The sequence below is a fragment of the Mycobacterium sp. C31M genome, from assembly GCF_053345865.1.
On record NZ_JBKFAX010000013.1, the window covers coordinates 56,565 to 112,086 of the forward strand.

The 55,522-nt window shown below is 66.0% G+C and carries 61 protein-coding genes (1 of these 61 running past the window's edge); 28 read left to right on the forward strand and 33 right to left on the reverse strand.

Annotated elements, in window-relative coordinates; translation table 11 throughout:
• Positions 1-152, forward strand: the 3' portion of a protein-coding gene (locus ACLBYA_RS19965) for a cytochrome c oxidase subunit 3 (RefSeq protein WP_447711172.1). It extends 436 nt beyond the left edge of the window; the window shows 152 of its 588 coding nt (coding positions 437-588); its start codon lies off the left edge, out of view; the stop codon is at positions 150-152.
• Between the two features lie 2 nt (positions 153-154).
• On the forward strand, positions 155-433 hold the full coding sequence (locus tag ACLBYA_RS19970; protein WP_447711173.1) for a cytochrome C oxidase subunit IV family protein: 279 nt from the start codon (positions 155-157) through the stop codon (positions 431-433).
• Here the strand turns inward: ACLBYA_RS19970 and ACLBYA_RS19975 are convergent.
• Positions 415-1,110, reverse strand: a complete 696-nt coding sequence (locus ACLBYA_RS19975) for a TetR/AcrR family transcriptional regulator (RefSeq protein ID WP_447711174.1) — start codon at positions 1,108-1,110, stop codon at positions 415-417. The two genes, ACLBYA_RS19970 and ACLBYA_RS19975, sit on opposite strands and share 19 nt — an antisense overlap.
• Before the next feature lie 204 nt (positions 1,111-1,314).
• On the opposite strand from ACLBYA_RS19975, the gene ACLBYA_RS19980 reads away from it, so the two are divergent.
• A complete protein-coding gene (locus ACLBYA_RS19980; RefSeq protein WP_447711175.1) occupies positions 1,315-2,592 on the forward strand; it encodes a cytochrome P450 in 1,278 nt (425 codons plus the stop codon).
• A 64-nt stretch (positions 2,593-2,656) separates the two neighbouring features.
• Here the strand turns inward: ACLBYA_RS19980 and ACLBYA_RS19985 are convergent, their stop codons facing one another.
• Complete coding sequence (locus tag ACLBYA_RS19985; RefSeq protein ID WP_447711176.1) at positions 2,657-3,160, reverse strand: Rv2253/PknI dimerization domain-containing protein; 504 nt, start codon at positions 3,158-3,160, stop codon at positions 2,657-2,659.
• Between the two features lie 113 nt (positions 3,161-3,273).
• Here ACLBYA_RS19985 and ACLBYA_RS19990 point away from each other — a divergent pair, with 113 nt between their 5' ends.
• The gene (locus ACLBYA_RS19990) at positions 3,274-3,675 is read left to right on the forward strand and encodes a hypothetical protein (RefSeq protein WP_447711177.1); all 402 of its coding nucleotides are present in this window, start codon (positions 3,274-3,276) and stop codon (positions 3,673-3,675) included.
• 8 nt (positions 3,676-3,683) lie between these two features.
• Here ACLBYA_RS19990 and ACLBYA_RS19995 read toward each other — a convergent pair whose 3' ends face one another.
• The 14 genes from ACLBYA_RS19995 to ACLBYA_RS20060 all read right to left on the reverse strand — a co-directional run bounded on the left by ACLBYA_RS19995 (position 3,684) and on the right by ACLBYA_RS20060 (position 19,341).
• Complete coding sequence (locus ACLBYA_RS19995) at positions 3,684-4,100, reverse strand: hypothetical protein (RefSeq protein ID WP_447711315.1); 417 nt, start codon at positions 4,098-4,100, stop codon at positions 3,684-3,686.
• 10 nt (positions 4,101-4,110) lie between these two features.
• The gene (locus ACLBYA_RS20000) at positions 4,111-4,590 is read right to left on the reverse strand and encodes a hypothetical protein (protein ID WP_447711178.1); all 480 of its coding nucleotides are present in this window, start codon (positions 4,588-4,590) and stop codon (positions 4,111-4,113) included.
• On the reverse strand, positions 4,587-6,365 hold the full coding sequence (locus tag ACLBYA_RS20005; RefSeq protein ID WP_447711179.1) for an MCE family protein: 1,779 nt from the start codon (positions 6,363-6,365) through the stop codon (positions 4,587-4,589). Before ACLBYA_RS20005 ends, ACLBYA_RS20000 begins: the two co-directional genes overlap by 4 nt.
• Complete coding sequence (locus tag ACLBYA_RS20010; protein WP_447711316.1) at positions 6,365-7,663, reverse strand: MCE family protein; 1,299 nt, start codon at positions 7,661-7,663, stop codon at positions 6,365-6,367. Before ACLBYA_RS20010 ends, ACLBYA_RS20005 begins: the two co-directional genes overlap by 1 nt.
• Positions 7,663-9,117 carry an MCE family protein gene (locus ACLBYA_RS20015; RefSeq protein ID WP_447711180.1) on the reverse strand — a complete coding sequence of 485 codons (1,455 nt, stop codon included), beginning with the start codon at positions 9,115-9,117 and terminating at the stop codon, positions 7,663-7,665. Before ACLBYA_RS20015 ends, ACLBYA_RS20010 begins: the two co-directional genes overlap by 1 nt.
• Positions 9,117-10,199, reverse strand: a complete 1,083-nt coding sequence (locus ACLBYA_RS20020; protein WP_447711181.1) for an MCE family protein — start codon at positions 10,197-10,199, stop codon at positions 9,117-9,119. Before ACLBYA_RS20020 ends, ACLBYA_RS20015 begins: the two co-directional genes overlap by 1 nt.
• Positions 10,199-11,224, reverse strand: a complete 1,026-nt coding sequence (locus tag ACLBYA_RS20025) for an MCE family protein (protein WP_447711182.1) — start codon at positions 11,222-11,224, stop codon at positions 10,199-10,201. The genes ACLBYA_RS20020 and ACLBYA_RS20025 overlap by 1 nt, the downstream gene beginning before the upstream one ends.
• Positions 11,221-12,498 (reverse strand): MCE family protein, encoded by a 1,278-nt coding sequence (locus ACLBYA_RS20030; protein WP_447711183.1) that lies wholly within the window; start codon positions 12,496-12,498, stop codon positions 11,221-11,223. The genes ACLBYA_RS20025 and ACLBYA_RS20030 overlap by 4 nt, the downstream gene beginning before the upstream one ends.
• 18 nt (positions 12,499-12,516) lie before the next feature.
• Complete coding sequence (locus ACLBYA_RS20035) at positions 12,517-13,374, reverse strand: MlaE family ABC transporter permease (protein ID WP_447711184.1); 858 nt, start codon at positions 13,372-13,374, stop codon at positions 12,517-12,519.
• A gap of 4 nt (positions 13,375-13,378) precedes the next feature.
• Positions 13,379-14,176 carry an MlaE family ABC transporter permease gene (locus ACLBYA_RS20040; protein WP_447711185.1) on the reverse strand — a complete coding sequence of 266 codons (798 nt, stop codon included), beginning with the start codon at positions 14,174-14,176 and terminating at the stop codon, positions 13,379-13,381.
• The gene (locus ACLBYA_RS20045) at positions 14,166-15,335 is read right to left on the reverse strand and encodes a thiolase C-terminal domain-containing protein (protein ID WP_447711186.1); all 1,170 of its coding nucleotides are present in this window, start codon (positions 15,333-15,335) and stop codon (positions 14,166-14,168) included. Before ACLBYA_RS20045 ends, ACLBYA_RS20040 begins: the two co-directional genes overlap by 11 nt.
• A 94-nt stretch (positions 15,336-15,429) precedes the next feature.
• Positions 15,430-16,605, reverse strand: coding sequence for an OB-fold domain-containing protein (locus ACLBYA_RS20050; RefSeq protein WP_447711187.1), 1,176 nt, complete (start codon positions 16,603-16,605; stop codon positions 15,430-15,432).
• A 31-nt stretch (positions 16,606-16,636) separates the two neighbouring features.
• Positions 16,637-17,845 carry a CaiB/BaiF CoA transferase family protein gene (locus tag ACLBYA_RS20055; protein WP_447711188.1) on the reverse strand — a complete coding sequence of 403 codons (1,209 nt, stop codon included), beginning with the start codon at positions 17,843-17,845 and terminating at the stop codon, positions 16,637-16,639.
• A complete protein-coding gene (locus ACLBYA_RS20060) occupies positions 17,845-19,341 on the reverse strand; it encodes an aldehyde dehydrogenase family protein (protein ID WP_447711189.1) in 1,497 nt (498 codons plus the stop codon). The genes ACLBYA_RS20055 and ACLBYA_RS20060 overlap by 1 nt, the downstream gene beginning before the upstream one ends.
• 249 nt (positions 19,342-19,590) lie before the next feature.
• On the opposite strand from ACLBYA_RS20060, the gene ACLBYA_RS20065 reads away from it, so the two are divergent.
• From ACLBYA_RS20065 to ACLBYA_RS20085, 5 genes are all read left to right on the forward strand, one after another.
• Entirely contained in the window at positions 19,591-20,292 is a 702-nt protein-coding gene (locus ACLBYA_RS20065; protein ID WP_447711190.1) for an SDR family NAD(P)-dependent oxidoreductase, read from the forward strand.
• A 20-nt stretch (positions 20,293-20,312) separates the two neighbouring features.
• Positions 20,313-21,185 carry a mycofactocin-coupled SDR family oxidoreductase gene (locus ACLBYA_RS20070; protein ID WP_447711191.1) on the forward strand — a complete coding sequence of 291 codons (873 nt, stop codon included), beginning with the start codon at positions 20,313-20,315 and terminating at the stop codon, positions 21,183-21,185.
• A 19-nt stretch (positions 21,186-21,204) separates the two neighbouring features.
• Positions 21,205-21,396: a ferredoxin gene (locus ACLBYA_RS20075; RefSeq protein ID WP_447711192.1), complete on the forward strand. Its 192-nt coding sequence runs from the start codon at positions 21,205-21,207 to the stop codon at positions 21,394-21,396.
• Positions 21,397-21,438: 42 nt separating this feature from the next.
• On the forward strand, positions 21,439-22,806 hold the full coding sequence (locus ACLBYA_RS20080; protein ID WP_447711193.1) for a cytochrome P450: 1,368 nt from the start codon (positions 21,439-21,441) through the stop codon (positions 22,804-22,806).
• A gap of 62 nt (positions 22,807-22,868) precedes the next feature.
• Positions 22,869-23,351, forward strand: coding sequence for a hemophore-related protein (locus tag ACLBYA_RS20085; protein WP_447711194.1), 483 nt, complete (start codon positions 22,869-22,871; stop codon positions 23,349-23,351).
• Positions 23,352-23,416: 65 nt separating this feature from the next.
• Here the strand turns inward: ACLBYA_RS20085 and ACLBYA_RS20090 are convergent, their stop codons facing one another.
• Both ACLBYA_RS20090 and ACLBYA_RS20095 read right to left on the reverse strand, forming a co-directional pair.
• Positions 23,417-24,592, reverse strand: a complete 1,176-nt coding sequence (locus ACLBYA_RS20090; protein ID WP_447711195.1) for an acyl-CoA dehydrogenase family protein — start codon at positions 24,590-24,592, stop codon at positions 23,417-23,419.
• Entirely contained in the window at positions 24,576-25,598 is a 1,023-nt protein-coding gene (locus ACLBYA_RS20095) for an acyl-CoA dehydrogenase family protein (RefSeq protein ID WP_447711196.1), read from the reverse strand. Before ACLBYA_RS20095 ends, ACLBYA_RS20090 begins: the two co-directional genes overlap by 17 nt.
• A gap of 262 nt (positions 25,599-25,860) precedes the next feature.
• On the opposite strand from ACLBYA_RS20095, the gene ACLBYA_RS20100 reads away from it, so the two are divergent.
• From ACLBYA_RS20100 to ACLBYA_RS20115, 4 genes are read left to right on the forward strand one after another with little or no spacing between them, the layout of a single operon-like run.
• Positions 25,861-26,973 (forward strand): amidohydrolase family protein, encoded by a 1,113-nt coding sequence (locus ACLBYA_RS20100; protein WP_447711197.1) that lies wholly within the window; start codon positions 25,861-25,863, stop codon positions 26,971-26,973.
• Positions 26,974-26,992: 19 nt separating this feature from the next.
• Positions 26,993-28,135 carry an amidohydrolase family protein gene (locus ACLBYA_RS20105; protein WP_447711198.1) on the forward strand — a complete coding sequence of 381 codons (1,143 nt, stop codon included), beginning with the start codon at positions 26,993-26,995 and terminating at the stop codon, positions 28,133-28,135.
• 1 nt (position 28,136) lies between these two features.
• On the forward strand, positions 28,137-28,550 hold the full coding sequence (locus tag ACLBYA_RS20110) for a Rieske (2Fe-2S) protein (RefSeq protein ID WP_447711199.1): 414 nt from the start codon (positions 28,137-28,139) through the stop codon (positions 28,548-28,550).
• Positions 28,547-29,455, forward strand: a complete 909-nt coding sequence (locus ACLBYA_RS20115; protein WP_447711200.1) for an alpha/beta fold hydrolase — start codon at positions 28,547-28,549, stop codon at positions 29,453-29,455. The genes ACLBYA_RS20110 and ACLBYA_RS20115 overlap by 4 nt, the downstream gene beginning before the upstream one ends.
• Before the next feature lie 5 nt (positions 29,456-29,460).
• Here the strand turns inward: ACLBYA_RS20115 and ACLBYA_RS20120 are convergent, their stop codons facing one another.
• Positions 29,461-29,934, reverse strand: coding sequence for a hypothetical protein (locus ACLBYA_RS20120; RefSeq protein WP_447711201.1), 474 nt, complete (start codon positions 29,932-29,934; stop codon positions 29,461-29,463).
• A 36-nt stretch (positions 29,935-29,970) separates the two neighbouring features.
• Here ACLBYA_RS20120 and ACLBYA_RS20125 point away from each other — a divergent pair, with 36 nt between their 5' ends.
• The 9 genes from ACLBYA_RS20125 to ACLBYA_RS20165 all read left to right on the forward strand — a co-directional run bounded on the left by ACLBYA_RS20125 (position 29,971) and on the right by ACLBYA_RS20165 (position 37,984).
• Positions 29,971-31,251, forward strand: coding sequence for an NADH-ubiquinone oxidoreductase-F iron-sulfur binding region domain-containing protein (locus tag ACLBYA_RS20125; protein WP_447711202.1), 1,281 nt, complete (start codon positions 29,971-29,973; stop codon positions 31,249-31,251).
• Positions 31,248-31,535 carry a ferredoxin gene (locus tag ACLBYA_RS20130; protein ID WP_447711203.1) on the forward strand — a complete coding sequence of 96 codons (288 nt, stop codon included), beginning with the start codon at positions 31,248-31,250 and terminating at the stop codon, positions 31,533-31,535. The genes ACLBYA_RS20125 and ACLBYA_RS20130 overlap by 4 nt, the downstream gene beginning before the upstream one ends.
• Positions 31,532-33,178, forward strand: coding sequence for a thiolase C-terminal domain-containing protein (locus tag ACLBYA_RS20135; protein ID WP_447711204.1), 1,647 nt, complete (start codon positions 31,532-31,534; stop codon positions 33,176-33,178). The genes ACLBYA_RS20130 and ACLBYA_RS20135 overlap by 4 nt, the downstream gene beginning before the upstream one ends.
• Positions 33,171-34,064, forward strand: coding sequence for an alpha/beta hydrolase (locus ACLBYA_RS20140; RefSeq protein ID WP_447711205.1), 894 nt, complete (start codon positions 33,171-33,173; stop codon positions 34,062-34,064). Before ACLBYA_RS20135 ends, ACLBYA_RS20140 begins: the two co-directional genes overlap by 8 nt.
• Positions 34,064-34,882 carry an NAD(P)-dependent oxidoreductase gene (locus ACLBYA_RS20145; protein WP_447711206.1) on the forward strand — a complete coding sequence of 273 codons (819 nt, stop codon included), beginning with the start codon at positions 34,064-34,066 and terminating at the stop codon, positions 34,880-34,882. The genes ACLBYA_RS20140 and ACLBYA_RS20145 overlap by 1 nt, the downstream gene beginning before the upstream one ends.
• A gap of 7 nt (positions 34,883-34,889) precedes the next feature.
• Complete coding sequence (locus ACLBYA_RS20150; RefSeq protein WP_447711207.1) at positions 34,890-35,702, forward strand: NAD(P)-dependent oxidoreductase; 813 nt, start codon at positions 34,890-34,892, stop codon at positions 35,700-35,702.
• 116 nt (positions 35,703-35,818) lie between these two features.
• Positions 35,819-37,024, forward strand: coding sequence for a cytochrome P450 (locus ACLBYA_RS20155; protein WP_447711208.1), 1,206 nt, complete (start codon positions 35,819-35,821; stop codon positions 37,022-37,024).
• Complete coding sequence (locus tag ACLBYA_RS20160) at positions 37,021-37,215, forward strand: ferredoxin (RefSeq protein ID WP_447711209.1); 195 nt, start codon at positions 37,021-37,023, stop codon at positions 37,213-37,215. Before ACLBYA_RS20155 ends, ACLBYA_RS20160 begins: the two co-directional genes overlap by 4 nt.
• Before the next feature lie 4 nt (positions 37,216-37,219).
• Entirely contained in the window at positions 37,220-37,984 is a 765-nt protein-coding gene (locus ACLBYA_RS20165; protein ID WP_447711210.1) for an alpha/beta fold hydrolase, read from the forward strand.
• A gap of 92 nt (positions 37,985-38,076) precedes the next feature.
• On the opposite strand, the gene ACLBYA_RS20170 is transcribed toward ACLBYA_RS20165, so the two are convergent.
• From ACLBYA_RS20170 to ACLBYA_RS20180, 3 genes are read right to left on the reverse strand one after another with little or no spacing between them, the layout of a single operon-like run.
• The gene (locus ACLBYA_RS20170; protein WP_447711211.1) at positions 38,077-38,364 is read right to left on the reverse strand and encodes a DUF1330 domain-containing protein; all 288 of its coding nucleotides are present in this window, start codon (positions 38,362-38,364) and stop codon (positions 38,077-38,079) included.
• A 4-nt stretch (positions 38,365-38,368) separates the two neighbouring features.
• Positions 38,369-38,566, reverse strand: coding sequence for a ferredoxin (locus tag ACLBYA_RS20175; RefSeq protein ID WP_447711212.1), 198 nt, complete (start codon positions 38,564-38,566; stop codon positions 38,369-38,371).
• Positions 38,563-39,840, reverse strand: coding sequence for a cytochrome P450 (locus tag ACLBYA_RS20180; protein ID WP_447711213.1), 1,278 nt, complete (start codon positions 39,838-39,840; stop codon positions 38,563-38,565). The genes ACLBYA_RS20175 and ACLBYA_RS20180 overlap by 4 nt, the downstream gene beginning before the upstream one ends.
• A gap of 171 nt (positions 39,841-40,011) precedes the next feature.
• Between ACLBYA_RS20180 and ACLBYA_RS20185 the strand changes: the two genes are divergently transcribed.
• Complete coding sequence (locus tag ACLBYA_RS20185; protein ID WP_447711214.1) at positions 40,012-40,140, forward strand: hypothetical protein; 129 nt, start codon at positions 40,012-40,014, stop codon at positions 40,138-40,140.
• 154 nt (positions 40,141-40,294) lie between these two features.
• On the opposite strand, the gene ACLBYA_RS20190 is transcribed toward ACLBYA_RS20185, so the two are convergent.
• The gene (locus ACLBYA_RS20190; RefSeq protein WP_447711215.1) at positions 40,295-40,495 is read right to left on the reverse strand and encodes a hypothetical protein; all 201 of its coding nucleotides are present in this window, start codon (positions 40,493-40,495) and stop codon (positions 40,295-40,297) included.
• A gap of 68 nt (positions 40,496-40,563) precedes the next feature.
• Here ACLBYA_RS20190 and ACLBYA_RS20195 point away from each other — a divergent pair, with 68 nt between their 5' ends.
• Genes ACLBYA_RS20195 through ACLBYA_RS20210 form a run of 4 tightly spaced genes read left to right on the forward strand, consistent with a single transcriptional unit; the run spans position 40,564 to position 44,553 of the window.
• On the forward strand, positions 40,564-41,247 hold the full coding sequence (locus ACLBYA_RS20195; RefSeq protein ID WP_447711216.1) for a TetR/AcrR family transcriptional regulator: 684 nt from the start codon (positions 40,564-40,566) through the stop codon (positions 41,245-41,247).
• On the forward strand, positions 41,247-42,554 hold the full coding sequence (locus ACLBYA_RS20200) for an acyl-CoA dehydrogenase family protein (RefSeq protein WP_447711217.1): 1,308 nt from the start codon (positions 41,247-41,249) through the stop codon (positions 42,552-42,554). Before ACLBYA_RS20195 ends, ACLBYA_RS20200 begins: the two co-directional genes overlap by 1 nt.
• Positions 42,555-42,592: 38 nt before the next feature.
• The gene (locus ACLBYA_RS20205) at positions 42,593-43,576 is read left to right on the forward strand and encodes a phosphotransferase family protein (protein ID WP_447711317.1); all 984 of its coding nucleotides are present in this window, start codon (positions 42,593-42,595) and stop codon (positions 43,574-43,576) included.
• On the forward strand, positions 43,573-44,553 hold the full coding sequence (locus tag ACLBYA_RS20210; RefSeq protein ID WP_447711218.1) for an NADPH:quinone oxidoreductase family protein: 981 nt from the start codon (positions 43,573-43,575) through the stop codon (positions 44,551-44,553). The genes ACLBYA_RS20205 and ACLBYA_RS20210 overlap by 4 nt, the downstream gene beginning before the upstream one ends.
• Here ACLBYA_RS20210 and ACLBYA_RS20215 read toward each other — a convergent pair.
• A complete protein-coding gene (locus ACLBYA_RS20215) occupies positions 44,532-44,888 on the reverse strand; it encodes a limonene-1,2-epoxide hydrolase family protein (RefSeq protein WP_447711219.1) in 357 nt (118 codons plus the stop codon). The two genes, ACLBYA_RS20210 and ACLBYA_RS20215, sit on opposite strands and share 22 nt — an antisense overlap.
• Positions 44,889-45,023: 135 nt before the next feature.
• Between ACLBYA_RS20215 and ACLBYA_RS20220 the strand changes: the two genes are divergently transcribed.
• A complete protein-coding gene (locus tag ACLBYA_RS20220) occupies positions 45,024-46,205 on the forward strand; it encodes a cytochrome P450 (protein WP_447711220.1) in 1,182 nt (393 codons plus the stop codon).
• 24 nt (positions 46,206-46,229) lie between these two features.
• On the opposite strand, the gene ACLBYA_RS20225 is transcribed toward ACLBYA_RS20220, so the two are convergent.
• The 9 genes from ACLBYA_RS20225 to ACLBYA_RS20265 form a co-directional block, all read right to left on the reverse strand.
• The gene (locus ACLBYA_RS20225; RefSeq protein ID WP_447711221.1) at positions 46,230-46,733 is read right to left on the reverse strand and encodes a hypothetical protein; all 504 of its coding nucleotides are present in this window, start codon (positions 46,731-46,733) and stop codon (positions 46,230-46,232) included.
• Positions 46,730-47,374 (reverse strand): TetR/AcrR family transcriptional regulator, encoded by a 645-nt coding sequence (locus tag ACLBYA_RS20230; protein WP_447711222.1) that lies wholly within the window; start codon positions 47,372-47,374, stop codon positions 46,730-46,732. Before ACLBYA_RS20230 ends, ACLBYA_RS20225 begins: the two co-directional genes overlap by 4 nt.
• A 175-nt stretch (positions 47,375-47,549) precedes the next feature.
• Entirely contained in the window at positions 47,550-48,698 is a 1,149-nt protein-coding gene (locus ACLBYA_RS20235; protein ID WP_447711223.1) for an acyl-CoA dehydrogenase family protein, read from the reverse strand.
• Positions 48,699-48,706: 8 nt separating this feature from the next.
• The gene (locus tag ACLBYA_RS20240; protein ID WP_447711224.1) at positions 48,707-49,852 is read right to left on the reverse strand and encodes a thiolase family protein; all 1,146 of its coding nucleotides are present in this window, start codon (positions 49,850-49,852) and stop codon (positions 48,707-48,709) included.
• Between the two features lie 8 nt (positions 49,853-49,860).
• Positions 49,861-50,682 carry an enoyl-CoA hydratase/isomerase family protein gene (locus ACLBYA_RS20245; RefSeq protein WP_447711225.1) on the reverse strand — a complete coding sequence of 274 codons (822 nt, stop codon included), beginning with the start codon at positions 50,680-50,682 and terminating at the stop codon, positions 49,861-49,863.
• Positions 50,679-51,887 (reverse strand): CaiB/BaiF CoA transferase family protein, encoded by a 1,209-nt coding sequence (locus ACLBYA_RS20250; protein WP_447711226.1) that lies wholly within the window; start codon positions 51,885-51,887, stop codon positions 50,679-50,681. Before ACLBYA_RS20250 ends, ACLBYA_RS20245 begins: the two co-directional genes overlap by 4 nt.
• A gap of 5 nt (positions 51,888-51,892) precedes the next feature.
• Positions 51,893-52,651: an SDR family NAD(P)-dependent oxidoreductase gene (locus ACLBYA_RS20255; protein WP_447711227.1), complete on the reverse strand. Its 759-nt coding sequence runs from the start codon at positions 52,649-52,651 to the stop codon at positions 51,893-51,895.
• 73 nt (positions 52,652-52,724) lie between these two features.
• Entirely contained in the window at positions 52,725-53,915 is a 1,191-nt protein-coding gene (locus ACLBYA_RS20260; protein WP_447711318.1) for an acyl-CoA dehydrogenase family protein, read from the reverse strand.
• Positions 53,916-53,999: 84 nt separating this feature from the next.
• A complete protein-coding gene (locus tag ACLBYA_RS20265; protein WP_447711228.1) occupies positions 54,000-55,298 on the reverse strand; it encodes an amidohydrolase family protein in 1,299 nt (432 codons plus the stop codon).
• Positions 55,299-55,522 lie beyond the last annotated feature (224 nt).

A 55,522-nucleotide genomic window follows, 5' to 3' on the forward strand; every position in this document is an offset into this window, starting at 1 on the left:
ACGTCATGCTCGGGCTGGTGATCCTCGCCTTCGTCATCGCCAATCTGCGGGCGAAGCCCAACATCTCGTTCTTCGAGACCGGCGCCACCTACTGGCACATGGTCGACCTGCTGTGGCTGGTGTTGTTCGCCCTGCTCTATCTGATGAGGTGACCGTGGCAGTCTTGTTGCGCAATCGGTTGGTGACGGTCTGGGCGGTGCTGACCCTGGTGACCGTGGTGTCCTGGCTCACCGCACGGGACGGCGGCGCATCCCATGTGCTCAACGCGACGGTGACGGTGACGGTGCTGCTGATCGCCGCGGTGAAATCGCAGTTGGTGATCTGGTACTTCATGGAGGTCCGGCACGCGCCCGGCTGGCTGCGGGTGACGACCGGCGCCTGGGTTGCCGGGCTGTTTGCGCTGCTGCTCGGTTTCTACTTCGCCGGGTTCTGAGGCGCCACGGACGGACCCGGGCCCGACCGCACCTTGCCGGTCGCCGCCTCGAAGCCGCTGCCGGCCAGATCACCGAAGATCTCTTCCAGCGGCAGCGCTTCACCTTCGAGTTCGCGCAGCCAGTGCTCCACGAACTCCAGCGTCTCGGCATGCCCCGCGGACATCCCCAGGGCCTGCTCCATGACCAGCGCCCACGACAGGCTGGTACCGATGACCGCCCACACCACCGGCGGCACATCACCGGGATCCACGCCGTAACGTTCCAGCGCCGCGCCCATCGCCACGCGTTGCTCCTCGCGGAAACGTTCAGCGTAGTAGCTGATCTCGGCGCGCAATTCCTTGCGATGGTTGGCCAGCCCCATGAACTCCATGGTCAGCCGGGTGGAATCCGAATCGGTACTGAACAGCCAGATGGCTCGCAGCGGCTGCGCCGACTTCAGCGCCGCCTCCAGCACCACCAACCCCTGCTCGGCACGTCGCCGGAACACCGCCAGGAACAGTTCGTCCATGGTGCGGAAGTAGTAGTGCACCAATTGGGGTTTGAGACCGGCGCGCTCGGCGAGTCGCCGCGAGGTGACCGCCGCATAACTCTCGTCGATCATCAGGGCCTCGGCGGCGTCGAGCAGCACACCCCGGTTCTTGGCATCCGGTGCGCCGATTCTGCGTGCCGTCGACATCGCGCCTCCATCCTTGCTCGCAAGTGTGCGGGTCGCTCGCCGGATGATATCGACCCTCCGGATGTGACCTTGACCACGACTCTATCCACATGCTAAGCAGGTGCACAGCACTTTCAGGCAACAACCCTCCACGGCAAGGACTCTGCACCGCAGAAATCCCGCCGATGTTCACCCCACCCCACAGCCCGGGAGATCACACCCACAATGAGCGAATACGCGACGCTGGACTTCCTCACCGACCAGTCGCTGGTACCCAACCCGTACCCGTACTTCGACTACCTGCGCGAGCAGAACCCGGTGCTGCAGGTTCCACCGTGGGGCTGTTACGCCGTCACCGGCTACGAGGAAGCGGTCGCGGTCTACAAGAACACCGACGCGTTCTCCAACGCGGTGGCACTCGGCGGCCCCTTCCCGCCGCTGCCCTTCACACCCGAGGGCGATGACATCTCCGAACAACTCGAGGCGCACCGGCACCTGCTGCCGATGTTCGAGCACATGGTCACCATGGATCCACCGGATCACACCAAGGCCCGCTCCCTGTTGAACCGGCTGCTCACGCCGCGCCGGCTCAAGGAGAACGAGGACTTCATGTGGAAGCTGGCCGATGTCCAGCTCGACGAGTTCCTGGACAACGGCCAGTGCGAGTTCCTGGCCGAGTATGCAAAGCCGTTCTCGCTGTTGGTGATCGCCGACCTGCTCGGCGTCCCTGAGGAGGATCACCAGCAGTTCCGCACCAAGCTCGGCGCCGACCGCCCCGGCGCCCGGGTGGGCTCGCTGGAGCAGGAGGTCGTCGACGAGAACCCGCTGCAGTTCCTGGACGACAAGTTCATCGCCTACCTCGAAGACCGTCGGGCCAACCCGCGCGAGGACGTGCTGACGTCGCTTGCCACCGCGCTCTACCCGGACGACTCGGTGCCCCCGGTGATCGAGGTGGTGCGCTCGGCAACCTTCCTGTTCGCCGCCGGACAGGAGACCACCACCAAGCTGCTCAGCGCCGCCATGCGGGTGCTCGCCGAGAACCCCGAGGTGCAGCAGAAGCTGCGTGACGATCGCAGCCTGATCCCCACCTTCATCGAGGAATCGCTGCGCCTGGAGAGCCCGGTGAAATGCGATTTCCGGTTGGCCCGCAAGACAACCGAAGTCGCCGGCGTGAAGATCCCGGCGGGCTCCCCGGTGATGGTGCTCCCCGGCGCGGTCAACCGCGACCCGAACCGTTTCGACAATCCGCACGAGCTGCGACTGGACCGTAAGAACGTACGCGAACACATGGCGTTCGGCCGCGGTGTGCATTCCTGCCCGGGTGGCCCACTGGCCCGGGTCGAGGGGCGGGTCTCCATCGAGCGGATCCTGGATCGGATGGGTGACATCACCGTCGACCCCGAGAAGCACGGTCCCGTCGGCGATCAGAACTTCAACTACGAGCCGACCTTCGTGCTGCGCGGGCTCACCGAGCTGAACATCAACTTCACCCCGCTGGGCTGAGACTCCACGGACGACGAAATCGCTGCTACCACAACAAGGTAGCAGCGATTTCGTCGTTCGAAGGCTATGCGGGTCGCATATAGAACGGCATCTCGATGGTCGGCCACTGGTTGCGCCCGCACGACCCGCTCGGACCGACGGTCTTGTCGTAGCCGGTGTATTCGGTGGCGAGCGCGTCGACATGCCCATCGGCACCGACCGGGTAGAACTTGTAGGTCTGCAGCCCCTCGACCGGGACACCGTCGGCGCAGAAGCGCCAACCCGGCACCTGCCGCTTGACGTACCACAGGCCGTTGGTGGTGTAGATCGGCGCGGACCACCCCGCATCGCTGGTCACGGTGCCCGCGCAATCCACCGGCGAGACGCAGGTGGTGGAGATGGTCCAGGTGCTTCGCGTCGACGGCTGGTTCTCCCGGCGTTGATTCACCTGCGCCCATTCACCGTTCGACGATGTGAGGAAGGTGCCGTTGATTCCCCAGGCAGGGTCGGCGACCGCCGTGGCCGGGCAGCCGAGCGCCACAGCGGATGCGAGAACGGCCCCGAACACCGTCAGCTTGTTGGCAGGCACAGGTTCACCCCTCTGATGCGATTGTGACGTTCCCCCGCCAGAGGATATCTCCGGGGTGAACAAACCTCTCCGAAATAGAGAATTTCGTTTCCCTTTGTGCGAGAGTAGAAGACGTGCGTGTGACCGTTCTTGCGAGCAGTGCGTTGATTGCGGCCGGCCTGATCGTCGCCCCGCAGCCGGTCCCGCCCCGCGCCGCGGCGGGACCGCAGACCTGCAACGACGCGTTCTGCGTGCCCGGCATCAACCCGCACGCCGTACTGGGTGCCCCCTGCTTCAACACCACGTACTTCGTCTTCGGCGTGGATGCCCGCAACAACTGGGGTCGGCTGGTGTTCTGCGGATCGCCGCGCCGGTACGAGCCCCGTTGGTTCCGGTCCCCACCGATGGTCGGCATCCGCGAAGAGCACAGCCTGTGCATCAACGAGAACAATTCCGTCGCACAGGCTCCCGACGGGCTGTTCCTCAGCTGTGTGTCGATGAACGGTGACACCCGCTGGCGGCGCGGCGACTCCTGACACCGGGACTACCAGCTGCGCAGCGAACACAGCGCGCCCTTGGGTCCACTGTTGGTCTTGACCACCACACCATCCACGGCCAGCGTGCACTTCATGGTCGGCGGCGCCAAATTGGGCGACTCCCCCGACTGCACGGTGACCATCGCCCACAGTTCCGGGTCGGCCAGCATCGCATCGAACACCCACGGCCGGTCGGGTGCGACGTCGACATCGGCACGCGGGCTGAACTCATACGGGTTGTGGCTGTAATCCGACCAGGTCGGCGGGTCGGCCTCGCGGTAGTAGATGTGCACGAAGAAGGGCGCATCGGTGGTCACGGTGTACTGCACGTGGTGCAGTGGCGGCGGTGGCGGCAACGGCTCCGCCGACACCGGAGCAGCGGCCACCACGGCGAGAACGACGGCGGGCAAGGCACAGCCGATCATCGGGCGCATATCACATCCTCGTCAGGTGGAACGGGTACACGAAGGAGCCGCCCGGCGCACCGTCACATCCGACGGCAAAGCTCGAAACAAGCTCTCCGGCAAGGGTCTTCTCGTCCCAGGTGTACACGTCGCGGGTCGGGATCACGGGCCCGTAATAGATATCGCCGCAGCGCAGCCCGAACGGCTCGTCGATGATCATCGTGTAGCGACCGTCGACCAGTCGGGCGTCGGCGTGCGAGTACTTCGCCTTGGCCACCGGCTGTGGAACGGTCAGGATGTTGATGCAGTCCGGGACGTGGCCGCCGCGCCCGTCTGGGCACGGCGTCACTGCCGACCATATCCAGGTGTGGAAGTCCCGGCGGTCCGGGATGTGCACGTCGTAGTTGCCCAGATACATCTGGGCCTGGGCCGGCGGGGCGCCGGTGACGGACATCGCCACGGCGCCCACCACGGCAGCCATCCGCGCGAGACAGACTGTCCACCTGCTCATGTCGGCATCAGCTCCTGCCAGCTGCTCGCGGTCTTGACCAGATCCGACTGCTGGTACAGCCGACCGTCGGGACCCATGTACTCACCGGTGCGCGGGTTGTACTTGGCGACCGCCACCGACGGTCCGGGCGACGCCGCACCGTCGAACGCGGCGGGCGCGGCGGGCATGCCCGGTACCGGCGGCACGGGGCCCGGCGGCGGCCCGGCCGGCGGGGGCGGTTGCGCGCCGTCCGCAGGCACCTGCACAAAGGTGTCCGGGAACTGTGGCACCTGGGTGGCCTGTGGCTGATCGCCCGGCGGCAGCGGTACCAGCTCGTAATCGGGCTCCGGCGGCGGCAATTGGCCCACCACCGGCGGTTCGGTGTACAGCGGCTGGCCCGGCAGCAGTGGCCCCGGCGGCATGCCCGGGAAACTGGGCGGCGGCACCGGCACCGGTGAGGGCAACGGCGGCGGCACGGTCACCCCGGGTGGCAGCGGGGTGCCGGCCAAGGGGCCGAAGATGTTGTCATCGGGCCGCACCCGGTCGTCCACCGGCACACCCTGCGAGATCAGGTTCGGATCGAGCGGGTACGGACCGAGAGCATGCTGGCGCTGCGCCAGCGGCTGAAATCCACGGGGATCGTTGCACAGCTCGACCGTCGGCGCCCGCTTACCGGGGTGTTCCTGGCACGGGTAGTTACGGGCACCGCGCACCGCGATGGGCGAATCCTGCGGCAACTTGCAGTAGATGTTGTCGGGGGTGTCGATCACCGTGGTGTCCGACGGGGAACGCCAGGCCGATGGCGGAAGGAAGCCCACCGTGCACGACGGTGGATCACCAAGGCCCAGCGAGAACTCACCGTTGGGCAGGCCCGTCGGATTGTTGGTGGGTGCGTAGGTCTGGATCTGGGAGACGTACGGCGGCAGCAGCACCAGTAGTTGCTCCAGCGAGGCGTTGTACGTGACACCGATCTGTCCGATGGTGGTCAGGTTGGCCAGCAGCACCGGCAATGTCGGCTTGACCGACTCCAGCAGCATCGATGTCTCGTTCGCGAATCCCGGCCCGTTGCGCAGGATCGAGCGGACCTCGGCGTCGTTGTCCGACAGTTGCCCGGTGATACGGGCCAGTCCCGCTGCCCATGTCCGGGTCTGCTCGGTGGTCTGGGCCTGCGCATCCAGGAACGGGCCGGCATCGTCGATCAGCGCCCGGGTCTGATCGGAGATCTCGGTGGCGTCCTGGGTGATCGTCGAAGCCGAGTCGAGCAGCGACCCGAAGTCGAAACCCGTGCCATTGAACGCCTGGTACGACTCGTCGAGCAGATCACTGAGCCTGTCCCCCGGGATGGTGTCGACCAGTGCGCTGAGCTGATCGAGCATCGGCCCGACCTGCTGCGGAATGGTCGTGTTCTCCCTGGCGATCACCGAACCGTTCTCCAGGAACGGCCCGGAATCGTTGCGCGGCAACAACTCCACGAACTGCTCGCCGACGGCGGACATACTGCGCACCTGGGCCTCGAGGTCGGCCGGGATGCGCGGTTTGGTGTCCAGCGACAGCGTCGCCTCGGCGCCGTCCTCGGTCAGGTCGATCGCGGTGACCTTCCCGATCTGCGAGCCACGGTAGGTGACATTGCTGAACTGATAGAGGCCACCGGTGGCCGGCAGTTCGAGCTTGACGGTCAGCCGACCCACGCCGAGCAGCGTGGGCACCTGCATGTAGCTGAACACCATGACCGCCACACCGATGATCGACGCAATGGTGAACAGGATGAGCTGGGTGCGGACGAAGCGGGTCAGCATCAGCGGCCTCCCTCAGGAGCAGGTGAACCACCTTGTGGCCCGTACGGTCCTGCAAAGATGCCGTCGGCGGGCTGCGGCGCCGGTGCACCGAAGACCGGGGGCGGCGGCGTGACCGGCAGCACCGGACCGAGATTGGTCGGCAGCGGCGGCGGGGCCGCAGGCGGCGCATCAGGTGCCGCCCCCTCGGGCGGAAGCGGGTTGACGCCGGTCTTGAGCGGGTCGTAGGTGTAGTTCAGGTACGGCGGGTCACCCGGCGCCGGAACGATCTCCAGACCCGACTCACCCCACCGCGTACCCAGGAACAGGCTGCGCTTGAGGCGCGGCACGGTCAGGTCGATGGTGGCGAACAGGTTGTAGTAGTCACCGCGGATCGCCCGGTCGATGAAGCTCTGCGTGAACGGGAAGTGCACCGCGTAGGCGAGCACATCGGGCAGTTCGCGACCGACATCGGCGAGTGCCTTGATGGCGGGTTCCAGGTTCTTCAGGTTGGCCACCAAGTCGGCCTGCGACTCGTTGACCAGTTCGGCCGCGGTGTTGCCGAAGGTGCCCAGTCGGCGCATCGCCTCGACCAACCGCGGACGCTCCCTGATCAGCACGTCCATCGCGGGCGGAACCTTGTCCAGAGCTCGGGATATCGTATCGCGTTGTCCGGCAAACGTTTCCGAAAGGCGATTCAGGTTCTGGATGGACGCCACGATGTTCGCCCGCTGCCCGTCCAGCACACCGACAAAGGTGTCCAGTCGGGTGATCAGATCCCTGATCTCGTCCTCGCGCCCGCTGACCGCAGCACTGAAATTGTGGATCACGTCGCCGATCTGGCCCAACCCGCCACCGTTGACCACGGCAGCGAGCGATGACAGCGTCTGCTCGGTCGACGGGTAGGTGGACGAGTCATTCAGTGCCACCGTCGATCCCGGAGCCAATCTGCCGTCGGGCGCCTCACCGATGGGCGGATTCAACGCCAGGTGCATGGAGCCGAGCAGGCTGGTCTGACCCACGCTGGCCACCGCATTGGCCGGCACCACGACATCGGGCTTCACCGAAACCTCGACCTGGGCATGCCAGTCCTTGACGCTGAGACTGCGCACACTACCGACGACGACATCGTCGATCATCACCGGCGAGTTCGGTTCCAGTGTCGCCACATTGGCGATGTCCACGTGGTAGACGACGGCATCGGAACCGCGGCCCACGGCACCCGGCAGGGGTAACGAGTTGACGCCCTGGAAGGCGCAGCCCGATGTCACCATCGCGACGCAGGCACCGACTGCCGTCACCGATCGTTTTGTTCTGCTCATCATGCCGGTGGCGTCCCTTCGGCTGGCAGCAACGGAGCATCGGGTGGGACCGGACCAGGCGGCGGCCCCGGCAGCGGGCCGGGAACGGTGCCGGCCGGAGTCAACATGTCGCGCAGCGATGACGGGACATTCGGCGGCACGATCGGCGGTGCGCCCGGCAGCATCTGCTGTGCACCCGGCGGCGGGGTGCCCGGCGACCGGCCGGTGAACGGTGGAGGCGGTGGCGGGCCGGGAACGTAGGCCGACAGCGCCGGCGGGGTGTCCGGCGGCTCCGGCGATCCACCCGCACCACCGGGCATCAGACCAGGTTCGGAGTAGATGATGTCCTCTGGGCTGGCCGACGGCATCAGGTACGGCGAGATCGGGAACGGCAGGTGATTGAAGTTCAGCAACCGCAGCGCGGGCCCCAGATACTGCGAACACAGTTTTGCGGTCTCCGGGGCCGTCACATTCTCGACCGCGCCGATGGCACCGCAGATGAACTGCATGGGATCGGAGAAGTTGTTGAGCACGAACTGACCGACCGCGCTTCCGGTCGACGGGTTGTAGATGTTGTAACCGTTGAGGAACGCGTTCGGCGCGATGTGCAGGAAGTTCTCCAGGTTGAGCCTGTTGTCGACCAGGTTCTGGGTGACATTGGCCAGTCGCTGCACCTGCTCGGAGGTCTGGTTGCGGCTGCCCGCGACGAAACGCTGCACCTCCGTGATGGCCACCGACAGACTCTTGACCGCGGCATCCACATCGTCACCGGAGCCGTTGACCACGCTGGTCAACGTCGCAAGTCGGTTCTGGAACTGCACCACCTGCTCGTTGCTGTTCTTCAGTGCGGTGACGAACTTCTGCAGGTTGGTGATGATGCCGACGATGTCCCCACTGCCCTCGGCCAGCACCCGGGCCACCCCGGACAGCTCACTGATGGTCTCGCGCAGTTTCGGCCCATTGCCCTCCAACGCAGTTGCGGCACTATCGATGAACCGTGACACCGAGGTATCCGAGACACCGCTCTGCGGCCCGAGTTCGGTGGCCAACCGCATCAGCTGGGTCTTGACCTCATCCCACTCGACGGGCACAGCGGTGCGGTCCAACGGGATGACCGCATCGTCGGGCAACGTCGGACCCTCGTTCCGATAGGCCGGCGCCAGCTGCACATACCGTGCCGCAACCAGATTGGGCGCCACGATGACGGCCTTGGCCTCCGCGGGTACCTCGATGCCGCGATCCACCTTGAGCCGGACACGGGTCTGGGTGCCCTCCGGACTGATCGACTCGATGGTGCCGACCTTGACCCCGGAGACCCGGACCTCGTCGCCCGGGTACACACCGGTCGCCGTGCTGAACAACGCCGAGATGGTCCGTGGAACGAAGAAGAACTGCCGCACCAGGGCGACCGCACCGACGATCACCACCACGGCCGCCAGCACTGCGATCGCCGTTCGCACACCTTTACGGTTCATCAGCGCGAACCTCCCGGAATCCCGTTGTACGGCAGCGGTAGTTCGGCACGCGGGCCGATATTGTCGGTCGGTTGCCCGGCGTTGACACCACGGCGGAAACCGAATGCATAGTCCAGGAAAGGCTGCAACAGCTGCGCGGGTTGCAGGTTCGGCACGTAGGCGTTGTAAAACGGCCCGTTGGCCAGTGTCTCGGCCTGCGACAGCATGAACTTCTTGATATTCGGCAGTGCGGCACTGATGTTGTCACGGTTGCGCTCCAGCACCTCGGTGACGGCATTGAGCCGCTCCAAGGTGGGCGCCAGCTGTGCTTCGTTGTCGGCTACCAGGCCGGCCAGCTGCTGCGATACCGCAGTCGTGTTCGCCAGCAGGCCGACGATGGCCTCGCGGCGGTCGTTGAGCACACCGAGCAGGTCATTGGCGTTGAGTATCAGGGTGTTCAGCTGATCGCTGCGCTGCCCCAACACCTTCGTCACCTCACTGGCACTACTCAACAACGCCGCGAGATCCTCGTTGCGTCCGTTGATCGACTTCGACAGTCTGCTCAGCCCGTCGAAGGTCGGGCCCAGTCGCGGCGCGATCTGATCGATCGTCGCCGACAGCGTGTCCAGCGACTCGTTGAGCGACGTCGTGTCGGTGCCGGCGGTATTGGTGGTCAGGTCACTGACCGCGTCGGTCAGCGAGTACGGGGACGAGGTTCGCGAGGTGGGAATCACCTCGGACTGCCGCAGGGTTCCGCTGCCCGCCGACTCCAGCGTCAACACGCGTTCGCCGAGCAGCGATCCGGTCCTGATGTGCGCTGTGGTCTGCGAACCCAGCGGGTACTTGCCCGCCGTCGTGAAGGTCACCAAGGCGTCGCCATCCTGCAGCGAGACATCGGTGACCGACCCGATCTTGATGCCGGACAACGTCACATCGTTGCCGATGGTGATTCCGCCGGCCTCGCTGAACAGCGCCTGATGGCGCACCGAGGTGGCCCACTGGACCAGCTTCTCGGGTTGCAGACCGACGGCGATGACGAGCACCAGCAAGATGGTGCCCATGAATCCTGCCTTGACCAGACTGGCCCCGCGATACTTCAGCATCAGGGCTCACCACACCTTCCGGATTCCTGCTTGAGCATGGGGAACACGGCGGTTCGGCCCTGGAGGTCGGTCACCCGGATCGACAGACCGCAGATGTAGTACATGATCCAGCTGCCATAGGAACCGAGCCGAGCCAACTTCTTGAAGTTCATCGGCGCCTTCTGCAGCGCCGCATCGAACCCGGCTCGGCCGTCGTAGAGCAGTGGCGCCATTCGGTTGAGCTCGTCGACGGTGCCCTTGAGCGGCTGCCGTGCCTCGGTGAGCAGACCTGCCAGTGAGGCAGTTCCGTTGTCCAGCGCGGTGATCGCCTCACCGACGGGGTCCCGGTCCTCGGCGAGCCCGGCGATCAGCTGTTCGAGCCCGTCGATGGTGCCGTCGAACTTGTCCCCATCGGCAGCCAGGGTATCCACCACCTGGTTGAGATTGGTGATCAGCTGCTGGATCACCTCGTTGTTGTCCGCCAGCGAATTCGAGAACGATGATGTCCTGCTCATCAGGGAGTCCAACGCACCGCCCTGCCCCTGCAGAATCTGGATGAGTGATGTGGTGAGGGCATTGACATCCTGGGGGTTGAGTCCCTGGATCACCGGCCGCAGACCACCCAACAGCAGATCGAGGTCGAGCGCACCGGCGGTGCGTTCCTTGGGGATCTGCGATCCGGCCGGCAACAATCTGGTCGAGTCCGGGGTGTCGATCAGCTCCAGATAGCGATCCCCGACCAGGTTCAGGTATCGCACCGCGGCCGTGGTCCCGGTGGTCAGCGCGACGTCACGGTCGGTGTCGAACTTCACCAGGACCGAGCGATCCTCCTGCAGCGATACATCGTTGACGGTGCCCACCCGCACACCGGCTACCCGGACCGAGTCGCCGGGCCCCAGTCTTGAGGCATCGGCGAACACCGCGGAATAGCCGTTGGTCGAGCCGCTGCGGTACTGGCCGAACGCCATGAACAGGAACACCGTGAGCAGCACCATCACGACGGCGAACGCCAGGAATTTGACCAGAGTGGTCGTCGAACGGGTCATCCCGGCTGTCCTACCTGTGTGGTGTTACGCGGCGGCCCGTCCAGCGGGCCGAACAGCATTTGCTTCAGACCGTCGGAGTTCAGCAGAATGCCCTGGTTGCCGTACTGCCATGGATTGGCGTCGGTGTCGGTCACCAGGTACTTGGCCCGGTTACCGAATCCGATGTACGGCAGGCCCATACAGTTGGGTCCGCCCTTGGCGGCGACCTTGGGCAGGTTCTGTGGGTACCGGTAGCGCTCGATCCCCAGGGTGAACGCCACATTGACCAGCACGCCGGGATCCGGCAGCGGCGGTTGGTTTTTCACGAACAACATGCCCTGCAGCGCGCAGGTCAGCGACGGCGCGTACTCCCGCAGCAGATCGGTGGTCGGCACCAGCAGCCGCAGCACATCGCTCAGTGGCTGGCTGTTGGACCCGACGACGTCGTTACCGACGTCAGCGAGCCCGATCATGCTGACCAGGAACGCGTCGAGATTGTGCTCCTCCTCGACGATGCTCTGGCTCAGTCGGGTGGCATTCTCCAAGGTGCGCAGCAGATCCGGGGCGGCGTCGGCATACGCACCGGCGACCGTCGCGGTGGCTTCGATATCGCGCTCCATGTTGCGCAGGCTGGGTTCCAGCTTGGCCAGCAACGCATCAAAATCGCTCAGCGTCTGGCCGATCTTCTCACCGCGCCCGCCGAATGCGGCCGACATCGCTCCCAGGGTCTCGTTGAGCTTGGCCGGGTCGATCTTGTCGAGGACCCGGGTGAGCTGCTGGAACACCGTGTTGATCTCGACGGTGACATGCTGGCCCTGCAGAACCTGCCCGGCGTACATCGTCTTCGGCGACGGATTCTCCGGCGGCACCAGATTGACGAACTTCGCGCCGAACACCGTCGACGAGGCGATATCGGCGGTGACATTGGACGGAATGAGGCGGAGCTGATCGGGATTCATGTCCAGTTTCAGCGCCGCCCGACCGTCGGGCAGCGCCTCGATGTCAGCGACCTTGCCGACCTCCACACCACGCATCTTGACCTTCGCGTCGGCGTTCATCACCAGGCCGGCCCGGTCCGAGATCAGGGTCACCGACTCGGTCTCGGTGAAGTCGGCACGGAACAAACCGATCGCCAAGCCCACCACGAGGGCAAGTGCCACCACGGTGGCCAACCCGGCCAGCGGACGTGTGTAGCTGCTCGCACCGAAGTTCCGGCCGGTCGTCGCCGCGGCCGGTGGCGCACCACTGGTCGTCTCCGACCGGTGTGCCGGTCCCGGACCCAAATCCCTTGTCACCGTTGAGTCTCCTGCCCGCTAGCCGCTCAGGTTGAAGTTGCCGTTGGAGCCGTAGATGGCCAGCGAGATCAGCAGTGTCACCGACACCACCACGATCAACGACGTGCGCACGGCATTGCCCACCGCGACCCCGACACCGGAGGGTCCTCCGGTCGCGAAGTATCCGAAATAGGTGTGGATCAACAAGATCGCGATGGCCATCAAGATGGCCTGCAGGAACGACCACAACAGGTCGATCGGGTTGAGGAAGGTGTTGAAGTAGTGGTCGTAGAGACCGCTGGACTGCCCGAGCAGCACGGTGGTGGTGAACTGGGACGCCAGGAAGGACAGGATCACCGCGATCGAATACAGCGGGGTGATCGCGATCATGCCGGCCACGATCCGGGTGCTGACCAGGTATTCGACGGGGCGGATCGCCATCGCCTCCAGCGCATCGATCTCCTCGTTGATGCGCATGGCGCCCAACTGTGCGGTGACACCGGCACCGAAGGTGGCCGCGAGCCCGATCCCCGCGACGACCGGCGCGGCGATGCGTACGTTGATGAATGCCGCCAGGAAGCCGGTCAGCGCCTCGATGCCGATATTGCCCAGCGAGCTGTAACCCTGGATCGCCAGGGTGCCACCGGTGGCCAACGTCAAGAATCCGACGATCACCACGGTGCCACCGATCATGGCCAGAGTTCCCGCGCCCATGGAGATCTCGGCGATCAGCCGGATGACCTCCTTGCGGTAGTGCAGTGCCGCGTGGGGAACGCCGGAGATCGCCCGGCCGTAGAACAAGGTGTGATCGCCGATCCTGGACAGCAGCGACACCGGTTTGCGCGCCTGCGCCGCCAGACGAGGGTATGTGGACCGAAGTACCACCAGTGAGCCCATCAGATCATCCCGTCGTCAATCGAATGCCGATGGCCGTCACCACGACGTTGATCACGAACAGGGCCATGAAGGCATAGACCACCGTCTCGTTGACCGCATTGCCGACCGCCTTCGCGCCGCCGCCGGTGATCGTCAGCCCGCGATAGCAGGCCACCAGTCCGGCGATCAGCCCGAAAAGTGCCGCCTTCACGCAGGAGATGATCACCTCGGGCACCCCCGTCAGCAGGGTGATACCGGCCGCGAACGCGCCCGGGTTGACGTCCTGGATGAACACCGAAAAGGTGTAGCCGCCGAGGATTCCGATGATCACCACCAGGCTGTTGAGCAGCAATGCCACCAGCCCGGAGGCCAGGATTCGCGGGGTGACCAGGCGCTGGATCGGGTTGATGCCCAGCACCTCCATGGCGTCGATCTCCTCGCGGATGGTCCGCGAGCCCAGGTCCGCACACATCGCGGTGGCACCCGCGCCGGCCACGATCAGCACCGTGACCATCGGGCCGATCTGGGTGACGGCACCGAACGCCGCCCCGGCACCGGACAGGTCGGCGGCGCCGAGTTCACGAAGCAGGATGTTCAGCGTGAAGCTCACCAGCACGGTGAACGGGATGGCCACCAGCAGGGTGGGTGCCATCGACACCCGGGAGATGAACCAGCACTGCTCCAGGAACTCCCGACCGTAGAACGGGCGCTGGAAGGCATAACGAAAGGCGTCCGCGCCCATCAGGAACAGCGCACCGACGGCCTGCATCGGGCCCGACAACCGGCGTATCTGGCCTATCCCTGGCGACCATTTATCCGCCATGCGCACCGGGTCCTTCCAAGATCGTGACTGCTGCTACCGCCGTCGGGCCGCCGACGTTGTGCGCCAACGCGACTCGGGCTCCGTCGACCTGGTTGGTGGCCTCGCCGCGCAACTGCTCGAAAAGCTCAACGCACTGTGCCACACCGGTGGCACCCGGCGGATGCCCTTTGGCTTTCAAACCCCCACTGGGATTCACCGGTAGCGCTCCCCCGACGCTGGTGACCTCCGCCTCGGCGAGTTTGTAGCCGTCGAACCGCTCTGCGAAGCCCAGATCTTCATAGCTGATCAGCTCGATCCCGGTGAAGAAATCGTGAACTTCGGCCACGTCGATATCCGAAGGCGTCAGGCCGGCCATCCCAAAGGCTTGCTTGGCCGCCCGAACGGTGGCCGGGAAGGTGGTCAGATCGTCCTTGTGTTGGTGCATCACCGAATCCAGCCCCAGCCCCACACCACGGATCCAGACGGGCCGGTCGGTGAACCGGTCCACGACGTCCTCGGCCGCGATCACCAGAGCAGCCGCACCGTCGCTCTGCGGGGCGCAGTCGTAGACGTGGAACGGGGTGACGACCACCGCGGCCTGCATCGCCTGCTCGACGGTGATCTCGAATTGCAGCCGGGCCTTCGGGTTACGCGCACCGTGCCGATGGTTCTTCACCGCGATCATCGCCAGATGCTCACGGGTGGCCGGTGATTCGTGCAGGTAGCGGCGGACGTGCAGCGCGAATCCCGCCGGGGCGACCAGCCCCAACGGGTAGTCCCAGGCCTTGTCCCGAGCCATCGCCTCCCACTCCCACAGCATGTCCGCCGAGGTGGTGTCGCGCAGTTTGTCCGCGCCCATCACCAGTGCGACGTCATAGGCGCCGGAGGCGACCGCGAACAGGGCGTTGCGCACGGCGTCATTGCCGGTGGCGCAGGAGTTTTCGATCCGAGTGACGGGCAGGTCGGGCAGGCCCAGCGTATCGGCGAGGATGCCGGCCGGGAATCCGTCGGCGGTGCCCATCGACCCGTACCAGGCGGCCTGCAAGTCGAACTTGTCCAGCCCCTTGTCGATGCTGCGCACACAGTCGGCGAAGGCCAACGGCAGCAGATCCTTGAGTCCGAGCGCGAAATGCTCCCCGAAGGTGGTCATCCCCGCGCCGACGATGGCGACGTTTCTCATGACCTCCCCTCCGTTGCGCAGGAGAGCCTATCGAATGGTTTACGGTAAAGGTGCCCATATTGGTGGAATCCACTCGGCGCCGCGCGGCGCGCGCTCACGCAGCCGCCTCGTCGGGGGCGAAGGCGTACCCGTAATCGGGTACGCCGGAACGCATCGCGACCCGACGCAAGGCCATCCGGCCGCGGTCCCCGATGTCCACCGTGCCCGGTTCCACCCCGGTCACCTTGACCAGGGTGCGCACCCCGACACCATCGAGTTGGACGATCACCAAGGAGTAGGGCGTGCGTAGACCGGGAACCGGTACGTGCACCGTCACCTCGGTGTAGACGGTACCGGTGCGCGGCAGCGGCACCAGCGCGTAGTCGGTGGCCAACGTGCCGTCGCGGGCGACCCGGAACCGCGGCGGGAAGTCCAACTCGTCGCTGCCCGCGAAGGTGCCCGCCTCCCACCGCACTTTCGCCTCGAAGGCGCGCTCGTAGGCAGCCAACGAGATCGGGATGTCGCTGCCCTTCACACAGGTGTACGTCGGCACCGGGCGCGCCGGTGTTTCACGACGTCGGATGACGGCCTGCCCACCGCCGACCGTGAGCCCGGACAGCAGGGCCTGTTCGACGGCGACCAGCGCCCCGGCACGGCCCGCCGCGGCCATCCCGGCGAGCGCAAAAATGCTGGCACTGGCTCCCATCGTGGGTAGCAGCGGCGGATCGGGCAGGCAGAGTTCGAGGGCGCGGTCATGGCCGACGCCGGCCACCGCAGCCGGGGTGTCCAACCAGGCCGCTTCCAATGAGGCGATCAGCCCGCGTTCGTGCAGCAACCGCGGATCACCGTAATCCTGCACACCGCCGGTCTCGGTCCGGGTGCGCACCGGCAGGCTGCGCGCCACCCGCGCGGCCGTGCGTACCCGCAGTCCGTCTTCGGCGGTCACCAGCGCCGCCGCGCCGGCCGGGTCCAGATCCACCCCGATGATCAGGGTCCGGGGACGAGCCGAACTGACCGCGTCCGCGGTCGCCGGTGCGCCGCCGAGGCGCTCGTCTACTTCGAGCTCGGGATCCAGGCCGAGGCCGGCCAACAACACCGCGGCGTTGCTGCTCTCGACCAACGGCAGACTGCGGGTGACGAGCACGACCCGCTCGACGGCGGCACCGGATTCCAGTGCGGCACGGCCCGCTTCCACCGCCAGGGTGATGGCGTCCTCGTCATCACCGGGCACCCGGTGCCAGGGTGTGCCCCAGCACGGCAGGTAGGTGCCGATCGATGAAACGTAGGGCATGGGCTGTGTGTGTACCTTTCCGGGCTGGTGGTTAAGTGACGGCGCCTGCGGTCTTGAGCTCGATGATGCGATCCCAGTCCAGACCGAGCTCGAGCAGGATCTCGTCGGTCTGCTCGGCGAAGCCGGGTGCGGGTCCGCTGGTGGGTGCGGCGACGTCGAACTGCACCGGGTTGGCCACCAGTTCGAGATCGCCTGCCTGCACCAGGTATTCGTTGGCCCGGATCTGTGCGTCCTGGGCCGCCTGCAGGGTGTCCTGCACCGGGGCCCACGGGCCGGCCAGTGTCGAGAACCGTTCACTCCATTCCGGCAGCGTCCGTTTCTGCATTGCCTCGGTGAGGATCTCGTTGGCGGCCGCGGTGTTCTCGGCGATGGACTCGGCCGTCGCGAACCGCGGATCGTCGATCAGATCCTCCAGATCCATGTGCCGGCACACATCGGCCCAGAACTTTGTCGGCTGCATCATCACGAAGGAGATGTAGCGGTCATCGGCGGTCGGATACAGGCCGACAAGCGGGTTGAACGGCGAACCCTGCGTCCCCGGCGGAAACGCCTCCATGCGCTCGTTGAGGTGATTGGTCAGTGCGACGGTGTGGCCCATGGACCACAGCCCGCTCCCCAGCAGCGAGACGTCGACCACCGAGGGTTCACCGGTGCGCTCCCGTTTCACCAGTGCCGCGGCGATCCCGCCGGCCAGGTTGGTCCCGGAGATGGTGTCGCCGTAGGCAGGTCCCGGCGGGCCGATCATGCCCGGCATGTCGGGCGGGGTGATGGTGCGTGCGGTGCCGGCGCGGCACCAGAACGCGGTCATGTCGTAGCCGCCCTTGCCCGCCTCGTCACCGCGCGGACCCAGGGCGCTGCCGCGGGCGTAGATGATGCTCGGATTGACCGCGCGGATGTCCTCGACGTCGATCCCGAATTTGGCACGGTGTCCGGGCAGGAAGCTGGTCAAGAACACATCGGCGCGCTTGGCGAGTTCCAGCAGCACCTCGCGACCTTCGGGCACCGACATATCCAGACCGACACTGCGTTTGAGCCGGTTGGCATGTTCGATATTGGGATTGGGATCACCGTCCACCCGCAGCAGACCGGTCTGACGCAGTCCACGCTGCGGGTCACCGGTGACGGCATGTTCGACCTTCACCACATCGGCGCCCCATTCGGCGAGCACCGCGCCGGCCGACGGCACGAAGCCGTACATGGCGACTTCGAGGACCCGGATCCCGTCCAGCGGCTCCGACATCAGCTCACCACCGTCGCGAACGTCTTGGACTCCAGGAACTCATCCAGGCCGGCCTTGCCCATCTCCCGCCCGATGCCGGACTGCTTGAAGCCGCCGAACGGGCTGTCCGGGCTGAAGTAGTTGCCGCCGTTGATGGAGAACGTCCCGGTGCGGATCCGGCGTGCGATTCCCAGCGCCCGTTCCTCGCTACCGAACACCGCACCCGACAGTCCGTAGATGGAGTTGTTGGCGATGCGCACCGCGTCGTCGTCGTCTTCGTAGGCGATGACCGCGAGGACGGGCCCGAAGACCTCCTCCTGGGCGATCTCACTGTCGGGGTCGACATCGGCGAGCAGGGTCGGGGTATAGAAGTAGCCCGGGTCGACCTTCTCGCCGCCGGTCACCAGCGTCGCGCCGGCATCGACGGCCCGCTGCACCATGGCGTCGACCTTGTCGCGTTGTTTCTCGCTGATCAGCGGCCCCATGTAGGTGCCCTGCGCCGTCGGATCGCCGTACCGGACCAGGCCGAAGTTGTTCTTGATCATCTCGACCAGCTCGTCCTTGTGCTTGGCGGGCACCAGCAGACGGGAGGTCAGCGCGCAGCCCTGGCCGGCATGGGTGACCATGCTGAACGCGGAGAACAGTGCGGCCGTGTTGAAGTCGGCGTCGTCGAGGACGATGGCCGCGGACTTGCCGCCGAGTTCCAGGAACACCTTCTTCAGGGTCGAGCTGGCGGCGGCCATGATGGCCCGGCCGGTCGGGGTCGATCCGGTGAAGGTGACCATGTCGACGTCCGGGTCGGTCGTCAGCACGGCGCCGACCTGAGGGTCGGCACCGCTGATGACGTTGACCACGCCGGCCGGGATGTCGGTGTGATTGGCGATCAACTCGCCGAGGGCCAGCGTGATCAGCGGGGTGTCGGGGGCGGCCTTGAGGATGACGGTGCACCCGGCGGCCAGCGCAGGCGCCAGCTTCGCCAACGCCAGCTGGTTGGGATAGTTGTAGGCGATGATGGCCGCGACGACGCCGGCGGCCTCCTTCTCTACCCAGCGATGGTGCTGCATACCGCGACTCTCGATGTTGCCGAGGTCCTCGGTGAACGGATAGTCACGCAGCAGGTTGAGGTAGTACTCGACGATCGCGATCGGCTGGTCGAGCTGCGCACCCTGGCACAGCGCGGGTGTCGCGCCGACCTCGGCGATGGTCAGCGCTGCCAACTCGTCGCGGTGCTCTACCAGGGCCGCGTGGAACTGCTCCAGGCAGCGCACCCGCATGGCCACATCGGTGGCCCAGCCCGACTCGTCGAAGGCACGGCGCGCGGCGGCGACGGCCGCTTCGGCATCGGCCACCGAGGCATCCGGCGCGTACCCGAGCACGTCACCGGTGGCGGGGTTCAGTGATGCGAAGGTGCGGGCGGTTTCGACCAGCTGTCCGTCGATCAGCATCCGCCGGTCGACCGTGGTGGCGGCGGTGCCGTTGTGGGCGTCGATCGTGGGGGTCGCGGGGTGCGAAGACATCAGGCTCCTCAGTGTGATGGAAATTTCATTCTCATCAACGGCGAATACTACATCCGGTGGATGAGAACGCAAGAAAGCGTAGACGTGCTAGTCGTATGGCTCGAGCTGCGTAACGGCCCTAAGTTTTGTTTCCCGATCCGAGACGGAGAGTCTTGCGATAACGCCCACGCCGAGAGTACGGTTCTCATAATCGGAAGGATGATTCTTGAGATCGTCGCCACATCCAGCTCGCATCAGGGAGGCCCACAGGTGAAGAACGCTGTCGTGACCGGCGGCGGGTCAGGTATCGGACGGGCCATTGCCGACCGGCTGCGCGCCGACGGCTACAACGTCGCCACCCTGGACCTGAACCCGACGGATACGCCGAACGCATTCATCGCCAACGTCACCGATCGTGCGGCGGTCGACACCGCGCTCGATGCCATCCGCGCGCAGCTCGGGCCGATCACCATCCTGGTGAACGCGGCCGGGCTGGACAGCTTCCGGAAGTTCACCGACACCTCGTTCGAGCAGTGGCAGCGCGTCATCGACGTCAACCTCAACGGCGTCTTCCACTGCGTACAGGCCGTGCTGCCGGAGATGATCGAGGCCGGCTGGGGTCGCATCGTCAACATCTCCTCGTCCAGCACGCACTCCGGCCAGCCGTACATGGCGCCCTACGTCGCCGCCAAGTCCGCGGTCAACGGGCTGACCAAATCGTTGGCGCTCGAATACGGGCCGATGGGCATCACGGTCAACGCCGTCCCGCCGGGGTTCATCGACACCCCGATGCTGCGCAAGGCCGAGGACCGCGGCTTCCTGGGCGACACCGACAAGCAGATCGAGCAGACCCCGGTGCGCCGGATGGGCAAGCCCGAGGACATCGCAGCCGCCTGTGCCTTCTTCATCTCCGAAGAGGCCGGCTATATCACCGGACAGATCCTGGGCGTCAACGGCGGCCGGAACACCTAAGAGCGGGAAGGGATTATCGAGTGGGTAATACAAACGGCCGGGTGGCCGGAAAAGTAGCCTTCATCACCGGCGCTGCCCGCGGGCAGGGCCGCAGCCACGCGATCCGGCTCGCCGAAGAGGGCGCCGATATCATCGCCGTCGACATCTGTAAGAACTACGACACCGTCGGCTATGCCATGGCCACCCCCGAGGACCTGGAAGAAACCAAGAACTACGTCGAGAAGACCGGTCGGCGCATCGTCACCGCACAGGCCGACGTCCGTAACGAGGCCGAACTGCGTGGGGCGCTGGAAGCCGGCCTGGCCGAACTCGGCAAGGTCGACATCGTCGTCGCGCAGGCCGGTATCGCCGCCATGAAGGGCCAGCCGGCGATGCAGGCCTGGACCGACGGCATCAACACCAACTTCGTCGGCACCATCAACGCCATCCAGGTCGCGCTGCCGCACCTGACCGAGGGCGCCTCTATCATCGCGACCGCGTCGGCCGCGGCACTGATGGACGCGCACAACAAGCCGAACCCCGGCAACGATCCCGGCGGCATGGGCTACATGGTCAGCAAGCGGTTCATCTCGGAGTACGTGCACTACCTGGCCACCGAGCTGGCCGTGCGCGGCATCCGGGCCAATGTGATCCACCCGACCAACTGCAACACCGACATGCTGCAGAGCGAGCCGATGTACCGCTCGTTCCGTCCCGACCTGCCGAATCCGACCCGCGCCGACGCCGAGCCGGTGTTCAGCGTGCAGCAGGCGATGAAGGTCAACTACATCGAACCCGAGGACATCACCAACGCGGTGCTGTGGCTGGCATCCGACGAGTCCCGATTCGTCACCGGTATGCAGCTGCGCGTCGATGCCGGCGGCTACCTCAAGTGGTACGACTACCACGTCTGACCTGGAAGGGGTTGATACAGTGAAGGTTTCGGTCGATGGAAGCCGCTGCCAGGGCCACACCCTGTGCGCGATGATCGCCCCCGACTCGTTCGAACTCGACGATGTCGACGGCCACGCCTCGCCGGCTTCCGAAGTTGTGCCCGCCGATCAGGAGGACGCGGTCAAGGAGGCCGTCCACTCCTGCCCCGAGCAGGCAATTGTCATCGAATGACGCTGCCGCCCATGCAGACAACGCCATCAAAGAGAGGACGCCATGACCATCGATGACGTCTCGACCGACGACGATCGCAAGAAGAACACCTACCACTTCGATCGGCACACCCCGGAATACCGGCTGCAGTTCCAGGACATCACCGAGGAGATGCAGGCCAAGTGCCCGCTGGCATGGACCGACGTCTACGACGGGCACTGGGTGGCCGCCGACAGCAAGCACGTCTTCGAACTGGCCCGCTGCCCGGTGGTGTCCAACCATCACGACATCTCCGGTGAAACACCGTTCAAGGGCATCACCATCCCGAAGGCCAGTCGGGCCACCGTCGTGCGTGGCGGAATCCTGGAGATGGACGAGCCCGAGCACAGTGCCTATCGCGGCGCACTGAACCCGTACCTGTCGCCGGCGGCGATCAAGCGATGGGAACCGTTCGTCGACGAGATCACCCGTGCCGCCCTGGACGAGCACATCGAGACGGGTCGGATCGATTTTGTCGACCACCTGGCCAATGTGGTGCCCGCGGTGTTCACGCTGGCAATGATGGGCCTGGACCTGAAGAAGTGGAACGTCTACAGCGAGCCCACCCACGCCTCGGTATACACCCCTGAGCACGCGCCCGAACGCGAGAAGATCAACGAGCAGCACCGCGAGATGGGCATCGACATCATCAACAACATGATGGCGATCCGGGAGAACCCGCGCCCCGGGCTGGTCAACGCCATGCTGCAGCTGCGCATCGACGGCGAGCCGGCACCGGACATGGAGATCCTGGGCAACCTCGGTCTGGTGATCGGTGGCGGTTTCGACACCACCACCGCGCTGACCGCACACGCACTGGAATGGCTGGGTGAGAACCCCGAGGAGCGCGAGCGGCTCTCCCGCGATCGCGACGCGTTGTTGAACTCGGCCACCGAGGAGTTCCTGCGGTTCTTCACCCCGGCCCCCGGCGACGGCCGTACGTTCGCCGAGGACGTCGAGGTCGACGGGCAGAAGTTCAAACAGTACGAGCGGCTGTGGCTGTCCTGGGCGATGGCCAACCGCGACCCGGCGGTGTTCGACCAGCCCAACGACCTGATCATGGATCGCAAGGGCAACCGGCACTTCAGCTTCGGTATCGGCGTGCACCGCTGCGTGGGCTCCAATGTCGCGCGCACCGTGTTCAAGTCGATGCTGACGGCGGTGCTGGACCGGATGCCCGACTACACGTGCGATCCCGAGGGCACCGTGCACTACGACACCATCGGTGTGATCCAGGGCATGCGTAATCTGCCGGCCACCTTCACCCCCGGGAAGCGCCTGGGCCCCGGCCTGGACGAGACCCTGGAGAACCTGCAGCGCATCTGCAATGAGCAGGAACTCGCCCGGCCGATCACCGAACGCAAGGAAAAGGCCGTCATCGACTGGAAGTGAGCCGACCCGGCAATCCGGCTCCCCACCTGCTGAGCAGGCGGGGAGCCGGAGTCGTTTCGGTCGTGTTCGCCCTGGGTAAAGGACTTGCGTGGATCAACGGCGATCCTGTTAGCCTTTTGTTCAAAGGGATCTGTAACAAATTAGATGTCCTCCACGACATGGAGGATGTCGCCCGAATCAGTCGGGTGGGGAAAGGTATAAACCACATGCTCAAGGTGTCGCGCACGAAGCTGGCCGTCGTGATCGGCGGTCTCGCTCTTTCGGTGCCGATGTCGGTCGGGGTCGCCTCTGCCCAGCCCGACCTCAGCGCCGTCGTCAACACGACCTGCTCCTACGACCAGGTGATGGCTGCGATGAACGCGCAGCAGCCCGACCTGGCTGCTCAGTTCAACGCTCAGCCGATGGCGCTGGGGATGCTGCGGACCTTCCTGTCCTCGGGCCCGGTCGAACGCCAGAACACGGTCAACCAGATCGCCGCCTATCCGGGCGCCGCGAGCTACCTGGGTGCCGTGCAGAACCTCGCGGGTACCTGCAACAGCTACTGATCGCAGACGCACGAAAACGTCCCGCCCTCCGGTCTGGAGGGCGGGACGTTTTTTCGTGATGGCGGTCAGCCCCGCGGCAGCCCCAACACCTGCTGGGCGATGATGTTGCGCTGGATCTCCGAGGTACCGCCGGCGATGGTGCCCGAGAAGCTGCGGGCATACCGCTCGAACCAACTGGCGTAATAGTGGTCCAGGTTCATGTGCGCGTACGGCCCACTGAACGACGGGTGGATCAGCCCCTCGGAACCGGCCGCGACGAGCGCATTGTTCGACGCCCGCAATTCGGCCTCGGCGCCGAGCAACTTGGGTACCGACACCGATGCGACATCGACCTCACCGCGCGCGGCCTTGGCCAACCCGACCGACCCGAGCAGCCGCAGCGCCTGGTAGTCCATGATGGTGCTGGCCAGCTGATCGCGCTCCATTGGGGTGGACGGTTTGAAATCGCCGATGGAGTTGGCGATCCGGTCGGCGAAACCCAGCCACATCATGGTGCGCTCGTGGCCCAGTGAGCCGTTGGCCACCTTCCAGCCACCGTTGAGCGGCCCGACCAGGTTCTCGGCGGGCACCCGGGCGTCGGCGAAGAAGACCTCGTTGAAGTCCTTGTTCTCCTCACCGCAGATATCGGCGAACGGCCGGCACACCACGCCCTCGGTGTCGGTCGGGATGATCAGGACGCTGATGCCCTTGTGCTTGGCAGCGTCCGGATCGGTCCGCACGAAGGTCAACAGCCAGTCGGCGTCATGGGCACCCGAGGTCCACACCTTCTGACCGTTGACGACGAAGTCGTCCCCGTCGCGAGCGGCCTTGGTGCGCAACGACGCCAGGTCCGATCCGGCACTCGGCTCGCTCATACCCAACGAGGCGGTCTTCTCGCCGCGCAGCACCGGCACCGCCCACTTCTGCTTCTGCTCTTCACTGCCGAACGAAATCAGCGATGCCGCAATGATGTTGACGCCCTGCGGATTGAAGCTGTGGTAAATGCGGCGGCGGCAGAGTTCTTCCAGGTGCACGTAGGTCTGCAGCACGGTGGCGTTGCGACCGCCGAACTCGGGAGGCTGCGCCGGGAGCAGCCAGCCGTTGTCGAACAGCAGCCGCTGCCAGTCGCGGGCCCACTGCGGCATGTGCGACACCGAGCGCGGACGCTCCAAAGTGTCTGCGGCAGAGGGCAGGTGCTCGTCGAGGAAGGCCGAGAACTCGGCGCGGAACTCCTCGACATCGGCATCAAATTCGAGTTGCATCAAACTCCTCGGCGATGAGAGCGCGGTGTTGCGCGGCGCCGCCGAGCAGAAGCTCGCCGGCCTTGGCCCGCTTCAACGCGAACTGAAGGTCGTTCTCCCAGGTGAAGCCCATGGCCCCGAAGGTCTGCAGGCCGTGCTGGAACACCAGGGTCTGGCACTCCCCCGCACTGGCCTTGGCCATCGCGGCGGCGATCCGCCTGCGCGGATCATCGGCAGCGATGGTCAACGCGGCGAAATAGGACAGTGCACGGGCCCGTTCGATCGCCACATACATATCGGTGGCCTTGTGCTGGATGGCTTGGAAAGAACCGATCGGCACCCCGAACTGGTACCGACTCTTGGCATGTTCGAGCGCGAGATCCAGAACACGCTGGCAGGCCCCCACCATCGTGACCGCCATACCCATCAGCGCCACGTGGCGGGATCGCTCGATCAGCGTCAACGCCGCCGACGGATCGAGGTCCAGCCGGTCGGCCTCTTCGACGCGAACCCGGTCGAAGTTCACCTCGCTGACATGCAGTACCGGGTCGAACACATCCCTGCGCCGCGCCGTCGCGATGTCGGCGCCGACCACGAACACTCCGGCCGCAGTCACCACCGCAAGCTTGTCGGCCCGGTCTCCGTCGAGCACGAACTTCGAGGTGCCGTCCAGAACCCAGCCGTCGCCGGCCCAGTTTGCGCTGACACCGTCATAGACCGCCGCACCCGCCAGAGCCGGGTCGAAGCGATCCCCGGCCAGCGGGGCGAACTGCGACAGCGTGGCCAGGAACGGCGTCGGGTCGGTGGCCCGCCCCAGTTCCTCGAGCACGATCGCGAGCTCGACCGCGTTGTCCGGGTCGGCCAGCTCGGTCCAGCCGGCCTCCAGATAGGACCGCCAGAGCGGCTCGGCGCCGTCCTGTTTACCCTCTGCAATGCTGCGCACCAGCGAGGCCGGGCATTGTTTGCCCACCGCATCGCGCACCGTCTCCTGCCAAAGACGCTGATCAGCGTCGAACTCCAGCAGCATCCGGACCTCCCGCCTGTCATCGTTCCGTCGCGACGAGAATAACATTCTCGTCATCGGTGTCATCATTCTCCGATAGTCACTATGCGATTCCGCCATCCGGGCGCTACGCAACTGACCAGCAGACACCCTCACCAGCGGCGATGTAAGCGAACCGCTGGAGAACATTATTCTTGCTATCGAAGAACAAGGATCTACACTGGGTGCGGGACGGCCGACCTGTGCGCAGTTGACGGTGGCCGCAGACGCTAAGGATGGATCAGACGTGAAAGACCTGCCGGACGGTGAAGGTGGCGTCGTGTGCACACCCGTCATCGACGCCAGCGTGCACATCTTCATGCAGTCGAACAAGGACCTGCGGAAGAACTTCCTGCGTGAACCGTTCAGCAGTCGCGGCTTCCCCGATTACGAGATGGATTGGTACGGCGCGCCCGGCGGCGAGTACCTGCGCGATGCCAAGGGACCGAACCGCGAGTACCCGGGTTCCGACGTCGGACTGGTCGCAGCGCACCTGTTCGACGATCGCGGGGTCGATGTGGCGGTGCTGCACCCGATGACCCGCGGCATCATGCCCGACCGTCATCTCGGCACCGCCATCGCGTCCGCGCACAACGAGATGATGGTGACCCGGTGGCTCGATCATCCAGAGCACGGCAACAGGTTCCGCGGCACCATCCGCGTCAACCCCGATGACATCACCGGCGCACTTCGCGAGATCGAGACCTATAAGGATCACCCGCGCGTGGTCCAGATCGGCATCCCACTGCAGTCGCGTGAGCTGTACGGCAAGCCACAGTTCTGGCCGCTGTGGGACGCCGCCGCCGCGGCGGATCTGCCGGTGGCGGTACACATCGAGGTGGGCGCCGGAATCGCCTTCCCGCCCACGCCGTCGGGCAAGACCCGCACCTACGAGCAGTACCTGTCCTTCATGGGACTGAACTACCTCTATCACCTGATGAACATGATCGCCGAGGGCGTCTTCGAGCGGACTCCGGACCTCAAGATGGTCTGGGCCGACGGTGCGGCCGACATGCTGACACCGTTCATGTGGCGGATGGACTGTTTCGGCAGGCCGCATCTGGAACAGACACCGTGGGCCCCGAAGATGCCCAGCGACTACCTCCCGGGCCACGTGCACTTCATCCAGGGCACCTTCGACGGACCAGGCGATGTCGACTTCGCCGGCGAGTGGGCCGGTTTCACCGGCAAGAACGACATGGTGATGTTCGGCTCCAGCTATCCACACTGGGATGCCAACGAACTGAGTGTCCCGGCCGCCTACAGCGCGGAGCAACGCGACAAGTTGTGCTGGCGCAATGCCGCCGAGCTCTACGGCATCGAAATCACTGCGGCTTCCCCCGTCGTAGGCGCACAGTAGAGGTATCGAGGAGGCAGTCATGACCACGACAACCAATCCGCGCGTCGCGTCGACCGAGCGTATCGCCGTACGTTGTGTCGATTCCGATGTGCACCCGATGCCACGACGCGGCGAGCTGGTCGAGTACATCCCGGAACCGTGGCGCAGCAAGTACTTCACCAATCACGCCGTCGGTGATCAGATCTACTACGACGCACCCGATTACGCGCACTCCTACGCCATGCGGTTGGACGCCTTCCCACCCGACGGCGAATTCGCCTGCAGCGATCCCGATATGGCGTTACGGCAGGCGATCATGGAGGCCGGCTGCGATATCGCGATCCTGGAGCCGACCCACGGCGAGTCGCGGCTCGCCGAGGCGACCCAGGCCTACTGCATCGCCACCAACCAGTGGCTGGCCGACAACTGGTTGGACAGCAAGAACAACTGGCACGAACGGTGGCGCGGGTCGATCTGCATTGCCATCGAGGACCAGCCCGGAGCGGTCCGCGAGATCGAGAAGTGGGCCGAACATCCGTTCATGTCCCAGGTGCTGGTCAAGGCCGAGCCCCGACCCTCCTGGGGCGACCCCATCTACGACCAGATCTGGTCGACCGCCACCAAGTACGACATCCCGGTGAGCTGCCACCTGTCCCGTGGTGTCTACGAGACACTGCCCATCCCGCCGGTCGGACTGCCCAGCTACAACCACGACTTCATGGTCACCTATTCGCTGTTGGCGGCCAACCAGGTGATGAGTCTGATCTTCGATGGTGTCTTCGACCGACATCCCACGCTCAAGGTCGTCTTCATCGAGCATGCCTTCACCTGGATCCTGCCGCTGATGTGGCGGATGGATGCCATCTACGCCAAGCGTAAGTCGTGGCTGGACATCAAGCGCAAGCCCAGCGAGTACGTCAAGGATCACATCAAGTTCAGCACTCAGCCGCTGGACTATCCCGAGGACAAAACCGAACTGACCCGCGCGTTCGAGATGATGGAGTGCGAAAAGATCCTGCTGTACTCCAGCGACTACCCGCACTGGACCTACGACGACCCGCGCTGGCTGGTCAAGCACCTGCCCGAACACGCCCGCGAGGCGATCATGTTCCGCAACGGCATCGAGACCTACAAGCTGCCCGAGACCGTCCCGGTCCTCGAGGGCCAGGTGCGGGTGTTCTGAGTTGACCGAACAGCAGACGCCCGGGCCGGCGGCAGGGCGTGAGCCCAGGCTCGCCCAGGGACGCGAACACGTGGTCGCCACCGTCGACGAGATCCCGCACGGTGCACATAAATTGGTGCCGATCGGCCGGCACGGCGTCGGCGTCTACAACGTCAACGGGACCTTCTACGCCATCGCCAACTACTGTCCGCACGAAGGCGGCCCGCTGTGCGCCGGGCGAACCCGGGGGCTCAACATAGTCAACGATGACGTACCGGGAGACGCGGTCATGGTGCGCGACAAGGAATATATCTTCTGCCCCTGGCATCAATGGGGTTTCGAACTCGCGACGGGCACCACCGCGGTCAAGCCCGAGTGGAGCATCCGCACCTATCCGGTGCGGGTCGTCGGCAACGAAGTGCTGGTGCAAGCGTGACCACTACAGAATCCGCGCTGGTGCTGGCCCCCGGTGAACAGTCCATAGAGATCAACGGCGGTGACGTCGTCTACGAAATTCTGGGCGAGACAGGCGATCTTATCGCGCTGACCCCAGGCGGCCGGTTCAGCAAGGACATCCCGGGGCTGCGTCCGCTCGCCGAGGCGCTGGTGGCCGGCGGATACCGCGTGCTGCTGTGGGACCGGCCCAACTGCGGTAAGTCCGCCGTGCAATTCTACGGCGAGAGCGAATCGCACATGCGCGCCGAGACGCTGTACAAGCTCGTCACCGCGGTGCACGACGGCCCGGTCATCATCCTGGGCGGCTCCGGCGGCGCCCGCGATTCGATGCTCACCACCATGCTCTACCCGGAGATCGTCCGGAAGCTGGTGGTGTGGAACATCGTCGGCGGTGTCTACGGGTCCTTCGTACTGGGTGGTCACTACGTGATCCCCAGCATCCTGGCCGTCCGTGGGCTCGGTGTCGAAGGGTTGCTCAACGTTCCCGAGTGGCGCGAGCGCGTCGATCAGAACCCGGACAACCGGGATCGTCTACTCGCGCTCGATGCCGACGCCTATCTCAAGGTCATGCTGCGTTGGCTGAACGCCTTCGTGCCGAAGCCGGGGCAGACCATCCCCGGCGTGTCCGACGAGATGTTCGACAACATCACGGTGCCCACCCTGATCATCCGCGGTGGTGCGGGCGATTGGGACCATCCCAAACGCACCTCACTGGAGGTGAGCTGCCTGATCAAGGGCTCGACCCTGATCGATCCGCCCTGGCCCGAGGATGCCTGGGAGCGGGCCGGCGAGAAGTTCGCCCAGAGCGGCGGAAAAACGTTCTGTCTCTTCGACACCTGGGTGCAGGCCGCGGCGCCGATCCTCGACTTTCTGGGCGCACCTTGACGGACTCAGGTCACCAGGATGCGTACCTCGCTGTTCAGCGAGGCCTCCAATGCGGTATGGATCCGGCTCTCCGGTACCCGCTGCAGGTCCGCACGGGTCAGGGTCACCTCGACCACATCCCAGCCCGCGCCGCTCGGATACCGGTGCACCGTGCCGGTCAATCCGAATCCCGCGAGCACGCCATGGGCGTCGTCATCGGTGCCGCGACTCACGAAGGTCAGCACACCCGGCTCCACGGGATGACGGAATGCACTGGTGCACAACGCCACCACCGTGTCCTGCAGCGTGTCGGCATCCTCGCCGGCCAGCAGCACCTCGACCTCGCGCCGGTTCACCGGTACTGCGGTCAGATCCGCGTCGACCACCTCGGCGCCGGCCGCCGCCGCCAGTCCCTGGAGCGCGGTCATGCCATCGGCTAGTTCGGTGGGCGTCAGCAGCCCCGACGGATCGATGTCCACGCGCACCACAGCGGTTCTCACGGCCGTCAGCCTAACGGTGGAAAGGAACAACCCCGCATGACAACCACCGCAACCGATCTCACTGTCGCGGCCTGGCCCGGTCTCACCCCGCGTCTGCTGCGCAGCGCCGTCGGGCGCGAATCGGGCGAGGAGTATCGCGCCCAAGGCGGCTACCAGCCGTTGACCGACTCCCAGGCGTTGCTCGACGCCGTCGCCGAGGCCCGCATCCTCGGACGCGGCGGCGCAGCATTTCCGATGGCCGTCAAACTCTCCACCGTCCGCGCGGCCGCGTCGCGCGGTGTCGACACCGTCCTGGTCGCCAATGGCGAGGAGGGTGAGCCCGCCTCGGTCAAGGACCGTTGGCTGCTGCGCAACCGTCCACATCTGGTGCTCGACGGTGTCCGGCTCGCCGCCCAGATCGTCGGGGCCCGCCACGCACATGTGTACGTCTCCGACCGCCTCGCAGCCGACGCCGTGCGGACTGCGCTCACCGAACTCACCACCGCCGTGCTCGACGGGGTGACGGTCAGCGTGCATACCGTGACACCCGGCTATGTGGCCGGCGAGGAATCGGCCGCGGTACGCGCGATCAACGGCGGCCCCGCCAAACCGACCGACAAACCGCCGAGGGTGTTCGAGGAGGGTGTCGGCGGTCTGCCCACCGCGGTATGCAATGTCGAGACGTTGGCCAATCTTCCCTTCGTGCACGCCCACGGCGTCACCACGTACCGCGAACAGGGCACCGACGGCTCCCCCGGGACATTCCTGGCCACCGTGACCGGCGGTGGTCGACCACCCGGACTCTACGAACTTCCGTTCGGTGTTCCCTCGTCGGATCTTCTTGCACTACACGGCATTCTGGAGGACAAGGTCCGCGGGGCACTGATGGGCGGCTACTTCGCAGGGTTGCTGGACCGTCGGATTCTGGACACCACGTTGGACCACGAGTCCCTGCGGGCGGCGGGCAGCGGCCTGGGCTGCGGCGCGGTGTCGGTGCTCACCGACGAATGCCCGATCGCAGTCGGCGCGGCGGTACTGGCCTACTTCGACCGGGAGAACGCGGACCAGTGCGGATCGTGTTTCAACGGCACGGCGGCCATGGCAGCGGCGGCCGCGGCACTGCGTGACGGCGCGGCCGACACCGACGATCTCGCACGCCTGCAACGGTGGTCGGTGGTGCTGCGCAACCGCGGTGCCTGCGCGACGCTGGACGCCGCATGCAACATCGCGGCGAGCATGTTGGCAATGTTCGGCGACGATGTCGCCCGCCTGCTCGACGGCGGCGCACGTGACACCGTGTACGACGCGGTACGGCCCTTCGAGGTGGAGTCCCTGTGAGCGACAAGATGCGCATCAAACTGGACCGCACATTGTGCGACGGATTCGGGATCTGCGCCAAACATGCCCCCGAGTACTTCTCGCTCGATGACTGGGGTTACGCGGTGCTGGTCGGCGATGGCGACATTCCCGAGCAGGACCGCCCGGCCGTCCTTCGCGCTCTGCTCGATTGCCCGGTTCACGCCATCATCGAGCTGTCCGATGCGCCCCCGCCCACCGTGAAGGCCGAGCCCGACGTGGCCGACCTGCACACCGCAGCCACACCGTTGGACGTGACTCGATGAGTCGACTTCCGCTGCCGCAGCTGACCTTCGAGAACGAATTCTTCTGGACCTCCGGCGCCGACGGGGTGCTCCGCATCCAGGGCTGCGACGACTGCAAATCGCTGATCCACCCGCCACAGTCGGTGTGCCGATACTGCCGCAGTCACAACCTGAGCCCGCGGGAAGTCTCCGGGCGCGCCGTGCTGTCAGCCTTCACCGTCAACGAACGCTTCGCCATCCCCGGCCTGCAACCGCCGTATGTGGTGGCACAGGTCGCCATCGAGGAAGATCCACGGGTTCGGCTGACCACCAACATCATCCACTGCGATCCCGCCGAGCTCGAACTCGGCCGTGTCGTCGAGGTGGTCTTCGAGCAGAACGATGATGTCTGGCTGCCGCTGTTCCGGCCGACCGCCGAGCCCGAGGCCGGGCCGCTGCCCGAGGACGAGATCGCCCCGCAGGACTTCGCCCAGTTCGTCCGGCCACGACTGACCAAGGAGAAGTTCGAGGACGCCGCGGCCATCACCGGGATCGGCGCCTCCAAACTCGGTCGGCGGCTCATGGTTTCACCGCTGTCGCTGACCCTGGAGGCCGCCGAGGCCGCCATCGCCGACGCCGGCCTGACGCTGGCCGATATCGACGGGCTCTCCACGTATCCCGCCATGGATGCGATGGGGATGGGCGAGGGCGGTTGCACGGCCTTGGAGAACGCCCTCGGAATCCGCCCCACCTGGATCAACGGCGGCATGGACACCTTCGGCCCCGGTGGTTCGGTGATCGCCGCGGTGATGGCGGTGGCGACCGGGATGGCCCGCCATGTGCTGTGCTTCCGCACCCTGTGGGAGGCCACCTTCAACCAGCTGATGAAGGAGGGCAAGGTCTCCCCGCCCGGCGGTCCCCGGGTCAACAACTGGCAGGCGCCGTTCGGCGCCACGTCGGCCGCGCACACCCTGGCGCTCAACGCCCAGCGGCACTTTCACCGATACGGCACCACCAAGGAGACGCTCGGCTGGATCGCGCTGAATCAGCGCGCCAACGCCGCTCTGAATCCGACGGCGATCTACCGCGGCCCGATGACCATGGACGACTACCTCGGGGCGCGGCCCATCACCACACCCTTCGGGCTGTACGACTGCGATGTGCCGTGTGACGGAGCGGTGGCCGTCGTCGTATCGGCCGTCGACGCCGCTGCTGACGCGCCGAAGCAGCCGGTCTATTTCGAAGCCGTCGGCACCCAGATCATCGAGCGCACCGACTGGGATCAGACCACCCTCACCCACGAGCCGCAGGTGCTCGGGCAGGCCGCCCATCTGTGGACCCGGACCGACCTGCGGCCCGGCGACGTCGATGTCGCGCAGCTCTACGACGGGTTCACGTTCAACTGCCTGTCCTGGTTGGAAGCCCTGGGGTTCTGCGGTATCGGCGAGTCGAAGGACTTCCTCGACGGCGGCACGGCGATCGCCCGCGACGGGGTGATCCCGCTGAACACACACGGTGGCCAGCTGTCGCACGGGCGGACGCACGGTATGGGCCTGATGCACGAGGCCGTTTCGCAGCTGCGCGGTGAGGCCGGCGACCGACAGGTCGCCGGCGCCAAGGTCGCCGTGGTGAGCAGTGGTGGCCTGACCCCCAGCGGCGTGGTGCTGCTACGGACCGATGGCTGATTTCGAGCCGGCAATGAACATCGGCCCGCGCGTCGTCCTGGTCGACGTCGTGCCGATGTCGGCCCGTGTCGCCACCGTCGCCGAACCACGGGCCGTCATCGTCGCGATCCACGGCGGCGCCACCTCGTCGGCATACTTCGACTGCCCCGGCCATACCGAGCTGTCACTGTTGCATACCGCTGCCGCACAGGGTTTCACCGTCATCGCGCTGGACCGTCCCGGCTACGGCGCATCGGCGCTGTATCAGGATGTGATGGAGACCCCCGCTCAACGTGTCGCGCTGGCTCTCGGCGCGGTCGACAAGATCCTGGCCGACGGACCACGCGGGGCGGGCTTGTTCGTCCTCGCGCATTCACTGGGATCCGAACTGGCGCTGCGGACCACCGTCGATCGCGACGATGTCATCGGTGTCGAGCTGGCCGGCACCGGTTTGCGGTACCGGGCTGCGGCACACGAGATCCTCAGCCAGGCCACGCTGACCCGCCGCCCGGTGGGCCTGCGCGAATTGTTGTGGGAACCATCCGAGCTGTACCCGGCCGAGGTGCTGACGGGGGCGCTGTCCGCACCCGGGGTGGCCTACGAGGGGCCCGTGACGGCGAACTGGTCACGGCGGGACCTCCCTGATCTCGCCGGCCGCGTGCGGGTCCCGGTGCGGTACACCGCCGCCGAGCATGAACGGGTCTGGGACACGTCACCGTCGGCACTGGCCGAGATCGCCGCATTGTTCGCCAGCTCACCGCGGGTGGTGATCGACGAGATGCCGGGCAGCGGTCACAATCTCAGCGTCGGGCATTCGGCGCAGAGCTATCACCTGCGGGTGATGTCGTTCATCGAGGAATGTATCGCCGCCGATTCGGGCGGCCAGGTCGAAGCGGAGGCTGGTTGATGCGTGTTGGTTTCATCGGACTGGGCAGTCAGGGTGGGCCGATGGCCCGACGCATCGTCGAGGGCGGATTCGAGCTGACGTTGTGGGCCCGCCGGGCGGCATCGGTGGAGCCCTACGCCGACACCGCCGCCAAGGTGGCCGTCACCCCTGCAGATCTGGGCGCGGCAAGCGATCTCGTGTGCCTATGTGTCGTCGGTGATGACGATGTCCGTGAGGTGTTGACCGGCGAGGACGGTGTACTGGCTGGCATGGCCCCGGGCGGGATCATCGCCATCCACAGCACGGTTCATCCGACCACCTGCGCCGAGATCGCCGATATCGCTGCCGCCAAGGGTGTTTCGGTGATCGATGCACCGGTCAGCGGCGGCGGCCCCGCGGTCGAGGCAGGCACCCTGCTGGTGATGATCGGCGGTGCGGAGGCCGATGTGGAGCGAGCGCGACCGGTGTTCACCACCTACGCGGATCCGATCGTGCATCTCGGCCCGCTCGGCAGCGGCCAGGTCTCCAAGATCCTCAACAATCTGCTCTTCACCGCCAATCTCGGTGCCGCGATGAGCGCATTGGAACTCGGCGAGTCCCTCGGTGTGCCACGGGCCCGGTTGTGTGAAGTGATCACCCGGGGGTCGGCGACCAGCAAGGCGTTGTCGAGCATCGCTGCCTTCGGTGGGTCCTTGGACAACCTGGCCCCGATCGCCGGCGCCCTGCTGCAGAAGGATTGCCGGCATGCCGCGACGCTGGCCGACAAGGCCGCCGCGCCCGAGGGCGCGGTGTTCGATGCCGCGGATGCCGCGCTGCACCTGATGGACCACCCGCGCTGATGAGCGCTTGCGCGAAGAACAGACAGTCCTGATGCGGGTCGGGTTCATCGGGGCGGGCCGGATGGGCGCACCGATGGTGCGCCGGATCGCACAGGCCGGCCACGATGTGCGAGCCCTGGGACGCACCGACGAGAACCGCACCGCGCTGGCCGAACTCGGCGCGACGCCGGTGTCCGAGGCCACCGAGGTCGCCGCCGGTGCCGATGTGGTGGTGTTGTGTGTGTTCACCGACGAACAGGTGAACGCGCTGGCGGAGCCATCGCTGCTGCAGGCGGTTCCGGCCGGGGCGGCACTGGTCATCCACACCACCGGCAGCCCGCACACCGCCGAACGCATCGCCGAGCGGGCCCCGCACCTGGGTGTGCTGGACGCCCCGGTGAGCGGCGGGCCGCACGATATCGCCGCCGGGCGGATCACCGTCTTCGCCGGCGGCAGTGAGACCGCGTTCACCCGCGCGCATCCGGTGCTGTCCTGTTATGCCGATCCGGCCTTGCATGTGGGCCCGCTCGGTGCCGGGCAGAAGGTGAAGCTGATCAACAACACCCTGTTCGCCGCGCAGATCGGGCTGTTGGCCGAGGCGGCCGGGCTGGCCGCGAAGTTGGGTGTCGACGAGACCGCACTGTTGGGTGCGCTCCCCCATGGCAGCGGCGCGAGCCGCGCGTTGGACAACGTCGTGCGGGCCGGGTCGACGGCGGCGTTCATCGGAGCCGTCGGCGAGTTCATCGGCAAGGACGTGGCGGTCGTGCGACGCACCGTGGCCGAGCTCGGCGCCGACCTCGGCGCACTCGATGCCGTGGTGGATGCGGGGCTGGGACGCTGAACCGACACGAAATTGACTGTTTCGCATTCAAGCGGACAGGACTACAGTTAGCGTTACAGTTTTACAGCCTTCCGTAACGTTTTGGGTGTCGAGATGCCCCTGTAGGAGGACCGAGTATGACCACAGCGGAACTCGTTTTCGACCCGTTCTCCGACGAGTACTTCGAGAATCCGTTCGAGATCTACCGCCGGATGCGCACCGAGGCACCGCTCTACTTCTGCCCGAAGCGGGACTTCTACGCGCTGACCCGGCACGATGATGTCTCCGCCGCGCTGAAGGACCACGAGGCCTTCTCGTCCTCGCGCGGGTGCGACCTGGCGATGGTACAGAGTGACGAGCCGCCGCAGAAGTCGATCATCTTCATGGACCCGCCCGATCATCGGCACATGCGCAGCCTGCTCAACAAGGCCTTCACCCCACGCGCCGTCCAGTCCCAACGCGACACCATCATCGAACAGATCGACCATTACCTCGGCCGCATCGACTCCGACGAGTTCGACGTCGTGCAGGACTTCTCGGGACCGTTCCCGGTCGAGGTCATCACCCGGATGGCCGGCGTCGAGCCCGAATTCCGCCAGCAGGTGCGGCACTGGATCGACACCAGCCTGTCCCGCGAGCCCGGCCAGGTCGGCTACTCCGAGGCCGGCATGAAGGCCAACATCGACACCGCGATGTACTACTACTCCCTGGTACAGAAGCGCCGCGAGAACCCGACCGAGGACATGATCAGCCGGCTCATCGCCGCCGAGATCCCGCGCGAGGACGGCGCACTGCACAAACTCGACGATGTCGAGATCACCGGGTTCGCCACCCTGTTGGGCGGCGCCGGGGCGGAGACCGTGACCAAACTAATCGGCACGGCCATGGTGCTGTTCGCGCGCAACCCTGATCAGTGGCAGAAGCTGCTCGACAACCGGGAGTTGGTGCCGGCCGCCGTCGAGGAACTGCTGCGGTTCGAGGGACCGGTGCAGTACAACGTGCGGTACACGCTCAAAGACGCACACGTGCCATCGGGCACCATCCCGGCCGGCAAGCCCGTGTTCCTGCTCAGCGCCGCCGCCAACCGCGATACCGATGCGTTCACCGACGCCGACAGGTTTGATATCGAGCGTGACCGTACCGAGGCGCAGAACCTCGGACTCGGGTACGGCATCCACAGCTGCCTGGGCGCCGCGCTGGCCCGGATGGAGAGCGTCATCGCGTTGGAGAAGCTGCTCGACTTCATGCCCCGCTACGAGGTCAAATGGGATGGGCTGCAACGGGTTCACATGCAGAACGTGGCAGGCTACTCGCACGTGCCGGTGCGGAGGCTGCCGTCGTGAGCAAGATTCAGGTGGACTTCGGGCTGTGCGAGAGCAACGGTGTCTGCATGGGTGTCGACCCGGAGGTGTTCGACCTCGACGATCAGGACGACCTGCACGTGCTGCACGAGGAAGTAACCCCCGATCACGAGCAGCAGATCCGCGAGGCGGTGCGGCAGTGCCCGCGTCAGGCCATCGCGATCGTCGAGTGAGCTGATGCGATTCCTGTTCGTGCACGGCGGTTTCCACGCTGCCTGGTGCTGGGACCGCACCATCGATGCACTACGCGAACTCGGCCACGACGGTGTCGCCGTCGATCTGCCGGGCCACGGGGCACTGGTGGACCAGGAGTCGACACTGGCCAACCGCCGCGACGCGATCCTGGCGGCGCTGCAGCCCGGGGACGTCCTGGTCGGCCACTCCGGCGGCGGCTTCGACATCACGCTGGCCGCCGATGCCGCACCGGATCGGGTGCGACACCTGGTGTACCTGGCCGCCGCGCTCCCCCGGGAGGGTCGTACCTATCCCGAGGCGATGGCCATGCGCGACGACGCCGACCTCGACGCAGGGTTCGACGCCGATGTCGGAGAGATGCTGAGCTACCTCAGTTTCGACGAGGACGGCGCGATGACCTTCTCCGATTTCGACGGCGCGTGGAAGTACTTCTACCACGACTGCGACGAGGCAACCGCACGCTGGGCCTTCGATCGGCTGGGCCCGGAACGCTTCGGGGACACCACGGTGACCCCGGTGTCGGTCCCCGGCTTCTGGGCGGCCGACCTGCCGCGCAGTTTCATTGTCTGCGAACAGGATCAGTCGATGCCACGGTGGCTGGCCGATACCGTCACCCGGCGCCTCGGCGTGGCGCAGCTGTCGATCGACAGCTCGCATTCACCGTTCCTGAGCCGTCCCCATGAGTTGGCCGAGCTGCTGGTGCATGCGCCGACCACCTCCCCCGTCGGCCCCCTGATCCCTGGCTGAATGGGCTTGCCGATCACAATGTTCCGCTGACAGCGCCGCCGCGTCGATATCGTCCTTGCCGAGGCTGTCAACGGAACATTGTGTTGCTGATCTCAGCCGAAGCCATTGAGGATCACGCCATTACAGGTCGCGGCGGCCTGCCGGACCTTGACGGCGGCCTGGTAGGCGTCCGAGTAGTACCAGTCGTTGGCGGCCTGCACCGACTCGAATTCCAGCAGCACCGTCTGGGTCGTCTCCCAGGAGCCCTCGATGACGGTCGGCTTCTGATCGACGGCCAGGATGGTCGCCCCGGCCATCGCCTGCCCGGCGAGCTTGCCGTACTGCTTCATGCCCTCCGGGTCGGTGATCGTCTCGGTGATCAGCACATAGCCTTTGGCCATCGGGTCAGTCTCCTTCTACTTCGTGAATCGCGTTCTCGGGGCAACAATCAACGGCCTCCTTGACGGCGGCCTCATGCTCGGCGGGGACCTCGCCCGGCGTGGCGACGGCCCACCCGTCATCCGACAGCTCGAAGACCTCCGGGCACAGCGTCAGGCACATGCCGTGGCCGGCGCAGCGGTCCTCGTCGACGGCGACCCTCATTTGACGTCGAACTCCAGGTGCAGATGGGTGAGACCACGCAGGATGAACGTCGGGATGTAGTTGTAGTCGCGGTTGCCCGCCGGACCGTGCTTCTCCTCGGAGATCCGGATATCGGTGGTGCGGTCCAGCAGTCGCTCCAGGCCCACCCGGGTCTCGGCCCGGGCCAGCGGCGCACCCGGGCAGGAATGGATGCCGCGCCCGAAGGCCAGATGCTGACGGGCATTCCTACGGGCGGGATCGAACTCGTCGGGATCCTCGAACCGGCGCGGGTCCCGGTTGGCCGCACCGTTGACCACCATGACGGTGCGCCCGGACGGCAATTCCTGGTCTCCCACCGTCACCGGCGTGCGTGACAACCGGAAGTCGCCCTTCACCGGGCTCTCGAAACGCAGCGCTTCCTCGATGAAGTTGGGCAGCAGGCTGCGGTCCTTACGCACCTGCGCCTGCACATCGGGGCGGTCGCCGAGCACCTTGAGTGCGGTGCCGAGCAGCCGCACCGTGGTCTCCTGGCCGGCCGAAAAGACGTTGGTGGCAACACGTGCGACGTCACCGGGGCTGGGCGTGGTGCCATCGGGGAACAGCGCGGTGGCCATCCCGGTCAGCACATCCTCCCGCGGATTGCGCCGACGATCCTCGATGTAGGCCTCGAACTGGCCGTAGAGGAACTCCAACGGACTATGTGACAGCGACTCGCTGCTGGTGCTGCCGACGCCACCGCCGGAATGCTGAGAGATACCGTCGACGAACGCATTTCGGTCCTCGGGCGGGATACCCAGCAGGTCGGCGATCACCAGCAGCGTGAACGGGCTGGCGAAGCCCTTGATGAACTCGCCCTCACCGGGTGCCAGGTACTCGTCGAGCACACCATCGGCCAACTGCCACATGGCGTCCTCGTTCTCCTTGAGGCGCTTGGGTGTGATCAAGCGCATCATCAGCGATCGGTGATTGGTGTGCACCGGCGGATCGAGGGTGGGCAGCTGATCGCTGAACGGCAGTTCGTCGCGGTGCTTGTCGATCAGTTCGGCGACATCGTCGCGACCCTCCAACGGGACCGGGAATCCGGGGAACGGACCAGTGACCGAGGTGCAGGACGAGAACGTCTGCTCGTCGTTGTAGACCGAGACGGCCTCTTCCCAGCCGGTCACCATGGTCACGCCATAGATGTCCTCGGGCTGCACCGGGCACTTGTCCCGCAGCGCGTTGAAGTACGGGTAGGGATCGTCGACCAGCCGCGGGTCCTTGAACCAGTCGATGCCGGCGGGGTCGATCGCCATAGGGTGCACTCCGTTCGTACAGCTATGAGAATATGACTCTCAATGTTGAGTATTACATTTCCACAGCGCTGGCCCGTCGTCAACGAGGGCAAACGCCTAACCGCACCGCTGAATTCTCCGAATGCTGTGCATTCGCTCAACAATGCCTGGCCGTAGGCCTATCCTGCGCTCATGGCTCCTGCGCTCATGGCATCGCAGGTGCCGACTCCCGTGGACACCGCGCCGAACCTGGCCCGACCGTGTTGGACGCCGACCATCGACCCGGGCTGGAATGGCTGTGGTGGCAGTACGGCCTGGTAGATACCCGCTACACGAGCGGTAACGCGTGGGTGTTCGGGCTGGTCCTCCTCGGCGTCATCACCGGCACCATGTTGTTCATCGGGTGGCTCCGGCTGATGCGCACCGATCTACCGATCGAATCGCCCCTTCATGATTCTTCCGTTTTTCGCCCTGTTCACGATGCACCGCCAGATCGATCACCTGACAAGGGCATCCGGCCCGAAGCCGTGACGAGTACACACAGCCCGACGGCGCAGCCGAAAACCCCGAGGATCAGGTGCCGCGGCCAGTCGGTGGCCACATAGGCCCACAGTTGCAGGCCGCCGGCAGCCAGTGCCAGCAGTCCGAAGGCCATGCCCGCGATGCGTAGACCCATCAATCCAGTCTGCCAGCGTCCTTAGTTAGACTCTGGTCAGCAGATTCCTATCGCGGTACGGTGCGTAAATGGCCGATCCCGCGCCCAGGACCACTGCTGACCGTGGTCAACGTAGGGCGACCCTGCAGCGCGCCAACTCGCGCGAGACGAAGCGGGTGCTGGTGCAGGCCGCGATGGCGTTGTGGCGCACCAAGGGATATGCCGCCACCACCGTCGCGGAGATCTGCACGGCCGCGGGGGTGTCCAAGGCGCTGTTCTACTTCTACTTCCCCCGTAAGGAGGATGTGCTCTTCGAGGTCGGAGTGATGTCGACCCGGTCGGCCCAGCAGACGATCGCCGCGCTGCTCGACGACGACTACGACGTCCCCACCGTGGTCGCCGCCGCACTGGCCGATCTGGAACGATCGATGGCGCGAAATCCCCGCGAGCTGGTGATCGAGACGATCCTGGAGGGATACCGCCATGAACATCGCATCCTGCGCGCCGCCGGCGGAGCCGGCAGATCTGACGCCGCCGACACACCCGATCTCGACGGCGGCATGTTCACCGCCTTGTTCGAGCGGGCGGCGGCCGACGGCAAGCTGCCCGACGGTACCGACACCGCCCACCTCGGCTATCTGGCCATGACGCTGGTCAGCGAGGGCGCCCGGCACTGGGCCGCTGGAGCTTTCGGCGACCGATCGTTCGCCGACGTCGTCGGCGCCGATATCACCACCTTGATCGCAGGCATCAACGGACAAAGGAGACCGTAATGGCATGGGATTTCGAGACCGATCCGGAGTTCGCCGAACTCTTGGCGTGGGCGGATGCATTTGTCCGCGACGAAGTGGAACCGCTGGACCTGATCTGGCCACACCTGCAGTTCACTCCTCTGGACACCACTCGCCGCGCCGTGGTCGACCCCCTCAAGGAACAGGTTCGCCGAAAAGGGTTGTGGGCCACCCACCTCGGACCCGAGCTCGGCGGGCAGGGTTACGGGCAGCTCAAACTCGCGCTGCTCAACGAAATCCTGGGCCGTTCGCAGTGGGCACCGATCATCTTCGGCTGCCAGGCCCCCGACACCGGCAATGCCGAGATCATTGCCCACTACGGCACACCCGAGCAGAAGGAACGATATCTGCGGCCACTGCTCGACGGCGAAGTGTTCTCCTGCTACTCGATGACCGAACCACAGGGCGGCGCCGACCCCACGCAGTTCCGCACCACGGCCGTCCGCGACGCCGATGGGGTCAGCTGGATCATTAATGGCCACAAGTTCTTCTCGTCGAATGCCTCGACCGCGTCGTTCCTGATCGTGATGGTGGTGACCAACCCGGATGTCAGCCCCTACCAGGGGATGTCGATGTTCCTGGTGCCGACCGACACGCCCGGGGTCACCATCGTGCGCAACTCCGGCCTCTACGGCGAAGCCGACGGCGAGGGATCGCATGCGCTCATCCACTACGACAATGTCCGGGTACCGGATTCCGCTCTGCTCGGTGGCGAGGGCCAAGCCTTCGTGATCGCGCAGACCCGGTTGGGCGGCGGGCGAATCCATCACGCGATGCGCACCATCGGCCTGGCTCAGAAGGCGCTCGACATGATGTGCGAGCGCGCGTTGTCACGACACACCGCGGGCAGCCTGCTGTCGGACAAGCAGGTCGTGCAGGGTTACATCGCCGATTCCTATGCCCAGCTCAAGCAGTTCCGACTGCTGGTGCTCTACACCGCATGGGAGATCGACAAGTACAACGACTACAAGAAGGTACGCAAGGACATCGCCACCGTGAAGGTGGTCATGCCGACCGTCCTGCACGATATCGCCTGGCGCGCAATGCAGGTCCACGGTGCACTCGGCGTCACCAACGAGATGCCGTTCCTCGGTATGGTTACCGGCGCGGCGGTCATGGGCCTGGCCGACGGACCGACCGAGGTCCACAAGACCACCGTCGCCAAGCAGGTGCTGCGCGACTACCGGGCCACTGATGGTGACTGGCCCACCGAATGGATCCCGGGTAAGCGGGATGCCGCCCGCGCCCGGTTCGCCGAACACCTGGAGGCCGAGGTGGGCAACCTGTGAGCACCCCGAGCATCGACACCGCCCGGCTCACCGAATGGATGGACGGGGCCGGGCTGCCGGGCACCGGCGAGACGCTGCACACCCGGTTCCTGTCCGGCGGCACCCAGAACGTCATCTACGAACTCACCCGTGGCGAACACCGTTGCGTCATCCGCATGCCACCGCCGGGAGCACCTCCGGACCGGGACAAGGGCATCCTGCGCGAGTGGCGCATCATCGAGGCACTCGATGGCACAGATGTCCCGCACACCAAAGCCGTTGGGGTGTGCACCGACCCGACCGTGCTGGGCCGCCCGTTCTACCTGATGGGCTTCGTCGACGGCTGGTCCCCGATGGACAGCCACGGGGTGTGGCCCGAACCCTTCAACAGCGACGTCTCGACCCGCGCCCGCCTCAGTTACCAACTGGCCGAGGGCATCGCGCTGCTGTCCAAGGTCGACTGGCAGGCCAAGGGGCTGCACGATCTGGGTCGCCCGGACGGCTTCCACGAACGTCAGGTCGACCGGTGGATCGGGTTCTACGACCGCATCCGCAACCGGGACCTGCCCGGACTGGAGACCGCCACCGCCTGGCTCAAGTCCCACAAACCGCTGGACTTCATCCCCGGCCTGATGCACGGGGACTACCAGTTCGCCAATGTCATGTACCGACACGGCGCCCCGGCCCAGCTGGCCGCGTTGGTCGACTGGGAGATGGGCACCGTCGGCGATCCCAAGCTGGATCTGGGCTGGATGGTGCAGAGCTGGCCGGCCAATGACGACGACCACGCCGCCATGAACTACGTCGACATGCGCGGCGCCCCCAGCCGCGATCAGGTCGTCGCGCACTACGCCGACGTGTCGGGCCGGCAGGTCGACGACCTGGACTACTACCTGGTGCTGGCGAAATGGAAGCTGGCGATCGTGCTGGAGCAGGGTTTTCAGCGCGCCGGTGATGACGAGAAGCTGCTGGCCTTCGGCCCGGTGGTCACCGATCTGATGGCGTCGGCCGCGCAACTCGCCGAATCCAGCGACTACCGGTGAAGGCGGCCGTCTGCCCGGCCTACGGACCACCCGAGGTCATCGAGGTCCGTGAGCTCCCCACCCCGGAGCCGGCCGCCGGGCAGGTCCGGGTCCGGGTGCACACGGCGGCGGTCAACTTCCCCGATGTACTGCTGGTGGCCGGGCAGTACCAGGTGCGGGTCCCGCCGCCGTTCGTCCCGGGCAGCGAGTTCGCCGGGGTGATCACCGAAACCCGCTGCGCTGAGCCCGGTTACGCGGTGGGCGACCGGGTGACAGGCACCGGCATGTTCGGTGCATTCGCCGAGCAGGTGTGCATCGACCCCGCCGCCTTGGCGCCGATCCCCGACGGTATGGACGACCGGATCGCCGCGGCCGCGGGGGTGGCGTTCCGTACCGCCCACCACGCGCTGCGCTCGACGGCGCAGGTCCGGGCCGGTGACGATGTGGTGGTACTCGGGGCCGGCGGCGGGGTCGGGCTGGCGGCGGTGGCGCTGGGCACCGCGCTGGGCGCGCGGGTGACCGCGGTGGCATCGTCGGCCGACAAGCTCACCGCCGCCGGGCAATACGGTGCCGTCAATCTGATCGACCACCGCGACGGCGATCTGCGCGAGCACCTGCGCGCGGCGCTGCCGAACGGCGCTGCCGCGGTCATCGACCCGGTGGGCGGGGTGCTGTCCGAGCCGGCCCTGCGCGCCCTGCGCCGCGGAGGTCGGTTCGTCACGGTGGGCTACGCCTCCGGATCGATCCCGAAGATCGGCCTGAACCTGGTGCTGGTCAAGGGAATCACCATCGTCGGCTTCCAGTTTCAGGACATTCCGGCCGCCGAGTTCGACCGCAACGAGGCGCAGCTACGCGCACTGCTCGAGAGCGGCGCGGTGCGGCCGCACATCGGGGCCGAGTATGCGTTGGCCGAGACCGCGGCAGCCCTGCGACATGTCGCCGACGGACGTGCGATCGGCAAGGTGCTCGTGCACGTTCAGCCCGCCGTGGGCGGATAGAAGTACTCACGCCAGGCGGCGATCTTGCCGTCGCGCACCTCATAGGCGCCCATCACCGGCCAACTCATCTGCTTGCCGTCGACCACCCAGTGATCACGACGCTCCATCAACACGACGTCACCGTCGACGGCGAGGAACAGCACCTGCAGGTCGACACACCGCCCGCCGGCGAAGAACGTCGTCATCATGTCCCGGATCGCCGCGCTACCCGCCAACTTCGGCCAATCGGGCCCGATGTCGAAAGTGGCGTCCTCTGCGAAATGGCTCATCACCTCGTCGACGTCGTTGCGACCCCACGCCGCGATCTCGGCGCGCACGATCTCCTCAGCGGTCACGATTCCCCCGTTCGGCGAACATTACAACCACTGCAAATATCGTAATGTCCGACCACGCCGATTCCCAGCCTTGACCTCGCCACTCAAACTCTGCTAGGCAGATGCTCAGCAGCCCACACCTCTGTCAGGAGTCGCATGAGCGCACCAGCCGAAGCCGATCTGTATTACGACCCGTACAACATCGACCTCAACATGAATCCCTATGCGGTGTTTGCCCGGATCCGAGAAGAAGCGCCGCTGTACTACAACGAACAACACGACTTCTACGCACTCAGTCGTTATGACGACGTCAACGCGGGGGTCATCGACCATGAGACGTTCATCTCCGGTCGCGGCGCGGTGCTCGAGATCATCAAGTCCGGCATGGAGATTCCGCCGGGCACGTTGATCTTCGAGGATCCACCGATCCACAACATCCACCGCAACCTGTTGTCGCGCATGTTCACCCCGCGCAAGGTGCTGGCGCTGGAACCGCAGATCCGCGAGTTCACCGCGCGCTGCCTGGACCCGCTGACCGATTCGGACCGGTTCGACTTCGTCAACGATCTCGGCGAACAGATGCCGATGCGCGTGATCGGCATGCTGCTGGGCATTCCCGAAGACCGGCAACGGCAGATCACCGACCACGGCGAGGAAACCCTCAAGGGTGAAAAACTCGAAGGTCTGGCCACCGGCGAGGTTTTCGCCGAGTTCATCGACTGGCGGGCCAAGAACCCGTCCAACGACATCATGACCGATCTACTGAACGCCGAGTTCGAGGACGAGACCGGCACGCGCCGTACGCTGCGCCGCGACGAGCTGTTGCTGTATCTCACGGTCATCGCGACGGCCGGGTCGGAGACCACCACCCGGCTGATCGGCTGGGCCGGTAAGACATTGGCCGAGAACCCCGATCAGCGCCGCGCGCTGGTCGAGGACCACACGCTGATCCCGCAGGCCATCGAGGAGATCCTGCGCTGGGAGCCGCCGGCCTTACAGATCGCGCGCTACGTCACCCGTGATGTCGAGTACTACGGTCAGACGGTGCCGGCGGGTTCGGCGATGCTCATGCTCGTCGGCGCGGCCAACCGCGACCACCGACGCTTCGCCCCCGACGGCGACGTCTTCGATATCTTCCGGGAACAACGCTCGCACATGTCATTCGGCGCAGGCACCCATTTCTGCCTGGGGAATGCACTGGCCAGGCTGGAGGGCCGGATCGCCTTGGAGGAGATCCTCAAGCGCTTCCCGGAGTGGGAGGTGGACTGGCCGAACGCCGTTCCGTCGGAGACGGCCGCGGTCCGCGGCTGGGCGGCGATGCCTACCATCGTGGGTTGAGCTCGTCGGCCCAATTCGCCGATTTCAGCTGGCGGGCACCAGGTCTGCGGCCACCGACGGACAGGACATCACACCACATCGGAACACCTCGGTGCGCGCCACCGGGTCGGTGTCCCCGGCGGCGGCCAACGCCTGGGCCTTGAAGGCCCGGGCGGCCGCGCTGAGCTCGTGCTGCACATTGTCCACGGTGCTGTCGAGTTCCTGGGGCCAGCTCTCGCCCCACAGCGTCACCTCGGTGAGTCCCTGGTCGAGCGCGCCGAGCACACCCTCACGCACGCGGGCGTCGCTGACAAACAGATCCGCGGCCACCGCGACGGTCTGCGGGTGCGGACGCTCCTCCCACAGCTGCATCGCCGTCTCCAGATCCGCGGTCTCCACACCGAGGATCTGCAGCGGACGGACATCGTCGTCACCGGAGATCAGCACGGTGACATCCCAGCCGGCCATCACCCGGTCGACCAGCCAGCCGCCGGCATTGCGCACCACCTCGCTCACGCTGGGCGCCACCACATCGAGCCGATACCTCATAGCGAACTCCCGTCCGGTGTCGTCGGTGCCTGCGGGGCGAAATCGCGGACCAGCGCCTCGGTGTACCCCTTGAACACGTCGGCGAGCGGAATCGAAGGATCGAGTAGCCATGCGGTCTCCATTCCATTGACGAAAGCGAGGATCTCCACGGCCTTGGCGGCCGCGTCGAGGTCTGAGCGATAACGGCCGTCGGCCTGTCCGCGCCGGATCGCGTCGGCGACGATCCCGACGGCGGCCTGCTGGCGGGCCACCAGGCGGTCGTGCAGCGGTGCATCGGGCTGGATGTTCTCCACCAGCAGCACGGTGAACGTGCCGACCAGCGCCGGGGCGCGGGTGAAGCGTTCGGCGACCCGGCCGATGTTGGCGATCAGGTCGCCGCCGCGGTCGGCGTGGGTGTCATCGTCGAAGTCGCGGGCGTCCAGCACGGCGTGCAGCAGTGCTTCCTTGGATTCGAAGTGGTGCAGCAGGCCGGCGGCGCTGACTCCGGCCTCCCGGGCGATCTGCGCCAGCGAGGTGTTACGCCAGCCGTTGCGCGCCAGCAGTGTCTCGGCAGCACCGAGAATGCGCTGCTTACGGTCCTCGCCCTTGGCCAACAGGGACTCGTAGGGACGCGGGCCGGACGCCGCAGATGTCGCTGTCACCGCTCCCCCTGTCTCGCTCGTGAACCAACCAACTGAACACACAGTAGGTTGGTTGGGGGCCCTGTGACAAGGGTCTCACTTAACAAAGTTCGGAAAAGTTGTCACGGCGTCCCCCACCTTGCGATTTACCCGCGATCTGTAACGCCGACGGCCGTCACCGAGCGCGCGGGATTCGCTACAGGCCGAGGTCCTTGGCGATCATCACCTTCATGACCTCGCTGGTGCCCGCGTAGATCCGGGCGACCCGGGCGTCGGTGTAGAGCCGGGCGATCGGGTACTCCATCATGTAGCCGTAGCCGCCGAACAGCTGCAGGCAGCGGTCGATCACCCGGGCCTGCATCTCGGTGCAGAACAGTTTGGTGCGGGCCGCGTCGGCCGGGGACAGGTCGCCGTCGACGTGCAGCTGGATCGCCCGGTCCAGCATCATCTGGGCGGCCTCGACCTCGGTGGAGCAGGCCGCGAGTTCGAACTTGGTGTTCTGAAACGACGCGACCGGCGTGCCGAACGCCTTACGGTCCCTGGTGTAGTCGATGGCCGCGGCGATCGCCGAGCGCGCCTGCGCCACGGAGCCGACGGCGACGGTGAGCCGCTCCTGGGGCAGGTTGTGCCCCAAGTACCCGAACGCCTCGTCGAGCTCACCGAGCACATTGGCCGCCGGCACCCGCACATCGACGAAGGACAGCTCCGCGGTGTCCTGCACCTTGCAGCCCATCTTCTCCAGCTCACGCCCGCGGGTGAACCCCGCCATGCCGTCCTCCACCACGAAGAGTGTCAGACCGCGGCGGCGGTTGTCCGGGTCGGTGGAGGTGCGGGCGACGACGATCACCAGATCGGCCTGCATGCCGCCGGTGATGAACGTCTTGGCGCCGTTGAGGATCCAGTCGTCACCGTCACGCACCGCGGTGGTGCGCATCCCGGCCAGATCCGATCCGGTGCCCGGCTCGGTCATCGCCACCGCGGTCAGCAGCGACCCGTCGGCCAGGCCGGGGAACCAGCGTTTGCGTTGTTCCTCGTTGGCGTAGTGCAGGAAGTACGGCAGGATCACCTCCAGCTGGGTGCGCACCGTCGACAGCGTCACCAGGGCGCGGGCGGCCTCTTCCTGTAGCACCACGTTGTAGCGGTAATCGGGGGCGCCACCACCGCCGTACTCCTCGTCGATGGCCATACCGAGCATGCCGAGTGCGCCCATCTTCTCGAACACCGCACGCGGCATCCGGCCGCCCTTCTCCCACTCGGGATAGGCAGGCACGACCTCCTTTTCGACGAAGTCGCGGGCCAGCTCACGAAACGCCTCGTGATCCTCGGTGAACAGATTGCGTTGCATGTGACTCCCTAACCGACGAGTTCGACCAGCGTGGCGTTGGCGGTACCGCCGCCCTCGCACATGGTCTGCAGCCCGTAGCGAATACCGTTGTCGCGCATGTGATGGATCATCCTGGTCATCAGCACGGCACCGGATGCGCCGAGCGGATGCCCGAGCGCGATCGCCCCACCGAGCGGGTTCAGCCTGGCCTCGTCCACCCCGGTCTCGGCCAGCCAGGCCAGCGGCACCGGCGCGAACGCCTCGTTGACCTCGAACACCCCGACCTCGTCGATACCGACACCGGCTTTGTGCAGCACCTTCTCGGTCGCCGGGATCGGCCCGGTCAGCATCAGCACCGGGTCGGCCCCGGTGACCGCGCCCGCGCGATAGCGGACCAACGGTGTCAGGCCCAGATTCAGCGCCTGATCGGCGGTCATCACCAACAGCGCGGCGGCCCCGTCGGAGATCTGCGAGGAGTTCCCGGCGTGGATCACGCCATCCTCGGTGAACGCGGGCTTCAGTCCGGCGAGCTTCTCCACCGTGGTGCCGCGCCGGATGCCCTCATCGACGGTAATCACATCCGAGTCGGTGAACACCGGGACGATCTGGTCGATGAAGGCGCCGGAATCCTGTGCGGCGGCGGCCCGCTCATGCGATTGCGCCGAGTATTCGTCGCACCGGGTGCGCGACAGGTCCCACTTCTGGCAGATCAGCTCGGCCGAGATCCCCTGGTTGAACGAGAAATCGTCATAGCGGGCAAAGACTTTCGGCCCATAGGGCTGACCCGTGGCGCGCGCGGATCCCAGCGGGACCCGGCTCATCACCTCGACACCGCCGGCCACCACGACGTCTTGCTGTCCCGACATGACGGCCTGCACCGCGAAATCCAGTGCCTGCTGGCTGGATCCGCAGGCCCGGTTGACGGTGGTGCCCGGAATGCTCTCCGGCCAGCCGGCGGCCAACACCGCGTAGCGGCCGATATTGCTCGACTGGTCCCCCACCTGGGAGACGCAGCCCCACACCACATCGTCGACCAGGGACGGGTCGACTCCGGTGCGTTCGGACAGTTCGTTGAGTACCAGTGCGGACAGGTCCGCCGCGTGCTGGTCGGACAGGCCTCCGTTGCGTTTCCCGACCGGGGTACGCACGGCTCCGACGATGACGGTCTCGCGCATCACTTCTCCTACTGTGTTGTTCCCCCGGGTCGCTCCGCTCCTGCCCCCGAGGAGGCCGGCACGGCCCAGGTTCCGGTGAACTGGGGATCACGCTTCGCAGCGAAGGCCGCGTAGGCCTCCCCCGAGTCGGTGGTGGCGAAGTTGCCCGGCTGGGCGCGGGCCTCATTGGCCAACGCCTGAGCGAAGCTGACGGTCGCTCCGTCGTTGAGCAGGGCCTTGCTCTGGGCCAGCGCAAACGGCGGCCCGGCGGCCAGTCTATCTGCCAACGTGTCGACGAAATCGTCGATCTCATCGGTCTCGCGCACCCAGGTGACCAGACCGAGCTGGTGTGCCTCGGTGGCGTCGATCATGTCGGCCAGTAAGGCCAATCGTTTGGCCTGTTGCAGGCCGACGAGTTTGGGCAGCAGCCAGGAGCCACCCAGATCGACCGACAGGCCCCGCTTGGCGAAGATCTGGCAGAACCGGGACTCCGGGGTGGCCACCACCAGGTCGCAGCCCAGCGCCAGATTCCACCCCGCGCCGACCGCGACACCGGTGACCTTGGCGATCGTCGGCACCGAGAGGTTGTGCAGTGCCAGGGCGACATCGGTGAGCCGCTGCAGCTTTCGGCGCGGGTGCACCACCTCGCCGGTGCCGATATCGGCGCCCGAGCAGAACGCCCCACCCGCCCCGGTGAGCACCACGGCCCGCACCGCGTCGTCGGTGTCGGCGGCACGCAGCGCCGCCGCCAGCGCATGCCACAGTTCGACGTCGATGGCGTTCTTGCGGTCCGGACGGTTCAGCGTCAGCGTCCGCACACCGTCGCGGTCGTCGACCAGCAGCGAGGTCATGATGCGTATTCCGGCCCGATCGCACCGCCGGCCCGCAGGTCCGCGACCGCGGCGTCGTCAAAACCCAACTCGCCCAGCACCTTGTCGGTGTGCTCACCCAGGCCCGGGACCGCCCCCATACCGAGCTCGAGCCCGCTGATCACCGGCGGCGGCAGCAGCGCGGCGATCTCGCCGTTGGGGGTACCCACCTGGCGCCAGCGATCGCGGGCGGCCAGATGCGGGTGGGCGATCACCTCGCTGGGTTTGTTGTACCGCGAGTTGCCGATGCCGGCGGCATCGGCGATCCGTTGGATGTCGTCCAGATCGTGCTGTGCACACCAGCTTTCGATGGCCTGGTTGAGCTCGTCGCGGTGCGCACAGCGCTGCGGGTTGGTGGCGAACCGCGGATCGTCGGCCAGGTCGGGCCGCGCGATGATCTCGCGGGCCAGCCGCTGCCACTCCCGGTCGTTGGTGGTGCCCAGCACCACCGTCTGCCCGTCCCGGGTCCCGAACGCCCCGTACGGTGCGACCGCCGGTGAGCTCATGCCCAACGGTTCCTGATCCACGCCCGAGTGCTGGGTGTAGGTCAGTTGGTAGCCCATGATGTCGGTCATGGTGTCGAACAGGCTGACCGCGACGGCCGGTGCCGGGTCGTCGGCTCCGTTGCGCGCCCTGCCCAGCAGCAGCGCCATGATCGACAGTGCCGAGTACAGACCGGTCGTGATATCGGCGACCGGCGCCCCGGGTTTGGCAGGCATCCCGGGATAACCGGTCGCCGCACAGGACCCCGACTCCGCCTGGACCAGCAGGTCGTAGGCGCGCTTCTCCGACAGCGGCCCGCCCGGCCCGTAACCGTCGATCTCGACCGGGATGAGCTGCGGATGCCGGGCACGCAGATCCTCCGGTCCGAGTCCGAGCCGGGCCGTGGCACCCGGGGCCAGGTTGGAGACGAAGGCGTCGGCGCCGGACAGCAACCGGTGCAGCACCGCCATGCCGTCGGGCGACTTGAGGTTGAGCGTCACCGACTCCTTACCGCGGTTCGCCCAGACGAAATGTGCCGCCTGCCCGAGCACCACATCGTCGTAGTCGCGTGCGAAATCCCCGCCCTTGGGGTTCTCGATCTTGATCACCCGCGCGCCGAAGTCGGCGAGCACCCGGGTGCACATCGGCGCGGACACCGCCTGCTCCATGGCGATGACGGTGATGCCGTTGAGTGGACCTGTCACGTATGTCACATAACCATGCCGCCGTCGACCGGCAGCACCTGCCCGGTGACATAGGACGCGGCGTCAGACGCCAGGAACACGAACGCTCCGGCCACCTCGTCGGCCTCGGCCCAGCGTTGCAACGGGATCCGCCGCATCATGTTGGCCGCGAACTTCTCGTTGGTCCGGATCGTCTCGGTCATCGGCGTGGCGGCCAGCGGCGCCAGCGCGTTGACCATGATGTTCTTGGTCGCCAGCTCGCGGGCCAGCGATTTGGTGAAACCGATGATGCCGGCCTTGGCGGCGGAGTAGTTCACCTGGCCGAGCGTTCCGGTGATACCGGCCGAGCTGGTCACGTTGATGACGCGGCCGGTCCCGTCGGTGGGGATGTGCGGTAACGCCGCCTGCGTGACGTGGAAGGTGCCCATCACGTGGATGTCGAAGGTCAACCGGAAGGTCTCGTCGGTCAGCTTGGGGAACATCGCCGGTGCGGTCACCCCGGCGTTGTTGACCACGATGTGCAGCTTGCCCTCACCGAGTGCAGCAGCCCGCTCGGCCGCGGCCGTCGCCGCCTCCCGATCGCTGACGTCCAGCGCGGCACTGTCGGCTTTGCCGCCGGCAGCGTTGATCCGTTGCGCCACCGCCGCGGCCGCCTCGGCGCTGATATCGGTGACCAGCACGATCGCACCCGCGGCCGCCAACGCCTCGGCCACCGCCGCACCGATCCCCGCGCCGGCCCCGGTCACCAGGGCCGAACGGCCGGTCAGGTCGAAGTAAGTGCGCATGACAAGTCCATTCCTCTCGGTACGTCGCGGGATGTCGTCATCGCGCGACGGTGCAGATGGCCCTCGTGCGGGCTCAGTAGCTCTTGGGCAGTCCGAGGACGTTGGCGCCCAGGAAGTTCAGGATCATCTCCTGGCTGACCGGGGCAATCTTCATCAGCCGTGACTCCCGGAAGAACCGGGAGATGCTGTACTCCTCGGAGTAACCCATCCCGCCGTGGGTCTGCAACGCACGATCGGCGGCGCCGAATCCCGCATCCGCGCACAGATACTTGGCCATGTTGGCCTCGCGTCCACAGGACTTACCGTTGTCGTAGAGCCAGGTGGCCTTGCGCAGGATGAGCTCGGCGGCATCCAACCGGGCCAGCGAATCGGCCAGCGGGAACTGGATGCCCTGGTTCATCCCGATGGGCCGGTCGAACACCACACGCTCATTGGCGTACTTCACCGCGCGGTCCAGCGCCACCCGGCCGATACCCAGCGCCTCGGCGGCGATCAACATCCGCTCGGGGTTGAGCCCGTGCAGGATGTAGGAGAATCCCTTGCCCTCCTCACCGATCCGGTGAGCGGCCGGCACCCGCAGGTCGTCGATGAAAACCTCGTTGGAGGACACCGCGTTTCGACCCATCTTCTTGATCGGGCGGATGTCGACGTGGTCGCGGTCGATATCGGTGAGGAAGAGGGTCAAACCCTCGGTGGGCCGGCCCCCGCGCTTCTCGACGTCATCGCGGCTCTCGGTCCTGGTCAGCAGCAGAATCTTCTCGGACTCCAACGCCTTGGAGATCCACACCTTGCGGCCGTTCACGATGTAATGGCCGGTGGAGTCATCGCCATGACGCTTGGCGAACGTGGTGATGCGCGAGGTGTCCAGGCCCGCACCGGGTTCGGTGACACCGAAGCAGACATGCAGGTCCCCGTTGACGATGCGGGGCAGCGTCTCGGCCTTCATCTCGTCGGAGCCGAAGACCACCACCGGCTGCATTCCGAAGATCGACATGTGAATGGAACTGGCGGCGTTCATCCCACCACCAGAGCGGGCCACCTCCTCGGCCAGGATGGTGGCCTCGGTGATTCCCAGCCCGTGACCGCCGTACTCCTCGGGGATCGTCATTCCCAACCAGCCACCCGCGGCGATGGCATCGTAGAACTCGGTCGGGAACTCGTGGGCCTGGTCCTTCTCCATCCAGTAGTGGTCGTCGAACCTGGCCGACAGTTCGGCCACCGACTTACGGATCAGCTGCTGATCCTCGGTCAGTTCGAAGTTCATTCCGGACACTGGTGTCTCCCTCGATTCGCATGCTCACGCACCGGCGCGCCACATCGCACGCCGGTGCCATTCCGCTCTGTCGTGCTAGTCCTTGACCCCGGTGACGGCCCGCGCGTTGGCGGTGAAGTCGGCAACGCTGGAGCCACCTCGCTTCTCGTGATTGCTCAGTGCCTGGATCGAGACGTCGTGTCCTTCGGCCTGTTTGCGTAGGGCGCCGACGGTGGCCTGCTCACGCCGGATGTGGGTGAAGGGCTCGAAGTGGTAGAGCCGCATCGCGTTCTCGTGGGTGATCTTGTTGATCTCGTCATCGGGCACCTCGTAGGTGTCGAACACCGCGCCCAACTCTTCAGGGGCACCGGGCCACATCGAGTCGCTGTGCGGGTAGTCCATCTCCCAGCAGATGTTGTCCACACCGATCATGTGCCGGTTCTTCACCCCCACCGGATCAGAGATGAAACACGTCATGAAGTGTTCCCGGAACACCTCCGAGGGCAACTTCCCACCGAAATCCTGATGCGTCCACGTCGAATGCATCTCATAGGTGCGGTCCACCCGGTCCAGGAAATACGGGATCCACCCCGTCCCACCCTCAGACAGCGCGATCTTGAGATCCGGGTAGGCCTTGATGGGTGCCGACCACAGCAGATCGGCCGCGGCCTGCACGATGTTCATCGGCTGCAGCGTGATCATCACGTCCATCGGCGCATCCGGGGCGGTGATGGCCAACCGCCCCGAGGACCCGATGTGCACATTCATCACCGTGTCGGTATCGACCAGGGCATCCCACAACGGCTTCCAGTACTCCATGTCATGAAAGCTCGGATAGCCCAGGGCGGCCGGATTCTCGGTGAAGGTCAGCGAATGCACCCCCTTCTCCGAGACCCGGCGGATCTCCTGGGCGCACAACTGCGGGTCCCAGATCGCCGGGATCGCCATCGGGATGAACCGGCCCGGATGCGAGCCGCACCATTCGTCGATGTGCCAGTCGTTGTAGGCCTGCACCAAGGCCATCGAGAACTCGGCGTCCTCGGTGGCGAACAGTCGGGCAGCGAACCCCGGAAACGACGGGAAGTTCATCGTGGCCAGCACACCACCAGCGTTCATGTCCTTGACCCGCTCGGCGGCGTCATAACAACCCTTGCGGATCTCATCGAGCCCCTGGGGCTCCAAGCCGTATTCCTCCTTGGGCCGGCCCGCGACCGCGTTGAGCGCCACGTTCGGGATGACCGTGTCCCGGAACTGCCAGGTATCGGAACCGTCCGGGTTGTGCACCAACCGCGGCGCCTCGTCACGGTACTTCTCCGGCAGATGGTTCTTGAACATGTCGGGCGGTTCGATGATGTGATCGTCAACGCTGATCAAAATCATGTCGTCGTAGTGCACGGACTGTTCCCTTTCGCCGATCCGTCAAGGTGCGCAGCGACCCGACGTTCCGTCCGCCGAGCTGGTTCTCTACCAATGCAAACTATCTTCTCATCGGATGAGAATCAACGTCCAAAGACCTCCCACGCGCCTCTGACCGCGCCATTTCAGCTGCGGAGCACGCCATCGGGAGGCGCTGCCGCGAGCCTCCTTGTTGACCTTACGATGAAACAGTGGAAATCTGT

Excerpts from the sequence above, each read along its gene's own strand:
- ACLBYA_RS19975 (WP_447711174.1), bottom strand. The coding sequence starts at position 1,110 with ATGTCGACGGCACGCAGAATCGGCGCACCGGATGCCAAGAACCGGGGT.
- ACLBYA_RS19980 (WP_447711175.1), top strand. The coding sequence starts at position 1,315 with ATGAGCGAATACGCGACGCTGGACTTCCTCACCGACCAGTCGCTGGTA.
- ACLBYA_RS19995 (WP_447711315.1), bottom strand. The coding sequence starts at position 4,100 with ATGATCGGCTGTGCCTTGCCCGCCGTCGTTCTCGCCGTGGTGGCCGCT.
- ACLBYA_RS20000 (WP_447711178.1), bottom strand. The coding sequence starts at position 4,590 with ATGAGCAGGTGGACAGTCTGTCTCGCGCGGATGGCTGCCGTGGTGGGC.
- ACLBYA_RS20005 (WP_447711179.1), bottom strand. The coding sequence starts at position 6,365 with ATGCTGACCCGCTTCGTCCGCACCCAGCTCATCCTGTTCACCATTGCG.
- ACLBYA_RS20010 (WP_447711316.1), bottom strand. The coding sequence starts at position 7,663 with ATGAGCAGAACAAAACGATCGGTGACGGCAGTCGGTGCCTGCGTCGCG.
- ACLBYA_RS20015 (WP_447711180.1), bottom strand. The coding sequence starts at position 9,117 with ATGAACCGTAAAGGTGTGCGAACGGCGATCGCAGTGCTGGCGGCCGTG.
- ACLBYA_RS20020 (WP_447711181.1), bottom strand. The coding sequence starts at position 10,199 with ATGCTGAAGTATCGCGGGGCCAGTCTGGTCAAGGCAGGATTCATGGGC.
- ACLBYA_RS20025 (WP_447711182.1), bottom strand. The coding sequence starts at position 11,224 with ATGACCCGTTCGACGACCACTCTGGTCAAATTCCTGGCGTTCGCCGTC.
- ACLBYA_RS20035 (WP_447711184.1), bottom strand. The coding sequence starts at position 13,374 with ATGGGCTCACTGGTGGTACTTCGGTCCACATACCCTCGTCTGGCGGCG.
- ACLBYA_RS20040 (WP_447711185.1), bottom strand. The coding sequence starts at position 14,176 with ATGGCGGATAAATGGTCGCCAGGGATAGGCCAGATACGCCGGTTGTCG.
- ACLBYA_RS20045 (WP_447711186.1), bottom strand. The coding sequence starts at position 15,335 with ATGAGAAACGTCGCCATCGTCGGCGCGGGGATGACCACCTTCGGGGAG.
- ACLBYA_RS20050 (WP_447711187.1), bottom strand. The coding sequence starts at position 16,605 with ATGCCCTACGTTTCATCGATCGGCACCTACCTGCCGTGCTGGGGCACA.
- ACLBYA_RS20055 (WP_447711188.1), bottom strand. The coding sequence starts at position 17,845 with ATGTCGGAGCCGCTGGACGGGATCCGGGTCCTCGAAGTCGCCATGTAC.
- ACLBYA_RS20060 (WP_447711189.1), bottom strand. The coding sequence starts at position 19,341 with ATGTCTTCGCACCCCGCGACCCCCACGATCGACGCCCACAACGGCACC.
- ACLBYA_RS20080 (WP_447711193.1), top strand. The coding sequence starts at position 21,439 with ATGACCATCGATGACGTCTCGACCGACGACGATCGCAAGAAGAACACC.
- ACLBYA_RS20090 (WP_447711195.1), bottom strand. The coding sequence starts at position 24,592 with ATGCAACTCGAATTTGATGCCGATGTCGAGGAGTTCCGCGCCGAGTTC.
- ACLBYA_RS20095 (WP_447711196.1), bottom strand. The coding sequence starts at position 25,598 with ATGCTGCTGGAGTTCGACGCTGATCAGCGTCTTTGGCAGGAGACGGTG.
- ACLBYA_RS20105 (WP_447711198.1), top strand. The coding sequence starts at position 26,993 with ATGACCACGACAACCAATCCGCGCGTCGCGTCGACCGAGCGTATCGCC.
- ACLBYA_RS20125 (WP_447711202.1), top strand. The coding sequence starts at position 29,971 with ATGACAACCACCGCAACCGATCTCACTGTCGCGGCCTGGCCCGGTCTC.
- ACLBYA_RS20135 (WP_447711204.1), top strand. The coding sequence starts at position 31,532 with ATGAGTCGACTTCCGCTGCCGCAGCTGACCTTCGAGAACGAATTCTTC.
- ACLBYA_RS20140 (WP_447711205.1), top strand. The coding sequence starts at position 33,171 with ATGGCTGATTTCGAGCCGGCAATGAACATCGGCCCGCGCGTCGTCCTG.
- ACLBYA_RS20145 (WP_447711206.1), top strand. The coding sequence starts at position 34,064 with ATGCGTGTTGGTTTCATCGGACTGGGCAGTCAGGGTGGGCCGATGGCC.
- ACLBYA_RS20155 (WP_447711208.1), top strand. The coding sequence starts at position 35,819 with ATGACCACAGCGGAACTCGTTTTCGACCCGTTCTCCGACGAGTACTTC.
- ACLBYA_RS20165 (WP_447711210.1), top strand. The coding sequence starts at position 37,220 with ATGCGATTCCTGTTCGTGCACGGCGGTTTCCACGCTGCCTGGTGCTGG.
- ACLBYA_RS20170 (WP_447711211.1), bottom strand. The coding sequence starts at position 38,364 with ATGGCCAAAGGCTATGTGCTGATCACCGAGACGATCACCGACCCGGAG.
- ACLBYA_RS20175 (WP_447711212.1), bottom strand. The coding sequence starts at position 38,566 with ATGAGGGTCGCCGTCGACGAGGACCGCTGCGCCGGCCACGGCATGTGC.
- ACLBYA_RS20180 (WP_447711213.1), bottom strand. The coding sequence starts at position 39,840 with ATGGCGATCGACCCCGCCGGCATCGACTGGTTCAAGGACCCGCGGCTG.
- ACLBYA_RS20185 (WP_447711214.1), top strand. The coding sequence starts at position 40,012 with ATGGCTCCTGCGCTCATGGCATCGCAGGTGCCGACTCCCGTGGACACC.
- ACLBYA_RS20190 (WP_447711215.1), bottom strand. The coding sequence starts at position 40,495 with ATGGGTCTACGCATCGCGGGCATGGCCTTCGGACTGCTGGCACTGGCT.
- ACLBYA_RS20195 (WP_447711216.1), top strand. The coding sequence starts at position 40,564 with ATGGCCGATCCCGCGCCCAGGACCACTGCTGACCGTGGTCAACGTAGG.
- ACLBYA_RS20200 (WP_447711217.1), top strand. The coding sequence starts at position 41,247 with ATGGCATGGGATTTCGAGACCGATCCGGAGTTCGCCGAACTCTTGGCG.
- ACLBYA_RS20205 (WP_447711317.1), top strand. The coding sequence starts at position 42,593 with ATGGACGGGGCCGGGCTGCCGGGCACCGGCGAGACGCTGCACACCCGG.
- ACLBYA_RS20220 (WP_447711220.1), top strand. The coding sequence starts at position 45,024 with ATGAGCGCACCAGCCGAAGCCGATCTGTATTACGACCCGTACAACATC.
- ACLBYA_RS20225 (WP_447711221.1), bottom strand. The coding sequence starts at position 46,733 with ATGAGGTATCGGCTCGATGTGGTGGCGCCCAGCGTGAGCGAGGTGGTG.
- ACLBYA_RS20235 (WP_447711223.1), bottom strand. The coding sequence starts at position 48,698 with ATGCAACGCAATCTGTTCACCGAGGATCACGAGGCGTTTCGTGAGCTG.
- ACLBYA_RS20240 (WP_447711224.1), bottom strand. The coding sequence starts at position 49,852 with ATGCGCGAGACCGTCATCGTCGGAGCCGTGCGTACCCCGGTCGGGAAA.
- ACLBYA_RS20245 (WP_447711225.1), bottom strand. The coding sequence starts at position 50,682 with ATGACCTCGCTGCTGGTCGACGACCGCGACGGTGTGCGGACGCTGACG.
- ACLBYA_RS20255 (WP_447711227.1), bottom strand. The coding sequence starts at position 52,651 with ATGCGCACTTACTTCGACCTGACCGGCCGTTCGGCCCTGGTGACCGGG.
- ACLBYA_RS20260 (WP_447711318.1), bottom strand. The coding sequence starts at position 53,915 with ATGAACTTCGAACTGACCGAGGATCAGCAGCTGATCCGTAAGTCGGTG.